Annotated in this window: 52 protein-coding genes; 11 read left to right on the plus strand and 41 right to left on the minus strand. The window is 72.2% G+C overall.

Features of this window, described 5'->3' with window-relative positions:
* Positions 1-76: 76 nt before the first annotated feature.
* From ACODR5_RS07460 to infC, 6 genes are all read right to left on the minus strand, one after another.
* Positions 77-988 carry a glutamate ABC transporter substrate-binding protein gene (locus tag ACODR5_RS07460; protein ID WP_460817255.1) on the minus strand — a complete coding sequence of 304 codons (912 nt, stop codon included), beginning with the start codon at positions 986-988 and terminating at the stop codon, positions 77-79.
* Between the two features lie 61 nt (positions 989-1,049).
* A complete protein-coding gene (locus tag ACODR5_RS07465; RefSeq protein ID WP_449855038.1) occupies positions 1,050-1,790 on the minus strand; it encodes an amino acid ABC transporter ATP-binding protein in 741 nt (246 codons plus the stop codon).
* A 123-nt stretch (positions 1,791-1,913) separates the two neighbouring features.
* Positions 1,914-2,714, minus strand: a complete 801-nt coding sequence (locus ACODR5_RS07470) for a TrmH family RNA methyltransferase (protein ID WP_449855039.1) — start codon at positions 2,712-2,714, stop codon at positions 1,914-1,916.
* A 207-nt stretch (positions 2,715-2,921) separates the two neighbouring features.
* Complete coding sequence (gene rplT, locus ACODR5_RS07475; RefSeq protein WP_449855040.1) at positions 2,922-3,305, minus strand: 50S ribosomal protein L20; 384 nt, start codon at positions 3,303-3,305, stop codon at positions 2,922-2,924.
* Positions 3,306-3,337: 32 nt separating this feature from the next.
* Positions 3,338-3,532 carry a 50S ribosomal protein L35 gene (rpmI, locus tag ACODR5_RS07480; protein WP_259606271.1) on the minus strand — a complete coding sequence of 65 codons (195 nt, stop codon included), beginning with the start codon at positions 3,530-3,532 and terminating at the stop codon, positions 3,338-3,340.
* A gap of 72 nt (positions 3,533-3,604) precedes the next feature.
* On the minus strand, positions 3,605-4,246 hold the full coding sequence (infC, locus tag ACODR5_RS07485) for a translation initiation factor IF-3 (protein WP_449855041.1): 642 nt from the start codon (positions 4,244-4,246) through the stop codon (positions 3,605-3,607).
* Between the two features lie 240 nt (positions 4,247-4,486).
* Here infC and ACODR5_RS07490 point away from each other — a divergent pair, with 240 nt between their 5' ends.
* Positions 4,487-4,900, plus strand: a complete 414-nt coding sequence (locus ACODR5_RS07490) for a DUF1844 domain-containing protein (protein WP_449855042.1) — start codon at positions 4,487-4,489, stop codon at positions 4,898-4,900.
* Between the two features lie 243 nt (positions 4,901-5,143).
* On the opposite strand, the gene ACODR5_RS07495 is transcribed toward ACODR5_RS07490, so the two are convergent.
* The 6 genes from ACODR5_RS07495 to ACODR5_RS07520 all read right to left on the minus strand — a co-directional run bounded on the left by ACODR5_RS07495 (position 5,144) and on the right by ACODR5_RS07520 (position 9,695).
* Positions 5,144-5,941, minus strand: a complete 798-nt coding sequence (locus tag ACODR5_RS07495) for an SseB family protein (protein WP_449854703.1) — start codon at positions 5,939-5,941, stop codon at positions 5,144-5,146.
* A gap of 4 nt (positions 5,942-5,945) precedes the next feature.
* The gene (priA, locus tag ACODR5_RS07500) at positions 5,946-6,692 is read right to left on the minus strand and encodes a bifunctional 1-(5-phosphoribosyl)-5-((5-phosphoribosylamino)methylideneamino)imidazole-4-carboxamide isomerase/phosphoribosylanthranilate isomerase PriA (protein WP_449854702.1); all 747 of its coding nucleotides are present in this window, start codon (positions 6,690-6,692) and stop codon (positions 5,946-5,948) included.
* Positions 6,693-6,829: 137 nt separating this feature from the next.
* Positions 6,830-7,492 carry an imidazole glycerol phosphate synthase subunit HisH gene (hisH, locus tag ACODR5_RS07505; protein WP_488983214.1) on the minus strand — a complete coding sequence of 221 codons (663 nt, stop codon included), beginning with the start codon at positions 7,490-7,492 and terminating at the stop codon, positions 6,830-6,832.
* Positions 7,489-8,094 (minus strand): imidazoleglycerol-phosphate dehydratase HisB, encoded by a 606-nt coding sequence (hisB, locus tag ACODR5_RS07510; protein ID WP_449854700.1) that lies wholly within the window; start codon positions 8,092-8,094, stop codon positions 7,489-7,491. Before hisB ends, hisH begins: the two co-directional genes overlap by 4 nt.
* 35 nt (positions 8,095-8,129) lie before the next feature.
* Entirely contained in the window at positions 8,130-9,242 is a 1,113-nt protein-coding gene (locus ACODR5_RS07515) for a histidinol-phosphate transaminase (RefSeq protein WP_488983215.1), read from the minus strand.
* A gap of 90 nt (positions 9,243-9,332) precedes the next feature.
* On the minus strand, positions 9,333-9,695 hold the full coding sequence (locus ACODR5_RS07520; protein WP_449854698.1) for a LysM peptidoglycan-binding domain-containing protein: 363 nt from the start codon (positions 9,693-9,695) through the stop codon (positions 9,333-9,335).
* Positions 9,696-9,934: 239 nt separating this feature from the next.
* Between ACODR5_RS07520 and lexA the strand changes: the two genes are divergently transcribed.
* Together lexA and ACODR5_RS07530 are read left to right on the plus strand one after the other, a co-directional pair.
* Positions 9,935-10,630 (plus strand): transcriptional repressor LexA, encoded by a 696-nt coding sequence (gene lexA / locus ACODR5_RS07525; protein WP_488983216.1) that lies wholly within the window; start codon positions 9,935-9,937, stop codon positions 10,628-10,630.
* A 54-nt stretch (positions 10,631-10,684) separates the two neighbouring features.
* Positions 10,685-12,673, plus strand: coding sequence for an alpha/beta hydrolase family protein (locus ACODR5_RS07530; RefSeq protein WP_460817248.1), 1,989 nt, complete (start codon positions 10,685-10,687; stop codon positions 12,671-12,673).
* Between the two features lie 91 nt (positions 12,674-12,764).
* On the opposite strand, the gene hflX is transcribed toward ACODR5_RS07530, so the two are convergent.
* Positions 12,765-14,303 carry a GTPase HflX gene (gene hflX, locus ACODR5_RS07535; protein ID WP_449854695.1) on the minus strand — a complete coding sequence of 513 codons (1,539 nt, stop codon included), beginning with the start codon at positions 14,301-14,303 and terminating at the stop codon, positions 12,765-12,767.
* Between the two features lie 127 nt (positions 14,304-14,430).
* Here hflX and ACODR5_RS07540 point away from each other — a divergent pair, with 127 nt between their 5' ends.
* Positions 14,431-15,075, plus strand: a complete 645-nt coding sequence (locus ACODR5_RS07540; RefSeq protein WP_460817247.1) for a class I SAM-dependent methyltransferase — start codon at positions 14,431-14,433, stop codon at positions 15,073-15,075.
* An 18-nt stretch (positions 15,076-15,093) separates the two neighbouring features.
* On the opposite strand, the gene dapF is transcribed toward ACODR5_RS07540, so the two are convergent.
* The 16 genes from dapF to ACODR5_RS07620 form a co-directional block, all read right to left on the minus strand.
* Positions 15,094-15,972 carry a diaminopimelate epimerase gene (dapF, locus tag ACODR5_RS07545; protein ID WP_449854693.1) on the minus strand — a complete coding sequence of 293 codons (879 nt, stop codon included), beginning with the start codon at positions 15,970-15,972 and terminating at the stop codon, positions 15,094-15,096.
* 49 nt (positions 15,973-16,021) lie between these two features.
* Positions 16,022-16,963, minus strand: coding sequence for a tRNA (adenosine(37)-N6)-dimethylallyltransferase MiaA (miaA, locus tag ACODR5_RS07550; protein WP_488983217.1), 942 nt, complete (start codon positions 16,961-16,963; stop codon positions 16,022-16,024).
* Positions 16,964-17,004: 41 nt separating this feature from the next.
* Entirely contained in the window at positions 17,005-18,558 is a 1,554-nt protein-coding gene (gene miaB, locus ACODR5_RS07555) for a tRNA (N6-isopentenyl adenosine(37)-C2)-methylthiotransferase MiaB (RefSeq protein ID WP_488983218.1), read from the minus strand.
* A gap of 72 nt (positions 18,559-18,630) precedes the next feature.
* A complete protein-coding gene (locus ACODR5_RS07560) occupies positions 18,631-19,557 on the minus strand; it encodes a regulatory protein RecX (protein ID WP_488983219.1) in 927 nt (308 codons plus the stop codon).
* A gap of 34 nt (positions 19,558-19,591) precedes the next feature.
* Positions 19,592-20,647 (minus strand): recombinase RecA, encoded by a 1,056-nt coding sequence (gene recA, locus ACODR5_RS07565; RefSeq protein ID WP_488983220.1) that lies wholly within the window; start codon positions 20,645-20,647, stop codon positions 19,592-19,594.
* Between the two features lie 272 nt (positions 20,648-20,919).
* Positions 20,920-21,138, minus strand: a complete 219-nt coding sequence (locus tag ACODR5_RS07570) for a DUF3046 domain-containing protein (protein WP_449854688.1) — start codon at positions 21,136-21,138, stop codon at positions 20,920-20,922.
* 5 nt (positions 21,139-21,143) lie between these two features.
* Complete coding sequence (locus ACODR5_RS07575) at positions 21,144-21,452, minus strand: helix-turn-helix domain-containing protein (protein ID WP_449854687.1); 309 nt, start codon at positions 21,450-21,452, stop codon at positions 21,144-21,146.
* A 72-nt stretch (positions 21,453-21,524) separates the two neighbouring features.
* On the minus strand, positions 21,525-22,103 hold the full coding sequence (locus ACODR5_RS07580; RefSeq protein ID WP_488983221.1) for a CinA family protein: 579 nt from the start codon (positions 22,101-22,103) through the stop codon (positions 21,525-21,527).
* Positions 22,100-22,675, minus strand: coding sequence for a CDP-diacylglycerol--glycerol-3-phosphate 3-phosphatidyltransferase (gene pgsA, locus ACODR5_RS07585; RefSeq protein ID WP_449854685.1), 576 nt, complete (start codon positions 22,673-22,675; stop codon positions 22,100-22,102). The genes ACODR5_RS07580 and pgsA overlap by 4 nt, the downstream gene beginning before the upstream one ends.
* 12 nt (positions 22,676-22,687) lie before the next feature.
* Positions 22,688-25,417, minus strand: a complete 2,730-nt coding sequence (locus ACODR5_RS07590) for an FtsK/SpoIIIE family DNA translocase (RefSeq protein WP_488983222.1) — start codon at positions 25,415-25,417, stop codon at positions 22,688-22,690.
* Between the two features lie 82 nt (positions 25,418-25,499).
* Positions 25,500-27,176, minus strand: a complete 1,677-nt coding sequence (locus ACODR5_RS07595) for a ribonuclease J (protein ID WP_449854683.1) — start codon at positions 27,174-27,176, stop codon at positions 25,500-25,502.
* Between the two features lie 80 nt (positions 27,177-27,256).
* The gene (dapA, locus tag ACODR5_RS07600; protein WP_449854682.1) at positions 27,257-28,234 is read right to left on the minus strand and encodes a 4-hydroxy-tetrahydrodipicolinate synthase; all 978 of its coding nucleotides are present in this window, start codon (positions 28,232-28,234) and stop codon (positions 27,257-27,259) included.
* A 29-nt stretch (positions 28,235-28,263) separates the two neighbouring features.
* Positions 28,264-28,776, minus strand: a complete 513-nt coding sequence (locus tag ACODR5_RS07605; protein WP_460817233.1) for a dihydrofolate reductase — start codon at positions 28,774-28,776, stop codon at positions 28,264-28,266.
* Positions 28,776-29,585: a thymidylate synthase gene (locus tag ACODR5_RS07610; RefSeq protein ID WP_488983223.1), complete on the minus strand. Its 810-nt coding sequence runs from the start codon at positions 29,583-29,585 to the stop codon at positions 28,776-28,778. Before ACODR5_RS07610 ends, ACODR5_RS07605 begins: the two co-directional genes overlap by 1 nt.
* A 52-nt stretch (positions 29,586-29,637) precedes the next feature.
* Positions 29,638-30,210: a DUF4395 family protein gene (locus ACODR5_RS07615; RefSeq protein WP_488983224.1), complete on the minus strand. Its 573-nt coding sequence runs from the start codon at positions 30,208-30,210 to the stop codon at positions 29,638-29,640.
* Positions 30,203-30,637, minus strand: a complete 435-nt coding sequence (locus ACODR5_RS07620; RefSeq protein WP_488983225.1) for a thioredoxin family protein — start codon at positions 30,635-30,637, stop codon at positions 30,203-30,205. Before ACODR5_RS07620 ends, ACODR5_RS07615 begins: the two co-directional genes overlap by 8 nt.
* A 145-nt stretch (positions 30,638-30,782) precedes the next feature.
* Between ACODR5_RS07620 and ACODR5_RS07625 the strand changes: the two genes are divergently transcribed.
* Positions 30,783-31,205, plus strand: coding sequence for an OsmC family peroxiredoxin (locus ACODR5_RS07625; protein ID WP_488983226.1), 423 nt, complete (start codon positions 30,783-30,785; stop codon positions 31,203-31,205).
* Positions 31,206-31,354: 149 nt separating this feature from the next.
* Here ACODR5_RS07625 and ACODR5_RS07630 read toward each other — a convergent pair whose 3' ends face one another.
* From ACODR5_RS07630 to ACODR5_RS07675, 10 genes are all read right to left on the minus strand, one after another.
* Positions 31,355-31,798 carry a hypothetical protein gene (locus ACODR5_RS07630; RefSeq protein WP_488983227.1) on the minus strand — a complete coding sequence of 148 codons (444 nt, stop codon included), beginning with the start codon at positions 31,796-31,798 and terminating at the stop codon, positions 31,355-31,357.
* Entirely contained in the window at positions 31,795-32,613 is an 819-nt protein-coding gene (locus ACODR5_RS07635; protein ID WP_488983228.1) for a 4-hydroxy-tetrahydrodipicolinate reductase, read from the minus strand. Before ACODR5_RS07635 ends, ACODR5_RS07630 begins: the two co-directional genes overlap by 4 nt.
* Positions 32,614-32,672: 59 nt before the next feature.
* Positions 32,673-33,956, minus strand: a complete 1,284-nt coding sequence (locus tag ACODR5_RS07640; RefSeq protein WP_460817221.1) for an ABC transporter permease — start codon at positions 33,954-33,956, stop codon at positions 32,673-32,675.
* Positions 33,953-35,227 carry an ABC transporter permease gene (locus tag ACODR5_RS07645; RefSeq protein WP_460817219.1) on the minus strand — a complete coding sequence of 425 codons (1,275 nt, stop codon included), beginning with the start codon at positions 35,225-35,227 and terminating at the stop codon, positions 33,953-33,955. The genes ACODR5_RS07640 and ACODR5_RS07645 overlap by 4 nt, the downstream gene beginning before the upstream one ends.
* Positions 35,224-36,720, minus strand: coding sequence for an ABC transporter ATP-binding protein (locus ACODR5_RS07650; RefSeq protein WP_488983229.1), 1,497 nt, complete (start codon positions 36,718-36,720; stop codon positions 35,224-35,226). The genes ACODR5_RS07645 and ACODR5_RS07650 overlap by 4 nt, the downstream gene beginning before the upstream one ends.
* 93 nt (positions 36,721-36,813) lie before the next feature.
* Complete coding sequence (locus ACODR5_RS07655; RefSeq protein ID WP_488983238.1) at positions 36,814-37,902, minus strand: BMP family lipoprotein; 1,089 nt, start codon at positions 37,900-37,902, stop codon at positions 36,814-36,816.
* Positions 37,903-38,064: 162 nt separating this feature from the next.
* Positions 38,065-39,036, minus strand: coding sequence for a nucleoside hydrolase (locus ACODR5_RS07660; protein ID WP_488983230.1), 972 nt, complete (start codon positions 39,034-39,036; stop codon positions 38,065-38,067).
* A gap of 31 nt (positions 39,037-39,067) precedes the next feature.
* Positions 39,068-39,676 (minus strand): histidine phosphatase family protein, encoded by a 609-nt coding sequence (locus tag ACODR5_RS07665; RefSeq protein WP_449854670.1) that lies wholly within the window; start codon positions 39,674-39,676, stop codon positions 39,068-39,070.
* Positions 39,677-39,766: 90 nt separating this feature from the next.
* Positions 39,767-40,786, minus strand: coding sequence for an aldo/keto reductase (locus ACODR5_RS07670; protein ID WP_488983231.1), 1,020 nt, complete (start codon positions 40,784-40,786; stop codon positions 39,767-39,769).
* A gap of 138 nt (positions 40,787-40,924) precedes the next feature.
* Positions 40,925-43,180, minus strand: coding sequence for a polyribonucleotide nucleotidyltransferase (locus ACODR5_RS07675; protein ID WP_488983232.1), 2,256 nt, complete (start codon positions 43,178-43,180; stop codon positions 40,925-40,927).
* Positions 43,181-43,549: 369 nt separating this feature from the next.
* On the opposite strand from ACODR5_RS07675, the gene ACODR5_RS07680 reads away from it, so the two are divergent.
* Positions 43,550-43,756 carry a hypothetical protein gene (locus ACODR5_RS07680; RefSeq protein WP_449854667.1) on the plus strand — a complete coding sequence of 69 codons (207 nt, stop codon included), beginning with the start codon at positions 43,550-43,552 and terminating at the stop codon, positions 43,754-43,756.
* A gap of 121 nt (positions 43,757-43,877) precedes the next feature.
* Positions 43,878-45,902: a GDSL-type esterase/lipase family protein gene (locus tag ACODR5_RS07685; RefSeq protein ID WP_488983233.1), complete on the plus strand. Its 2,025-nt coding sequence runs from the start codon at positions 43,878-43,880 to the stop codon at positions 45,900-45,902.
* 29 nt (positions 45,903-45,931) lie between these two features.
* Here ACODR5_RS07685 and ACODR5_RS07690 read toward each other — a convergent pair whose 3' ends face one another.
* Together ACODR5_RS07690 and ACODR5_RS07695 are read right to left on the minus strand one after the other, a co-directional pair.
* Entirely contained in the window at positions 45,932-46,522 is a 591-nt protein-coding gene (locus ACODR5_RS07690; protein ID WP_449854705.1) for a CE1759 family FMN reductase, read from the minus strand.
* A gap of 55 nt (positions 46,523-46,577) precedes the next feature.
* On the minus strand, positions 46,578-47,789 hold the full coding sequence (locus ACODR5_RS07695; protein WP_488983239.1) for an LLM class flavin-dependent oxidoreductase: 1,212 nt from the start codon (positions 47,787-47,789) through the stop codon (positions 46,578-46,580).
* A 153-nt stretch (positions 47,790-47,942) separates the two neighbouring features.
* On the opposite strand from ACODR5_RS07695, the gene ACODR5_RS07700 reads away from it, so the two are divergent.
* From ACODR5_RS07700 to surE, 4 genes are all read left to right on the plus strand, one after another.
* On the plus strand, positions 47,943-49,130 hold the full coding sequence (locus tag ACODR5_RS07700) for an acyltransferase family protein (protein ID WP_488983234.1): 1,188 nt from the start codon (positions 47,943-47,945) through the stop codon (positions 49,128-49,130).
* A gap of 67 nt (positions 49,131-49,197) precedes the next feature.
* Positions 49,198-50,205 carry an isopenicillin N synthase family dioxygenase gene (locus ACODR5_RS07705; RefSeq protein WP_488983235.1) on the plus strand — a complete coding sequence of 336 codons (1,008 nt, stop codon included), beginning with the start codon at positions 49,198-49,200 and terminating at the stop codon, positions 50,203-50,205.
* A 118-nt stretch (positions 50,206-50,323) separates the two neighbouring features.
* Positions 50,324-51,331: a 1-phosphofructokinase family hexose kinase gene (locus ACODR5_RS07710; RefSeq protein WP_488983236.1), complete on the plus strand. Its 1,008-nt coding sequence runs from the start codon at positions 50,324-50,326 to the stop codon at positions 51,329-51,331.
* On the plus strand, positions 51,328-52,071 hold the full coding sequence (gene surE / locus ACODR5_RS07715) for a 5'/3'-nucleotidase SurE (RefSeq protein WP_488983237.1): 744 nt from the start codon (positions 51,328-51,330) through the stop codon (positions 52,069-52,071). The genes ACODR5_RS07710 and surE overlap by 4 nt, the downstream gene beginning before the upstream one ends.
* The last annotated feature ends 269 nt before the right edge of the window (positions 52,072-52,340 follow it).

Below are 52,340 nucleotides of genomic sequence, written 5' to 3' on the forward strand. Positions count from 1 at the left end.
CCCCCCCCCCCCCCCCCCCCCCCCCCCCCCCCCCCCCCCCCCCCCCCCCCCCGCGGAGGGTGTCGAAGTCGGTCGATCAGTAGCGGTCGACCGCGGGCTGCTCGGGCTCGACGCCCGCGTCACCCAGCTCCATGTCGAAGATCGCCGACCAGGTGTCGGGGTTCTCCTCGAGAACCGTGTTCATGAAGTCGCGCAGCGCGTCGTCGCCCTTGGGCAGGCCGATGCCGTACTTCTCCTCCGAGAACGGCTCGCCGACGATCTTCAGCTCGTCCGGGTAGGCCGCGGCGTAGCCGATGAGGATCAGCTCGTCCGTCGTGACAGCATCGACGGTGCCGTTGAGCAGCGCGTCCACGCACTGCGTGTACGTGTCGAACTCCTCGGTCTGCGCCTCGTAGTTGTCGCGGATGTTCTGGATCGGCGTGGAGCCGGTCGCCGAGCAGACGGTGACGTCGCTGGTCAGATCGGCATCCGACTCGATCTCGCTGTCCGCAGCCACGAGCAGACCCTGGCCGGTCTCGAAGTACGGGCCGGCGAAGTCGATCTGCTGCTTGCGGGCGTCGGTGATCGAGTAGGTGCCGACGTAGAAGTCGATGTCGCCGTTCACGATCGCCTGCTCGCGGTTCGCCGACGGGATCGCCTGCCACTCGATCTGCTCCTCGCCGAAGCCGAGTTCCGCGGCCATCCAGCGCGCGATCTCGACGTCGAAACCGGTGCGCTCGCCCGTGGTGGCGTCGAGGTATCCGAGACCGGGCTGGTCCTCCTTCACGCCGATGCGGACCTCGCCCGCCTCGACCATCGCGTCGTAGGTGGGGCTGCCCTCGAGCGAGACGTCGGTGGCGACCTCGTAGGGCTTCTCCGATCCGGCGTCGCCCGAGTCGCCCGAGCCGCCGGCGTCGCCGCCGCCCGGGGTGCCGCTGTTGCACGCCGTCAGGGCGAGCAGCGCGGTGGCGGCGATGCCGACCGCCGCGATGTTGCGGATCTTTCGCATGGTTCCTCCTGGTTGGTGTGGGCGCCGCTGCTGTGTTGCGGAGCCTCGTGGGAGTCTCTTCTCAGTGGGTGATGAGCTTGGAGAGGAAGTCCTTGGCACGATCCGACTGGGCGTTCGTGAAGAACTCGTCGGGCGTCGCCTGCTCGACGATCTCGCCGTCGGCCATGAACACGACGCGGTCGGCGGCCTTGCGCGCGAAGCCCATCTCGTGCGTGACGACGATCATGGTCATGCCCTCCTTCGCCAGGCTCACCATGACGTCGAGGACCTCGTTGATCATCTCGGGGTCGAGGGCGCTGGTCGGCTCGTCGAAGAGCATCACCTTGGGCTGCATGGCGAGCGCGCGGGCGATCGCCACGCGCTGCTGCTGACCGCCCGAGAGCTGCGCGGGAAGCTTGTCGGCCTGGTGACCCACGCCCACCCGGTCGAGCAGGCGCCGGGCCTCGGTCTCGGCGTCGGCCTTGCTGAGGCCGCGGACCTTGATCGGCCCGAGCGTGACGTTCTCGAGGATCGTCAGGTGCGCGAAGAGGTTGAACGACTGGAACACCATGCCGACCTCGGCCCGCAGCTTCGCGAGCGCCTTGCCCTCCTTGGGCAGCTCCGCGCCGTCGATGCGGATGGAACCGCTCGTGATGGTCTCGAGCCGGTTGATCGTGCGGCACAGCGTGGACTTGCCCGAACCGGACGGACCGATCACGACGACGACCTCGCCCGCGTCGACGGTGAGGTTGATGTTTTTCAGTGCGTGGAAGTCGCCATAGTGCTTCTGCACGTTCTCCACGACGACAAGGGGCTCAGCCATGCGTTTCACCCTAGGGCCACGATGAGACAACGACCAACCGGGCGCAACCGCTTTACCGAGACGTAACAACACCGGAATCCCGGGCACTCCTCGCCGGGCGACGCGCCGCCGGCTCCCCGCCGCTCAGGAGCGCTGGGAGAAGGCGCTCTCGTAGAGGCACACGCTCGCCGCGGTGGCGAGGTTCAGCGACTCCGCGCGGCCGAAGATCGGCAGCCGCAGCGCCCGGTCGGCGAGCGCGAGCGCCTCGTCGTCGAGGCCGCGCGCCTCGTTGCCGAACACCCACGCCGTGGGGCCGGCCAGGCCGCCCGCGGCGCGGACGGCGAGCAGGTCCTCGCCCTTCACATCGGCCGCGATCACGGTCATGCCGGCGCCGTGCGCGCGCTCGATCGCGTCGGGCAGCGAGGCACCGACGGCGTACGGCAGGTGGAAGAGCGAGCCCGTCGTCGAGCGGACGACCTTGGGGTTGTGCGGATCGACGGTGCGGCCGGTGAGCACGACCGCGTCGGCTCCCGCGGCGTCGGCCGCGCGGATGATCGTGCCGAGGTTGCCGGGATCGCGCACCTCCTCGCAGATCGCGACGAGCCGTGGGGATCCGTCGAACACGTCGCGGATGGACGTGGGCGTCTGGCGCGCGACGGCGAGGAGCCCCTGCGGCGTGACCGTGTCGGCCATGGCGGCCAGCACCGCCTCCGTCACGTACTCGGGCTCGACGCCCGCGTCGGTGAGGAGCGTGCGGATGTCGCCGTGCCGCTCGAGCGCGGAGGGCGTGGCGAACAGGTCGACGATCGCGTCGGGGCGGTACTCGAGCCCCTCGCGCACCGACTGCGGCCCCTCCAGCAGGAACAGGCCCGTCTCCTCGCGCGCGTTGCGCTTGGCGAGCTTGGCGACGGCGCGCACGCGCGGCGACCGGGGGTTCTCGAGCACGCAGCCAGCCTACGCGCGGGCCCTTCGCGAGCCCGGGCGGCGCGCGGCGTCGATCCGCCCCGCGGAGGAGAACGGGCCCATCGGAGGACCGATCCCCCGATCCGATCCTCCGCACGGCCGGATCTCCTCCGAATGGCAGCGGGCGTGCAGACAGACGAAGGCGGGGCGCCCCCGAGGGGACGCCCAGCCTTCGCGAGGGGATGCTGCTTACGCGGCCTTCGGCGCGTTCACGTCGGCCGGGAGCGCCTTCTTGGCGGTCTCGACGAGCGACGTGAAGGCGGCGGGCTCGCTCACGGCGAGCTCGGCGAGCATGCGGCGGTCGACCTCGACGCCCGCCAGGGCCAGGCCCTGGATGAAGCGGTTGTAGGTGATGCCGTTCTGGCGCGCCGCGGCGTTGATCCGCTGGATCCAGAGGCGACGGAAGTCGCCCTTCTTCTTGCGACGGTCGCGGTACGCGTAGACGAGCGAGTGGGTGACCTGCTCCTTCGCCTTGCGGTACAGGCGCGAACGCTGGCCACGGTAACCCGAGGCGCGCTCGAGGATGACGCGACGCTTCTTCTGGGCGTTGACAGCCCGCTTGACTCTAGCCATTCTTCAGATTCCTAACGTGATCTCGCGTCGTCTCAGCGACCGAGGAGCTTCTTGACGACCTTGAGGTCGTTGCCCGAGATGACCTGGTCCTGGTTCAGGCGGCGGGTGCGACGGCTCGACTTGTGCTCGAGGTTGTGGCGCATGTTGGCCTGCTGCTTCTTGATCTTGCCGCTGCCGGTGATCTTGAAGCGCTTCTTGCTGCCCGAGTGGGTCTTCTGCTTCGGCATCTTCTCTTCCTTACGTTGGCGCCCATCGGGCGACGTCCTGTGCTGCCCGCCGGGGCGGGAAGTGTGTGGGGCTTACTCGGCCGCGACCTCGGCGTCCGCGCCGGTCTTGGCGGCGCGGGCCGCCTCGCGGTTCGCCGCGCGCGCCGCGTTCTGCTCGGCCTTCGCGTCGGACTTGTTGCGGTGCGGGGCGATCACCATCGTCATGTTGCGACCATCGAGCGTGGGCCGGTGCTCGACCGATCCGAATTCCGCGACGTCCTCGGCGAACTTCTGCAGCAGCTTGGCGCCCATCTCGGGGCGCGACTGCTCGCGGCCTCGGAACAGGATCATGGCCTTGACCTTGTCGCCGGCCTGCAGGAACCCCTCGGCACGCTTGCGCTTGGTCTCGTAGTCGTGCTGATCGATCTTGAGGCGGAAGCGGACTTCCTTGAGGATCGTGTTCGCCTGGTTGCGACGAGCCTCCTTGGCCTTCTGCGCGGCCTCGTACTTGAACTTGCCGTAGTCCATGATCTTGACCACGGGCGGCTTCGAGTTGGGGGCCACCTCGACCAGGTCGAGATCGGCCTCCTGAGCCAGGCGCAGGGCGGCCTCGATGCGGACGACGCCGATCTGCTCGCCGTTCGGCCCGACGAGTCGGACCTCCGGAACGCGGATGCGCTCGTTGGTGCGGGGATCGCTGATGCGGAACTCCTTGGGTGCGATGGCTGTGGCCACCGTGGCGCGACGTTCACGACACGGGCGGGAGAGGGAACTCAGCATCCACCCGTGCACGACGACTGACGTCGGCTCACCCGAACACCCGGATCTCGCTGTTAACCGATCTCTGGATGACGACCCGCTGACCGCGGGCGGAGTGTGACCCGGTAGCCTAAGACGGCAAGCGCGGGTGGGATGTGAATCCTCTTTCGTCCGGAACGCATTCCGGAGCCGCCCCAAGACTACCAGAAAGCCCCGATGAGCACCATGCCGTCCTCCCACAGCCACTCCTTCGACGCGGATCGCCACGCCCGGTGGGAGGAACAGGAGCAGGCGGCGGACGCCGCGGGCGCCGCTCGCGACATCGCCGATGTGCCCGCCGTCGAGGTGATCGCCTCCGCGTGCATCCACCTCATGAGCGCCGCCGCCGTCAAGCTCGGGCTCGGCGACGACGAGAACGCCGAGGAGTTCACGGACCTCGACGAAGCCCGCAAGCTCCTCAACTCCCTCGCCGGCCTCGTGACGGCCGCGGCGCCCGAGATCAGCGACTCGCACGCCCGCCCGATCCGCGACGGGCTGCGCTCGCTGCAGTTGCGCTTCCGCGAGATCTCCACCATCCCGGACGCCCCGGGCAAGGGCCCGGGCGAGAAGTTCACCGGCTCGGTGATCTGACCTTTATTTGATCTGCGCGCGCTCGGGCGCCGCTCTGCGGCGCCGCTCGCGTGCTCGCGCCGGCGCTGCCGCGCCGGCGAGGCAGCGCTTCGCGCTGCGGGGGGGGCCGCACGCTCGCTTCGCTCGCACAGTGACCGGTTGCGCCGTGGTGAGCGACCGATCGGTTGCGGTGGTCGCGTCATCTCCGCGGCGTCGCCGCTGAAGTTCAGCACCCGATCGGGTTCGACCTGTCGGTGCAACCGGTCAGGAAAGTCCTCGCGCGAGCTTCACCTGGAGGCTGTCGACGAGCACCGCGATGCGGTCGTCCGCCGCCCAGCGCCGGGCGAGGCGCTGCAGCACGGCGTCGAGCTCGGTACGCTCCAGGCCCTCGACGAGCGTGAGGCGCACGACGAGCTCGGGGCCGCGCAGGCGCGCGGCCGGGTCGCCCGGCTCGACGGCGAGGTCGAGCACGGCCAGCTCCTGGCCGATCGACTCCTGCAGGCCCCGGTAGACCTCGGGGCTCGTCCACGCCGGCTCCCACGGCTGCGACTGCGCGATCGCCCACACGGCCGGCCGGCGCACGACGAACTCGGTGTCGGCGGCGGGATCGATCACGACGAGGTCGGTCTGCTCCCCCGCCGCCGCGAGCGCGGCGCGCGTGCCGGCGACGGGGATCGGGCGTGCCTTCGCGTCCCAACGGCGCATCGTGTCGACGCTCGAGAAGACCGGCTGCACGCTGCGGCCGTCGGGGGCCGCGACCGTGACGATCGACAGCTCCTGCGTCTTGTCCACCGCGAGCCCGTGCGCGCCTACGCCCTCGTCGCCCTTCTCGGCCACGAGCGGCACGAGCACGCGCGCCTCGCGCAGCGCGTCGACGACCGCGACGGGATCGCCCGAGCCGTCGCGGAAGCGCGTCAGCGCCTCCCACAGACGCGGGTCGGCCGATCCGTCGTCCCCGGCGGCCGGGTTCGCGCGGAACGTGCGGCCCTCCCACGGAACGCCGGCGGAGTCGGCGCGCGACGGATCCCCCGTTCCGCCCTGCGCGCCGCCGTGGTCGTGCACGATCTCAGTCGGTGGCGACGTCGAGCGCCTCGGCGAGCGTGAACGCGCCGGCGTAGAGCGCCTTGCCCACGATCGCGCCCTCGACGCCCTCGGGCACGAGACCGCGCAGCGCGGCGATGTCGTCGAGGCTCGAGACGCCGCCGGAGGCGATGACGGGCTTGTCCGTCCGCGAGGCGACCTCGCGCAGCAGCTCCAGGTTCGGGCCCCTGAGGGTGCCGTCCTTCGTCACGTCGGTCACGACGTAGCGCGCGCAGCCGGCGTCCTCGAGGCGGTCGAGCACCTCCCAGAGGTCCCCGCCCTCCTGCGTCCAGCCGCGGGCGGCCAGCGTGGTCCCGCGCACGTCGAGCCCGACGGCCACGGCCTCGCCGTAGCGGCCGATGATCGACGCGGTCCACTCGGGGTTCTCGAGCGCGGCCGTGCCGAGGTTGATGCGGTGCGCGCCGCTCTCGAGCGCCGCCTCGAGCGAGGCGTCGTCGCGGATGCCGCCGGAGAGCTCGATGTTGACGCCCTTGACGTGCTTGAGCACCTTGCGCAGCACGGCGGTGTTGCTGCCGCGCCCGAAGGCGGCGTCGAGGTCGACGAGGTGGATCCACTCGGCGCCCTGCGCGGCCCACTGCTCCGCGGCCTCGATGGGGTCGCCGTAGCTCGTCTCGGTTCCGGCCTCGCCCTGGGTGAGGCGCACGGCCTTGCCACCGGCCACGTCGACGGCGGGCAGCAGGATCAGTCCGGGTGTGGACGCGAAATCGTTCATATCTCCCTGTGCGGGCGGGACGCTACCGCCGGAACGCACGATGTCTGAGGGTACGCGCGCCGGGCCGATCGATCCAATCGAGCGCGAACTCCGGCGCGGATGCCCGGGGAGGGCGCGGATCGGGACCGCGCGCGGGATCAGCCGCGCAGCGATCCGACCCAGTTCGCGAGCAGGCGGATGCCGGCCTCGCCCGACTTCTCGGGGTGGAACTGGGTGGCCGAGAGCGGGCCGTTCTCGACGGCGGCGATGAACCGCCCGCCGTGCGCGGCCCACGTGACGGCGGGCTCGGGGAACGGGGGCTGCACGTCGAGCGTCCACTCCTGCGCGGCGTACGAGTGCACGAAGTAGAACCGCTCCTCGCCGATGCCGCGGAACAGCACGGAGCTCTCGGGCGCCTCGACGGTGTTCCAGCCCATGTGGGGAACGACGGGCGCATCGAGCTCGCGGACGACGCCGGGCCACTCCCCGAGGCCCTCGGTGTCGGCGCCGCGCTCGATCCCGCGCTCGAAGAGGATCTGCATGCCCACGCAGATGCCCATGACGGGCCGGCCGCCCGCCAGCCGGCGCTCGATCAGCTCTCCGCCGCGGATGGCGTTCAACTGCTCCATGACGGCGCGGAACGCGCCCACGCCGGGCACAAGCAGGCCGTCGGCATCGCGCACGAGCCCGCGGTCGTTCGTCAGGCGCGCGTCGGCGCTGGCCGCCTGCAGGGCCTTGACGGCGGAGTGGACGTTGCCCGATCCGTAGTCCAGGACCGCGACGAGCGGCCGCTCCTGGCCGGCGGAAGCCGCGTCGGTCACAGCGCGCCCTTCGTGGACGGCACGCCCGTCACGAGCGGGTCGAGGGCCTTGGCCTGGCGGAACGCGCGCGCGAGCGCCTTGAACTCCGCCTCGGCGATGTGATGCGGGTCGCGGCCGCCCAGCACGCGCACGTGCACGGTGAGGCCGGCGTTGAACGCGATCGCCTCGAAGGTGTGGCGCACGAGCGATCCCGTGAAGTGCCCGCCGATGAGGTGCTGCTCGAATCCGGCCGGCTCGCCGGTGTGGACGAGGTAGGGCCGCCCGGAGATGTCGACGACGGCCTGCGCGAGCGCCTCGTCGAGCGGCACGAGCGCGTCGCCGTAGCGCGAGATGCCCGACTTGTCGCCGAGCGCCTCGCGGATCGCCTGCCCCAGCACGATCGCGACGTCCTCGGCGGTGTGGTGCGCGTCGATGTGCGTGTCGCCGCTCGCCTTCACCGTGAGGTCGGTCAGCGAGTGCTTCGCGAACGCCGTGAGCATGTGGTCGAAGAACGGCACGCTCGTGTCGATGCTGCTCGCGCCGGTGCCGTCGAGGTCCAGTTCGAGCTCGACGGACGACTCGCTCGTCGAGCGGCTGCGGCGGGCGGTGCGGGCTGCGGTCATACCCTCGAGTCTATTGCGCGGGGAGGCATCCCGGCTCAGTTGCCGATCTCCGCGAGCGCCTCGAGGAACGCCGTCGTCTCGTCCTCCGTGCCCGCCGTGACGCGCAGGTGGCCGGGGATGCCGATGTCGCGCACGAGGATGCCGCGGTCGCGCAGCGCCGACCAGGTGCGCGAGGTATCGGTCACCCCGCCGAACAGGACGAAGTTCGCCCACGACGGGTAGACGGTGTAGCCGAGCGCCTCGAGCGTGGCCGACATGCGGTCGCGCTGCTCGACGATCTCGTCGACCGTGCGCAGCATCGTGTCGGCATGGCGCAGGGCCGCGGAGGCCGCCGCCTGCGTGAGGGCGGACAGGTGATAGGGCAGCCGGACGAGGCGCAGCGCGTCGATGAAGGCGGGATCGGCGGCGAGGTAGCCGACGCGCGCGCCCGCGAAGGCGAACGCCTTGCTCATGGTGCGCGAGACGGCCAGGCGCGGGCGCCCCTCCAGCAGGCTCAGGGCCGACGGCTCCTCGCGCGGCGCGAACTCGCGGTACGCCTCGTCGACGATGACGATCCCGTCGGTGGCGTCGTAGACCGCCTCGACGACGTCGAGCGACAGCGGCGTGCCCGTGGGGTTGTTGGGCGCGCAGAGGAAGACGACGTCGGGCCGCGCGTCGGCGACCTGACGGGCCGCGTCCTCGGGATCGATCTCGAAGCGCGGGCCGCGCTCGCCCGTCACCCAGTCGGAGCCGACGCCGCGGGCCAGCAGCCCATACATCGAGTAGGTGGGTGCGAAGCCGAAGGCCGAGCGGCCCGGCCCGCCGAAGGCCTGCAGCGCCTGCTGGAGCACCTCGTTCGAGCCGTTGGCCGCCCAGAGCTGCTCGGGCACGAGTCCGTGGCCGAGGTAGTCGGCGAATCCCTCGCGCAGCTGGGTGAACTCGCGGTCGGGGTAGCGGTTCACGTCGCGCAGGGCGCGCGAGACGGCGTCGGCGATGTCGTCGGCGACCTCGTCGGGCACCGGATGCGTGTTCTCGTTGACGTTCAGCGCGACCGGAACCGCCATCTGCGGCGCCCCGTAGGGCGTCTGCCCGCGCAGGTCGGCGCGGAGCGGCAGGTCGTCGAGGGTGATCGCGGGAGCGATCGAGGTATTCGCCGGGTCGGAGGTCACGCCCTCCATGTTAGATCCGAGCGGCCCCTCGATGCCGGACGATCGCCGTGCCCGTCATCGCGCGGACGACGATGCCGCCCCGGCCCCCGCTCAGTCGGCGTAGCCCGCGGGAACCGCGATCTGCTGGCCGGGGCTCACGAGCCCGCCGGCGAGGTTGTTGAGCCGCTTCAGCTCGTACACCACGTCGCGCGGGTCGTGACCGGGTGCCACGTCCTGCGCGATGCTCCACAGCGAATCGCCCGCGGTGACCGTGACGAGGTGGAACGCCGAGGCGTCGGCGCCCGCCTCGCCCGATGCCAGGGCCGCGCCGCCGCCGAGCACGGCCGCCGCGAGACCCGCGACGACCGGAGCGGCCGCCAGCGCCGCCAGCACGCGTCGGCCGCGCACCGTGAGGCGCAGCCGGGTGCGGGGCGCGGAGGGGGCTGCCGCTGCCGTGAGGATGGCGGTGCTCATGTCGTGCTCCTTCTGTCTGGGCGGCTTCGCATCCGACGCTCGGCCGGGAGGCCGGATGCGAAGCTCTGTACCGAATATACGTTCGACGGTTCGAACATGTCAACGCTATCTCCGACATCCGACATCGGATCCGCCGGGACACGCTCGAACAAATCTCCCGAAGACCCCGACGAATCGGCTACCTTCGAGGTCGAGGGTCACGTAATCACGGACCTCCGACATCCGAACGAGGAGCACAGATGAGCGACGCCGCGGCCGACATTGCCGGCACCGACGACAAGCCCCGCACGCGGCGTCGCCGGAACCTCAGCGAGAAGCAGATGGCCATCCTCGAGGTCATCCAGCGCTCGATCCAGCGCCACGGCTACCCGCCGAGCATGCGCGAGATCGGCGACGCCGTCGGGCTGAAGTCGCTCTCGAGCGTGACGCACCAGCTCGGCCAGCTCGAGCTCAGCGGCTACCTGCGCCGCGACCCCGGCAAGACGCGCGCCATGGAGGTGCTCATCGACCTGCCCGGCCTGTCGGGCGAGAACCCGGCCGACACGGCGCCCGCCGTCGGCGACGCGGCGATGGTGCCGCTCGTCGGGAACATCGCCGCGGGCGTGCCGATCACGGCGGAGCAGCAGGTCGAGGAGATCTTCCCCCTGCCCCGCCAGCTCGTGGGCAAGGGCGAGCTGTTCATGCTCAAGGTCAACGGCGACTCGATGATCGACGCCGCGATCTGCCACGGCGACTGGGTGGTCGTGCGCGCGCAGAACAACGCCGATAACGGCGACATCGTCGCGGCGATGCTCGACGGCGAAGCCACCGTGAAGGCCTTCCGCCAGCGCGACGGCCACACGTGGCTGCTGCCGCGCAACTCGGCGTTCGAGCCGATCCTCGGCGACGAGGCGACCGTGCTGGGCAAGGTCGTCGCCGTGCTGCGCGCCGTCTGATCCGCACCGGCGGGCGCCCTGCGGCCCGCCGCCGTCTCGCCTACGGTGGGTGGCATGGCCTCCGAAGCGACCGCCCCCGCCCGCACGATCGCGCCCTACGGCACGTGGCGATCGCCGATCACCGCGGCCGACGTGGCCGGCGGATCGCTGCGCCTGGACGGCGCGCGCTTCGTGGGCGACGAGGTCTGGTGGAGCGAGGGCCTGCCGGCCGAGCGCGGCCGCACGGCCCTGATGCGCGGCGAGGCCGGCCGCGAGCCCGAGGTGCTGCTGCCCGCCCCCTGGAGCGTGCGCTCCCGCGTGCACGAGTACGGCGGCGGTGCGTGGACCGCCGGCGACGACGGCGTCGCCTACTTCGTCGAGCACGCCGACCAGCGCGTCTACAGGTTCGCGCCGGGCACGGATCCCGAGCCGCTCACCCCGGCGGACGGCGGCATGTGCTTCGGCGACCTCACCCTCGCCGAGGGCGCGCTGTGGGCCGTGCGCGAGACGCACACCGGCGCCCCGGTGCCCGCGCGCGACATCGTGCGCATCCCCCTCGACGGGTCGGCCGCGCACGACGCGGCCGCCGTCGCGAGCGTCGTGGCGGGCAGCGACTTCCTCGCCTATCCGGCCCCGCGCGGCGATCGGATCGCGTGGATCGCGTGGGACCATCCCGACATGCCGTGGGACGCCGCCGAGCTGCGCGTCGGCCGCCTCGACGAGCGCGGCCGCGTGACCGAGCACGTGGTGATCGCCGGCGGGCGCACCGCGGCGGGCACCGTCTCGGCGCTGCAGCCCGAGTGGACGGGCGACGACGAGCTGATGTTCCTCGCCGACATCCCGCACCCGGGGCAGGATGCGCGCTGGAACCTGCACTGGGCGCGCTTCGACGGCCTGTCGGCGGTCGGGCCCGAGCCGATCATGACGGTCGACGCCGACACGGGCGGGCCCCTGTGGAACCTCGGCGCGCGCTGGTACGCGACCATGGCCGACGGCCGGATCCTCGCGGTGCAGACGAACGGATCGGATCAGCTCGTCGTGATCGATCCCACGTGCGGCGCCGAGGACGCCCTCGACACGCCCCTCACGGGCGGCGTGCTCGTGCGCGACGTGCGGGGCCAGCGCGTGCTGCTGACCGGCGCCGGCGCGCGCGTGCCGGGCGGCCTGTGGCTGCTCGACGTCGACGCGCACACGATCGAGCCGGTGCGGGGCGGCGTGCCCGTCGGCGACCTCGACCCCGCCTGGCTTCCGGTCTCGCGCGCCATCACCTGCCCCGGTCCGAACGGTCCCGTGCACGCGTTCGACTACCCGCCGACGAGCCCCGAGTTCGACGCACCCGAGGGCGAGCTGCCGCCCTACCTCGTGCTGGTGCACGGCGGTCCCACCACCCACGTCTCGGGCACGCTCTCGATCGTCATGGCGTACTTCACGAGCCGCGGCATCGGCGTGCTCGACGTGAACTACGGCGGGTCCACGGGCTACGGCAGGGGCTATCGCGAGCGGCTGCGCGGCGGCTGGGGCGTCGTCGACGTACAGGACACGGCGGCCGCGGCGCGCGGGCTCGCGGAGGCGGGGCTCGCGGACGCGGACCGGATCGCGATCAAGGGCGGATCGGCGGGTGGCTGGACGGTGCTGTGCGCGGTCGCCGACACCGACGCCTTCGCCGCGGGCATCAGCCGCTACGGCGTGGCGGATCTGCGCCGCCTCGTGGCCGACACGCACGACTTCGAGGCGCGCTACCTCGACGGGCTCGTCGGCCCCCTGCCCGAGGCCGAGGAGGTGTACGTCTCGCGGTCGCCGCTGTCGCGCCCCGAGACGCTGCGCACGCCCCTGCTGATCCTGCAGGGCGCGGACGATCCCGTCGTGCCGCCGAGCCAGTCGGAGGCGCTGCGCGACGCGCTCGCGGCCAACGGCGTGCCGCACGCGTACCTGCTGTTCGAGGGCGAGTCGCACGGCTTCCGCCGCGCCGACACGCTGCAGCGCGCCTTCGAGGCGGAGCTGGCGTTCCTCGGCGAGGTGCTCGGCTTCACCACCCCGGACACCCCGCCGCTCGAGCTGGACTGACGACACCCCGCCGAACCCGCCCTCGATCGGCGAGCCCGCGCCGCATCGAGCGCGGGCTCGGCGGACGAGCGCGGGTTCGGCGGGGGTGGGGTCAGAGCGTGTAGGGCTCCAGCTCCGCCGCGAGGCGGGCGTTGACGCGCGCGTGGACGAACGTGCCCTCGGTCTCGTGGCGGCGCTCGAGGAGCTGGCCGGTCTCGTGGATGGCCGAGACGAGCTCGCCGCGGCTGTACGGCACGACGGCGCGCAGCTCGACCTCGGGCAGCGGCAGCGCGTCCTCGACGACGCGGCGCAGCTCGTCGATGCCCTCGCCCGTGCGGGACGAGACGAACACCGCGCGCGGCTCGAGACCGTGCAGCACGAGCCGGGTGTCGTCGTCGACGAGGTCGGCCTTGTTGAAGACGACGATCTCGGGCACCTCGCGCGCCCCTACCTCGCCCATCACGTCGCGCACCGTGGCGATCTGCCCGGCGGGATCGGGGTGGTGCGCGTCGACGACGTGCAGCAGCACGTCGGCGTCGGCGACCTCCTCGAGGGTCGAGCGGAACGCCTCGACGAGCTGGTGCGGCAGGTTGCGGACGAAGCCCACGGTGTCGGCGAGCGTGTACACGCGCCCGTCGCTCGTCTCCGTGCGGCGCACGGTCGCATCGAGCGTGGCGAACAGCGCGTTCTCGACGAGCACGCCGGCGCTCGTGAGGCGGTTCAGCAGGCTCGACTTGCCGGCGTTCGTGTACCCCGCGATCGCCACCGACGGGATCGTATTGCGCTTGCGCTCGGAGCGCTTGGCGTCGCGCGCAGGCGCGAAGTCGCGGATCTGGCGGCGCAGCTGCGCCATGCGCGTGCGGATGCGACGCCGGTCCAGCTCGATCTTCGTCTCACCCGGTCCGCGCGAGCCCATGCCCGCGCCGCCCGCGCCGACCTGGCCGCCCGCCTGGCGGCTCATCGACTCACCCCAGCCGCGCAGGCGCGGCAGCAGGTACTCGAGCTGGGCGAGCTCGACCTGTGCCTTGCCCTCGCGGGTCTTGGCGTGCTGCGCGAAGATGTCGAGGATCACGGCGGTGCGGTCGATCACCTTCACCTTGACGACGTCCTCGAGCGCGCGGCGCTGCGAGGAGGCCAGCTCGGTGTCGGCGATGACCGTGTCGGCGCCGACGGACGCCACGAGGTCCCTCAGCTCCTCGGCCTTGCCGCGGCCGAGGTACGTCGCGGGGTCGGGGTGCGGGCGGCGCTGCAGCACGCCATCGAGCACGACGGCGCCGGCGGTCTCGGCGAGCGCCGCCAGCTCGCGCAGCGAGTTCTCGGCGTCGACGAGCGAGCCCTGGGAGTAGACGCCCACGAGCACGACGTTCTCCAGCCGCAGCTGCCGGTACTCGACCTCGGTGACGTCCTCGAGCTCGGTCGACAGCCCCGGGACGCGGCGCAGCGCGGCGCGCTCCTCGCGATCCCACTGCTCGCCGTCCGATGTGCCGTAGGCCGTCGCGTCGTCCTGCAGCGCCTGGGCGCCGCCGAAGGTGCGCAGCCCCGAGCGCGCATCGACGCTCGCCAGCACGCGCTCGACCGGATCGATCGAGTCCTCGGTCGCGTCGTCGCGGCGCGAGGTGGTGTCCGGCTCGGACGAGGTGGATTCCGTCATGTGCTCCCTGTCTTCGTGCACGTGCAAGCCCTTCAGCTTAGGTGATCCGCCGCGATCGCGGCAGATGGTGTCCTGCGCAGGAACTGCGCGTTACGGCGGACCGTCGACTCCGGTACGCTGGCCGCCTATGGGAGATCACTACTTCAGCGAGGCTCCCGCCAGCGCCGAGAAGCTGAGGCGCATCCGCATCCCCCTCGCCGGCCGTGAGGTCGAGGTGACGACCGCGGCCGGCGTCTTCAGTCCCGAACGTCTCGACACCGGCACCAAGGTCCTCCTCGACAGCGCCCCGGAGCCGCCCGCGGGCGGCGACTTCCTGGACCTCGGATGCGGATGGGGGCCCATCTCGCTGACGCTCGCGACGCTGTCGCCCCGCGCCCGCGTGTGGGCGGTGGATGTGAACGAGCGCGCCCTCGACCTCGTGCGGCGCAACGCCGAGGAGCTCGGCCTCGAGAACATCAACGCCGTCACGCCCGCGGATGTTCCCTCCGACGTGACCTTCCGCACGATCCGCTCGAATCCGCCGATCCGGGTCGGCAAGTCGATGCTCCACGAGCTGATGGAGACGTGGATCCCGCGGCTGGCGGAGCGCAGCGACGCCTACCTCGTGGTCAAGCGCGATCTCGGCTCGGACTCCCTGCAGCGCTGGCTGGCCGCCACGTTCGACGACGGCTTCACCGTGCACCGCACCGCGACGGGCAAGGGCTATCGCGTGATCAAGGTGCGCCGGCACGGCAATCCCCCGACGGCGCCGATCGACACGCTCGGGGTCTGATGCGGGGCGTTCCGCCCGTCAGGCGAGCGCGACCGTGCCCGTGTAGACGAGCGTGGCGGGGCCCGACAGCGCGACGTGCTCGCCGTCCTCGGCGGGGAACATGCGCACGGCGAGCGTGCCGCCCGGCACGTCCACGCGCCAATGGCTCGGCGCCGTGGGCCCCGCCCACTCGCGCACGGCGAGGGCCGTCGCCGCGACGCCCGTGCCGCAGCTGAGGGTCTCGCCCACGCCGCGCTCGAACACGCGCATGCGCACGCGCCCGATGCCGTCCTTCACGAGCGGCTCCTGCGGCACGACGAACTCGATGTTGGCGCCGCGCTCGGGCACCGGCTCGACGACGGGCCGCGCCGTGAGATCCAGCGCCTCGAGCTCGTCCTCGGAGGCGAGGGCGACCACGACGTGCGGGTTGCCGAGGTCGATGCCCAGCCCGGGCCTGGCCACGCCGATCCCGCGGGCGCGCACCGTCGGCTCCCCCGGCTCGGCGCGCCAGCGGCCCAGGTCCACCTGGAAGCCCGTCTCGCTGCGCGTGACGTCCCGCACGCCCGCGCGCGTGCCGATGGGCAGCGTCGAGCCGGCGTCGAGGGTCGCCAGGCCCGCGTCGAGCAGGTACTTGGCGAACACGCGCACCCCGTTGCCGCACATCTCGGCCTTCGAGCCGTCGGCGTTGCGGTAGTCCATGAACCATTCGGCATGCTCGTCCTCGGCGAGGGCGGCGGCCCCCTCGGGGATGCGCTCGGAGCGGACGACGCGCAGCAGGCCGTCGGCCCCGATGCCGAAGCGGCGGTCGCACAGGATGGCGACCTGGTCGTCGCTGAGCTCGAGCTCGCCGTCCGGGTCGGCGACGATCACGAAGTCGTTGCCCGTGCCGTGACCCTTGGTGAACGCGATCTCCGTCATCCCGCCAGTCTACGGATCCGCGCATGGACGGGGGCGAGGAGGGCGCGGGTCAGCCGGCGATGGCCGCGGGGTCCGCGCGGCCGGCCTCGTGCCAGCGCACGTCCGCGTAGCGGCGGAACCAGCTCACCTGGCGGCGCGCGTAGCGGCGCGTGAGCGCCTGCGTCTCGGCGATGGCGTCGGCCTCGCCAAGCTCGCCCCGCAGCTGCGCGAGCGCCTGCGCGTAGCCGATCGCGCGGCGCGCCGTGGTGCCCCGCTCGAGCCCGCGCTCGCGCAGCCGGGCGGTCTCGTCGAGCATGCCGCTCGCCCACATCCGCTCCACGCGCCGGTCGAGGCGTTCGATGAGCGCCGGGCGGTCCATCGTGAGGCCGATCAGCTCCGCCGGCCGCCAGGGCACCGGCCGCTCGGGCAGCGCAGCGCCGTGCGTGCGCCCGCCCTGGGCGAGGATCTCCAGGGCACGCACGATTCGCCGGCCGTTGCGCGGGTCGACCCGCTCGGCCGTGGCCGGGTCGGCGGCGCGGAGCCGGTCGTAGAGGGCGCCGGGGCCGGAGCGGTCGAGCTCGGCCTCGAGCTCGGCGCGCAGCCGCTCGTCGCGGGGCGGGAAGCGGAAGTCGAACAGCACGCTCGAGACGTATAGCCCGGATCCGCCGACGAGGATCGCATGACGCCCACGGGCCAGGATGTCGTCGATCGCGGCGCGCGCGTCGTCCTGGTAGCGCGCGACGGCGGCGTCCTCGGTCACCTCGAGCACGTCGAACAGCTGGTGCGGGATGCCCCGCCGCTCGGCAACGGAGAGCTTGGCGGTGCCGACGTCCATGCCGCGGTACAGCTGCATGGCGTCGGCGTTGACGATCTCGGCCCCGCGTCCGCGTGCCGCGAGGGCCTCGGCGAGGTCGAGCGAGAGGTCGCTCTTGCCCGTCCCGGTCGCGCCGACGACCGCCCACAGGCGCGGCCCGTCATCGGGGTCGCGCCCCGACGGCCTCGGCTCGCTCACCGCGTCTCCGCTTGCTGGACTCGGTCCGACGACCGGGGCCGTCAGACGCCGACGCGCAGGGTGGGCAGGCCGAGCTTCACCGGTCCGGACGCGGCGCCGCCGTGGCCGTCGGCGGACGGCACGGCGCACGACTCCGACTGAGTGCGGTCCCACGCGTCGCCGGCGCGGGTGCGGCGGATGCGCAGCGGCGCGCCGTCCGGCGCATCGGCGAGAAGGTGGGACGGCGCCGCGTGGGTGATCGTCACGGTGACGACGTCTCCGGGGCGGGGCAGGTCGGATCCGGCGGGCACCTCGAAGTGGACGAGGCGGTTGTCCTCGGCGCGACCGGTGAGGCGGTGGGTCGCGGCGTCCTTCTTGCCCTCGCCCGTGGACACGAGCACCTCGACCTCGCGGCCGAGCTGCTTCTCGTTCTCCTCGAGCGTGATGCGCTGCTGCAGGGCGATGAGGCGGTCGTAGCGATCCTGCACGACCTCCTTGGGCACCTGGTCGGGCATCGTCGCGGCGGGCGTGCCCTCGCGGATCGAGTACTGGAAGGTGAAGGCGCTCGCGAAGCGGGCCTGCTCCACGACGCGCAGCGTCTCCTGGAAGTCCTCCTCGGTCTCGCCGGGGAAGCCCACGATGATGTCGGTGGAGATGGCGGCGTGCGGGATGCGCTCGCGCACCCGGTCGAGGATGCCGAGGAACTTCGCGCTGCGGTAGGAGCGGCGCATGGCGCGCAGGATGCGGTCGCTGCCCGACTGCAGCGGCATGTGCAGCTGCGGCATCACCTGCGGCGTCTCGGCCATCGCGTCGATCACGTCGTCGGTGAAGGCGGCGGGGTGCGGGCTCGTGAAGCGGATGCGCTCGAGGCCCGGGATCTCTCCCGCGGCGCGCAGCAGCTTGCCGAACGCGTGGCGGTCGCCGAACTCGACGCCGTAGGAGTTGACGTTCTGACCGAGCAGCGTGACCTCGATCGCGCCGTCCTCCACGAGCAGGCGGATCTCGTTCAGGATGTCGCCGGGGCGACGATCCTTCTCCTTGCCGCGCAGGCTGGGCACGATGCAGAACGTGCAGGTGTTGTTGCACCCGACCGAGATCGACACCCAGCCGCTGTAGACGGAGTCGCGCTTGGTCGGCAGCGTGGAGGGGAACGTCTCGAGGGACTCGAGGATCTCGAGCTCCGCCTCCTCGTTGTGACGCGAGCGCTCGAGCAGGCGCGGCAGCGACCCCATGTTGTGCGTGCCGAAGACGACGTCGACCCACGGCGCCTTGCGCTGCACGGTCTCCTTGTCCATCTGCGCCAGGCAGCCGCCGACGGCGATCTGCATGCCGGCGTGCTTGTCCTTGCGCGACTTCAGGTGGCCGAGCGTGCCGTAGAGCTTGCCGGCCGCGTTCTCGCGCACGGCGCACGTGTTGATGATGACGACGTCGGCGTCCTCGCCCTCCGCGGCGCGCACGTAGCCCGCGCTCTCGAGAGAGCCCGAGAGCCGCTCGGAGTCGTGCACGTTCATCTGGCAGCCGAAGGTGCGCACTTCGTACGAACGGGGCCGGTCGTCGGCACCGACGGCGGCCGTCGACGGCTCGATGAGGGTGGGGGCGCTGGAGGGTGTGCTCATGACGGCCTCATTCTACGTTCCCTGGCTGTGCCCGCTGCGAGCTACGTCTCGGCCGTGCTCGGGCATCGGCCTCTACTCGAACCGGACCCCACCGGACGGCGCCCCACCGGACGGGGCCCTGACCTCGAGGAGCGCGCGCCGCGCCGCCGACATCCCGACGGATCCGCCGAACCCCCGCCGCGCGAGCTGACCGACGAGGCGCCGCAGCGCGGTGTCATCGTCGTAGCGCGCCAGCTGCCGGGCCTTGCTGCGCGCGAACTCGAGCGCTCGCTCGGCGTCGTCGTCGGGCAGGTCCGCCAGCGCCGCGTCGATGACATCACGGGGGATGCCGCGCGTCGACAGCGACTGGGCGATGGCGCGCCGCCCCTGCTTCTTCCGCGCCAGCGACGTGTGGATCAGCTGCTCGGCCAGCCGCGCGTCGTCGAGCGCGCCCATCCGCTGCAGGCGCTCGACGATCGCGTCGGCCGTCTCGCGCGGGAGCTCCTGCACGAGGCGGGAGCGCGCCTCGACCACGGACAGGCCCCGCGTGCCCAGCGAGCGGACGAGACGGCGCTCGGCCCGCTCCGCGAGCTCGGAGGCATCGGGCTCTGAGGCATCGCGCTCGGAGGCATCGCGCCGACGCGGCGCCGCGGCCGCGCCGCCGTCCTCGCCGGCCTCGTCCCCGGCCCCGACGTCCGCGAAGCGCACCTGCCGCATCCCGTCGCGCTTCTCGATCTCGAGGGTCGGCACCGGGCGCGGGCGCCCCGCTCCGAGGCCTCGCCACGTGGTGTGCCAGGCCGCGTCCGCGTCGCCGTCGGCGGCGTCTGCCTCCGGACCGGCGCCGGAGGGGGACGCCGCGGACGGGATGCGGCGCGTGGGGTGGGTCGGGCCGGCCGCGTGCGGCGCCCACTCCTCCCCCGGCCGGCCGCCCGGAGTCCGACTCCCGGACCGCCCGCGGCCCGCGCCGAAGAGGGGGATGACGGGGGCGAGGTCCTCGCCCCCGTCGTGTTCCGCCGTCACGTCGGCCCCGTGCGTGTCGTCGCCTCGCATGGCCTCACGCCGTGCGACGCGCGGTCACCTCGTCGGCCGGAGCCTCGACGGCCGCCGCACCCCCCTGGCCGACGCCGAGCTTCTCCTTGATGCGCGTCTCGATCTCGTTGGCGATGTCGGGGTTCTTGAGCAGGAAGTTGCGCGCGTTCTCCTTGCCCTGGCCGAGCTGATCGCCGTCGTAGGTGAACCACGATCCCGACTTCTTGACGATGCCGTGCTCGACACCGAAGTCGATCAGGCTGCCCTCGCGCGAGATGCCGGTGCCGTAGAGGATGTCGAACTCCGCCTGCTTGAAGGGCGGCGCCATCTTGTTCTTGACGACCTTGACGCGCGTGCGGTTTCCGACCGCCTCGCTGCCGTCCTTCAGCGTCTCGATGCGGCGGATGTCGAGGCGGACGGACGCGTAGAACTTCAGCGCCTTTCCACCCGCGGTGGTCTCGGGCGATCCGAAGAACACGCCGATCTTCTCGCGCAGCTGGTTGATGAAGATCGCCGTCGTCTTCGTCTGGTTCAGCCCACCGGTGAGCTTGCGGAGCGCCTGCGACATGAGGCGCGCCTGCAGGCCCACGTGCGAGTCGCCCATCTCGCCCTCGATCTCGGCGCGGGGCACGAGCGCCGCGACGGAGTCGATGACGACGACGTCGATCGCGCCGGAGCGGATCAGCATGTCCGCGATCTCGAGCGCCTGCTCACCCGTGTCGGGCTGCGAGACGAGGAGCTGGTCGATGTCGACGCCGAGCTTCTTCGCATACTCGGGGTCGAGCGCGTGCTCCGCGTCGACGAACGCCGCGATTCCGCCGGCGCGCTGGACGTTGGCGATCGCGTGGAGGGTCAGCGTCGTCTTACCCGACGACTCCGGCCCGTAGATCTCGATGATGCGGCCGCGGGGCAGTCCGCCGACGCCGAGCGCGACGTCGAGGGCGATGGAGCCCGTGGGGATGACCTCGACCGGGGCGCGCTCATCGCTGCCCAGTCGCATGATCGAGCCCTTCCCGAACTGCCGGTCGATCTGGGCGAGGGCCGACTCGAGGGCCTTCTCGCGATCTGCTGCTGAGGGCATGACGTGCTCCTTCTGCTCGTGATTCCGCCGCCTCTAGGCTGTCGCGACCCGCTCGGTCGAGCGGGTTCTCCGACAAGGCGTGTGGCTGGGTGCCTGTCTGCCACGGTACGAGGGGCCTCCGACATCGCATGTGGGAGATCCGCGGACTGTGGAAGGCCCGGCACCCGGGTCCACCTGTGCACGAGGCTACGCGCGAAAAGAACGGATGTTCGACAACACGCCGTACGGATGTTCGACTCCACCGGCGGGCACGCGCGAGACGCGGCCCCGCGTCAGCGCCGGGGCTCGATCCGGCCCGCGCCGTAGCGGCGCTCGGCGGGGACGTCCGTCTCCTCGCACAGCGCGAGCCAGATCTCGCGCGGCGGCACGCCGGCGTCGAGCGCCTCCGTCGCCGTCCGCCCGAAGCCGGGCAGCACGAGATCGTTCAGCAGCGACACCGCATGGGCGCCGAACTCGTCGTCGACCGCGCGCAGGAACTCGCTTCGCCGCAAGAGCGTCAGCGCAGCGACAGCTCGGGGCCGACCTGCGCCACGAGGTCGTCGGGGACGACGTCCGGGAAGTGATCCACGCCCTCGACCACCGCGATGCGGTCGCCGACCGTGCGCATGATCGTGGAGATGGGGATGTCGAGCGCCTCGGCCACCGACGCGAGGATCTCGCTCGAGGCCTCCTTCTGCCCGCGCTCCACCTCGCTGAGGTAGCCCAGCGCGACGCTCGCCTTGCTCGCGACCTGGCGGAGGGTCTGCCCCTGCTGCTGACGGAAATCCCGCAGGACGTCGCCGATCTCTTGACGTACCAGGATCATGTCGGGCCCCCTCCTCACTGCAGCCGACCGGTTCGTTCGGGTGCACAACAGTACAACACCGTGTGACCCAATCTAATCCCGGGATCTGTCGGATTCCTCGGAATCACACAGATTTCCCTCGCCGGCTACCCGCGTGGGGGATTCGGCGCGCACGAGGTCGAGCGTCAGGCGCAGCGCCAGGCCCACCGCCTGCACGCGGATCTCGTCGCGGTCGCCGGACAGCACGGCCCGCTCCGTGTGCGTGCCGCCGGGCAGGCTCACGCCGATGTCGACGGTTCCGACCGGCTGCCCGTCCGGCGAGACCGGGCCGGCGATCCCGGTCGTCGCGACGCCGACCTCGGACGCCGCGCCGTCGACGGCCATCGCGCGCCGCACGCCCTCCGCCATCTGCGCCGCCACCCGCGGCTGCACCGCCCCGCCGTCGGCGAGCGTGCGGGCGTCGACCCCGAGCAGGCTGCGCTTGATGGCGGTGTCGTACGCGACCACTCCCCCGCGCAGGCTCGCGGAGGCGCGGGGGATCTCCACGAGCGCCGAGGCGAGCAGACCGCCGGTCACCGACTCGGCGACGGCGATGGTCCAGCCACGGGCGCGCAGCTGCGCAAGAAGATCCGACGCCACGCCGAACGTGCCGGGCACCGACGGCCCGCTCATCGCACCGCCCGCGCGCCCCGCACCTGCGCGACGACGTAGTCGACGCCGCTCGCGAGCGTGAGCACGACGACCACCCACATCAGCACCGCCGTGATCACCGCCCACGGGCCGACGCCGATGAGCAGGTGCAGGGGCAGCAGCGCCCACGAGAGCGCGACGGCCTGCACCGTGGTCTTGAGCTTGCCCATCCACGCCGCCGCGACCACGTGCTCGCGTGCCACGACGAGCCGGTGCACCGTGATGCCCCACTCGCGCACGAGGATGACGACGACCATCCACCAGGCCATCTCGCCCAGGATCGCGAGGCCGACGAACGCGAGACCCGTGAGGAGCTTGTCGGCGATGGGATCCCACAGCTTGCCGAAGTCGCTGACGATGTCGTAGCGACGCGCGAGGTAGCCGTCGACCCAGTCGGTGGAGATCGCCACGACGAACAGCACGCCGGCGACCCAGCGCAGCGCGAGATCGGCCTCACCATGCCGCCCCGCGAGCAGCAGGAGGATGAGGAAGAGGATCGCGAGCGGGATGCGGGCGACGGTGATCGCGTTCGGCAGCTGCCGGGGAATGGCCATGCGTGAAGTGTCTCAGTCCCGCCCGGTCAGCTGCCAGGCGTCCTCGTCGCCGTCCTCGTCCTCGACGGGGCGGCCGGCGAACTGGGCCTCGATCGGGTCGTCGGCGTAGCGGTCGTCCTCGGGCTCCTCGGCGGCCGCGGGGGCCGGCGGCGGCACGTCCTCGCCCTTGATGCGCGCGAGCACCTCGGGCAGCTGCTCGGGGGTGACGAGCACGTCGCGGGCCTTCGAGCCCTCGGACGGGCCGACGATCTCGCGCGACTCCAGCAGGTCCATGAGGCGACCGGCCTTGGCGAAGCCCACCCGCAGCTTGCGCTGCAGCATCGAGGTCGAGCCGAACTGGCTCGACACGACGAGCTCGGCCGCCGCCAGCAGCACCTCGAGGTCGTCGCCGATGTCCTCGTCGATCTCCTTCTTCTTCGCGTCGATCGCCTCGGCCACGTCGGAGCGGTACTCGGGGCGGGCCTGCCCGGTGACGTGCTTGACCACGCGGTCGATCTCGTCCTCGGTCACCCACGCGCCCTGCACGCGGAACGGCTTCGACGACCCCATCGGCGAGAACAGGGCGTCGCCCTGGCCGATGAGCTTGTCGGCGCCGCCCTCGTCGAGGATGACGCGGCTGTCGGTGACGCTCGTCACCGCGAAGGCGAGGCGGGAGGGCACGTTGGCCTTGATGAGGCCCGTGACCACGTTGACCGACGGGCGCTGCGTCGCGAGCACGAGGTGGATGCCGGCGGCGCGGGCCAGCTGCGTGATGCGGACGATGGAGTCCTCGACGTCGCGCGGGGCGACCATCATGAGGTCGGCGAGCTCGTCGACGACCACGAGCAGGTACGGGTACGGCTTCAGCACCCGCTCGCTGCCCGGCGGCAGCTCGACCTCGCCGCGCGCGAGGGCGGCGTTGAAGTCGTCGACGTGGCGGTAGCCGAACGACGCGAGGTCGTCATACCGCATGTCCATCTCCTTCACGACCCACTGCAGCGCCTCGGCCGCCTTCTTCGGGTTCGTGATGATGGGCGTGATCAGGTGCGGCACGCCGGCGTAGTTCGTCAGCTCCACGCGCTTGGGGTCGACGAGCACCATGCGCACCTCGCTCGGCTTGGCGCGCATCAGGATGCTCGTGATCATCGAGTTCACGAAGCTCGACTTTCCGGATCCCGTGGATCCGGCGACGAGCAGGTGCGGCATCTTCGCGAGGTTGGCGACGACATAGCCGCCCGAGACGTCCTTGCCCACGCCGATGGTCATGGGGTGCGTCGACTTCTGCGCCGCGGGCGACCGCAGCACGTCGCCGAGCGCGACCGTCTCGCGGTCGACGTTCGGGATCTCGATGCCGATCGCGCTCTTGCCGGGGATCGGCGCGAGGATGCGGACGTCGTTCGACGCGACCGCGTACGAGATGTTGTTCGACAGCTGCGTGATCTTCTCGACCTTCACGCCGGGGCCGAGCTCGACCTCGTACTGCGTGACCGTCGGGCCACGGGAGAAGCCGGTGACCTTCGCGTCGACCTTGAACTGCTCGAAGACGCCCTCGATCTGCTGCACCATGCGCTCGTTCGCCTCGGACTTGGCGATCGAGGGCGGCCCGGCCGAGAGCGCGGCGGGCGAGGGCAGCACATAGGGCGTGGACGGCGGCTGGGGTCCGCGCGATCCGGGACCGTCGGTGCCGAACCCGCTGAGGCCGGGCAGCCCCTCGGCGAGGTCGCCGGTGTCGTCGCCGTCGCCCACGAGCCCCGTCGATCCGGACTCGCGCAGTCCGGCCGTCACGCCGCTCAGGTCGGAGAGGATCTCGGTGGCGTCGTCGGCGGGCTCGGGGTCGGCGACGACGACCGCGTTGTGGTAGCCGCCGTCGGTCTGGGTGCCGAGCAGCTCGGTGAGGTCCTGAGGATCGGTGACGACATCCGACTCCTCCTCGCGGCCGCTCTTGTTGCGGCGCCACCAGGGGCGGTCGTCGGCGTCGTCGTCGGACGCCTCGTCGTCGGCCTTGCCCTTGCCCTTGCCCTTGCCGAGCACCTTCGTCGGGGCGGTCTCGCCGGCGTCCTCGACGACGCGCTCGGTGCCGAACATCCAGGCGTACAGGTCGCCGAGCCGGCTCACGATCCGGTTCGGCGGCGTCTTGGTGAGGATCAGCACGCTCAGCGCGCCCAGCAGGCCGAGCAGGATGTACGCGCCGACATCGGTGAGGAGCATCGCGAGGGGCTCGCCGATCATCCATCCGAACAGCCCGCCGGCCTCGCTCAGCGCCGGCATGCCGGCCGGGGGCTGGGGGCGGCCGCCTGCCACGTGGCAGAAGCCCGCGACGGTGACGGAGAGCAGGCCGAAGCCGATGCCGATGCGGCCGTTGTCGTGCACGGACGAGGGGTGGCGGAAGAGCCAGCCCGCCAGCAGGAGCAGCAGCACCGGGTAGACGAACGCCGTGCGCCCGATGAAGAGCCCGAAGGTGTACGCGCTCACGAGCGACGCCGCCTCGTTGCCGATGAACACCCACTCGGTGACGGCGCCGGCCGCGGCCAGCAGCACGAGCAGGAACGGGAAGCCGTCGCGGCGGTCGTCCTTCTCGAGGCTCTCGGGCCCGAACACGCGGAACAGCCCGCCCACGCCGTGGGCGAGGCCGTTCCAGGCGCGCACGGCGACGGGCGGCTTGTCGGCCTCGCCGACGTACTTCTTCGGCGCCGGCGCCGGCTTGCGGGCGCGCGACGACGCCTTCGAGCGGGCGCTCTTGGGGTCGGTCGACGTGCGTGCCATGCGCTCCACGCTACGCGCGGGCGCCGACATCCGGCGGGAGCGACCCGGGTTTCCGCGGATCCCGGGCCGCTCCGGCCCCGCGTCAGGCCTCGATGACGACCGGGACGATCATCGGGCGGCGGCGCAGCGAGTTGCCCACCCAGCGGCCGATCGTGCGGCGCACGGTCTGCGTCAGCGCGTGGTTGTCGCGCACGCCGTTCTGCGCGGCCTCCTCGAGGGCGGCGGCGATCTTCGGCTTGACCTTGTCGAACACCGCGTCGTCCTCGGCCACGCCGCGCGCCTGGATCTCGGGACCCGAGATGATGCGTCCGGTCTGGGCGTCGACGACGACGATGACCGAGACGAAGCCCTCCTCGCCCAGCACGCGGCGATCCTTGAGGTCGGCGTCGGTGATGGCGCCCACGCTCGACCCGTCCACGTACACGAAGCCCAGGTCGAGCTGGCCCACGACCTCGGCGACGCCGTCGCGCAGGTCGACCACGGTGCCGTTCTGGCCGAGGATCGTGCGCGTCTCGGGGATGCCCGTGTCCTGCGCCAGCTTGGCGTTGGCCATGAGGTGGCGGTACTCGCCGTGCACGGGCAGCACGTTGCGCGGCTGGAGGATGTTGTAGCAGTACAGCAGCTCGCCCGCCGCCGCGTGGCCCGAGACGTGCACGCGCGCGTTGGCCTTGTGCACGACGTTGGCGCCGAGCTTCGTGAGCCCGTCGATGACACGGTAGACCGCGTTCTCGTTGCCGGGGATGAGCGAGGAGGCGAGGATCACGGTGTCGCCGGGACCGGGCTCGATCTCGTGGTCGAGGTTCGCCATCCGGCTGAGGACGGCCATCGGCTCGCCCTGCGATCCGGTCGACATGTAGACGATCTCGCTGTCGGGGATGTCGCGGGCCTTCTTGTAGTCGATGAGCACGCCCTGCGGGACCTGCAGGTAGCCGAGGTCGGCGGCGATCGTCATGTTCCGCAGCATGCTGCGGCCGAGCAGCGCGACGCGGCGGCCGTTCGCGGCGGCGGCGTCGAGCACCTGCTGCACGCGGTGCACGTGGCTCGAGAAGCTCGCAACGATGACGCGTCCCGTGGTCTTCGAGATCACCTGGTCGAGCACGGGACCGATGGCCCGCTCCGTCGGGGTGAAGCCCGGCACGTCGGCGTTCGTGGAGTCGGGCAGGAAGAGGTCGACGCCCTCCTCCCCCAGGCGCGCGAAGGCGCGCAGGTCGGTGATGCGGCCGTCGAGCGGCAGCTGGTCCATCTTGAAGTCGCCCGTGTGCAGCACGAGGCCGGCGGGCGTGCGGATCGCGATGGCGAGCGCGTCGGGGATCGAGTGGTTCACGGCCACGAACTCGAGGTCGAAGGGTCCGACGCTCAGGCGCTCGCCCTCGACGACCTTCTGCGAGACCGGCCGGATCCGGTGCTCCTTGAGCTTCGCCTGCGTGAGCGCGAGCGTGAGGCCCGATCCGATGATGGGGATGTCCTCGCGCAGGCGCAGCAGGTACGGCACGGCGCCGATGTGGTCCTCGTGGCCGTGCGTGAGCACGACGCCGACGATGTCGTCGAGGCGGCCGCGCACGGGCTCGATGTCGGGCAGGATGAGGTCGACGCCGGGCTGGTGCTCCTCGGGGAAGAGCACGCCGCAGTCGACGATGAGGATCTTGCCGTCGAACTCGTACGTGGTCATGTTGCGGCCGACCTCGCCGAGGCCGCCGAGCGGGGTCACGCGCAGCACGCCGCTCTCGAGGGGGCGCGGGTCGTAGACAGGTGTGGACATGGTCCGCCTTCCCGGGACGCGGGGCGTCCGGTCGTCGATTCTTCTGTTGTCGTGCGGGCGCTTCACGCCCGCGGAGGTCTTCAGCGCGTGGTGCCGGGGATCTTCGGCAGCGCACCGCCGGCGGCCGCATTGCGGTCGGGGCGGAAGTCGGAGAAGTCGACGCCCTCGACGCCCTTCACGAGGGCCAGCTCGTCCTCGATGACGGCGGCCTCCCACTCCTCGGGGCCGACGAGGGGCAGGCGCACGCGCGGGCTCGAGATGCGGCCGAGGCCGTGCAGGATGTACTTGGCCGAGACGGTGCCGGGCACGTGCGTCATGACGGCGCGGACGAGCGGCTCGAGGCGCATGTGCGCATCGGTCGCGGCCGCGAGGTCGCCGCGGTTCACGGCGTCGACGATCGTGCGGTACGGCGCCGGCGCGATGTTGGCCGTCACGCTGATGGCGCCCACGGCGCCGATCGACATGTGCGGCAGCACGTTGGCGTCGTCGCCCGAGAAGTACATCAGATCGGTCTGGTTCAGCACGCGGCTGACCTCGCTGAAGTCGCCCTTGGCGTCCTTGATCGCGAGGATGTTGGGGTGCTTCGCGAGGCGCAGGATCGTCTCGTACCGGATCGGCACGCCGGTGCGGCCGGGGATGTCGTACAGGATGACCGGCAGATCCGTCGCGTTCGCGACGAGGCGGAAGTGCGTGAGGATGCCCGCCTGCGTCGGCTTGTTGTAGTACGGCGTGACGATCATGATGCCGTCGGCGCCGGCCTTCTCGCTCTTCCGGTAGAGCTCGATCGCGTGCGCGGTCTCGTTCGATCCGCCGCCCGTGATGATCCGGGCGCGCCCCGCGGCGACGTCCTTGCCGACCTCGACGAGCCGGATCTTCTCGGCGTCGGTGAGGGTGGAGGTCTCGCCCGTGGTGCCCGTGACGACGACGCCGTCGGCGCCCGCCGAGACGACGTCGTCGATGTGCTTCTCGACGCTGGGCCAATCGACCTCGCCGTCGGCCGTCATCGGGGTGACGAGCGCGACGAGCACCTGCCCGAAGGGATTGCCCGAGTGCGTCATGCCTCCAGGCTATCGTCCCCCGCCTGCGCTCACGCCCGGGCGTAGACGAGGAAGCGGTAGCGGAGGCCGCTCTCGCTCGTGTGCCAGCCGTCCGCCGGATCGGCGCGGATCGTCCGCCACTCGGGGCCGATGGGCGGCGCGAAGGCGTCGCCGTCGACCTCGAGATCGATCTCGGTCACCCACAGCTCGTCGAGGCGCGGCATCGCCTGCGCGTAGATCTGCCCGCCCCCGATGATCCACGCGTCCTCCGACGCGGCGGCCGCGGCGGCCACGCCCTCGTCGAGCGAGGGCACGACGGTCGCCCCCGGCGCGTCGTACGCGGCGTCGCGCGTGACGACGATGTTCGTCCGGCCGGGCAGCGGCCGCCAGCGCGGCGGGAACGACTCCCACGTGCGGCGCCCCATGACCACAGGGTGGCCGGACGTGGAGCGCTTGAAGTACGCCAGGTCCTCCGGCAGGTGCCACGGCATGTCGCCCGCGGCCCCGATCACCCCGCGCCCGTCGCGCGAGCGGGCCTGTGCCCAGATGGCCCGCAGCGTCATCAGACGGCGACCGGCGCCTTGATGGTGGGGTGGTGCTGGTAGTCGCGGATCTCGAAGTCCTCGAGCTCGTAGTCGAAGATCGACTCCGGGCGGCGCGCGAAGTGCAGCGTGGGGTACGGGTAGGGCTTGCGCGAGAGCTGCTCGGCCACCTGCTCGCGGTGGTTGTCGTAGATGTGCACGTCGCCGCCGGTCCACACGAACTCGCCGAGCTCGAGGCCCGTCTGCTGCGCGACCATCGCGGTCAGCAGGGCGTAGGAGGCGATGTTGAACGGCACGCCGAGGAACATGTCGGCGCTGCGCTGGTACAGCTGGCACGAGAGCCGGCCGTCGGCCACGTAGAACTGGAACATGGCGTGGCACGGCGGCAGCGCCATGCCCTCGATCTCCGACGGGTTCCACGCCGTCACGAGGTGGCGCCGCGAGTCGGGGTTGCGCCGGATCTGCTCGACGACGTTCGCGATCTGGTCGATCTGCTGCCCGTCGGGGGCCGGCCACGAGCGCCACTGCACGCCGTACACGGGGCCGAGGTCGCCGTTCTCGTCGGCCCACTCGTCCCAGATCCGCACGCCGCGCTCCTGCAGCCAGCGCACATTGGAGTCGCCGCGCAGGAACCAGAGCAGCTCGAGGGCGACCGACTTGAAGTGCACGCGCTTGGTCGTGATGAGCGGGAAGCCGTGCGACAGGTCGTAGCGCAGCTGGCGCCCGAACACGCTCGTCGTCCCCGTGCCGGTGCGGTCGTCCTTGTGCGTGCCGTTGGCGAGGACGTCGCGCAGCAGGTCCTCGTACGGGGTGGGGATGGCGGCGCTCATAGTCCGATGCTACGGCGCGGCGACTGGAGAGGGGCGGAGCGCGGTGGCCGCGTCACGCCGCGCGGCCGATGAGGCCGATCCGCTGCAGGCCGAGGTACATCATGCAGCCCAGGCAGACGCCGAAGGCGGCGTTCAGGAACGCCGCGACGAAGGCCGCCGCGGCCGCGATGGGCAGCGCCCACGGCACGCCGAGCAGGTGCAGCACGAGCCCCAGCCCCGTGACGAACAGGCCCACGCCCTGCGCGAAGCGGGGAGGGCGCGGATCCTCCAGCTCGGCCGACGGGCGCAGGCGCGGCCGCACGAGGCGGCGGAAGACGACGCCCCACGGCGCGGTGCGGGGCGAGAGCACGCCCCACAGGAACAGCAGCGCCACGACGAGCACCGCGAGGAAGCCCGGATCGGCGATGCGCTGCCACGGCGAGGCGGACGCGACGGCCCAGTCCGACGGCGAGAACGTGGCGCCGGACAGCGGCTGGTAGGCGACCCAGCCGAACGTGGCGACGGGGTAGCGCGTGGAGATCCCGATGAGCGCGAGGAAGGTGGCGACGAGCAGCAGCACCGAGGTGACGGCGGCGGCGAACCGCGGGCCGCGCGGGTCGATGCCGGCGGGCGTGGTGTCAGACATGGATCCCTCCGATCCGGTCGAGCTCGGCGAGCACCGTCTCGCGCGTGGGCGCGCCCGCCACGCGCGCCCGCGCCATGCCGCCGGCGTCGAGCACGAGCACGGTCGGCGTCTGCAGCACCGCGAACCGGCGGGCCAGATCGGGCCGGTGCGTCAGGTCGATGTCGACGTGCCGCACGCCCGGCGCGGCGCCGGACACCTCGCCGAGCAGGCGGCGCGTGGCGGGGCACTTGGCGCACAGCTCGGTGCTGAACTGCACGAGGGTGGCGCGCTCCCCCAGCTCGCCGTCGCCGAGTCCGAGCGCCGCGGCGGCCGGCCCCGAGCCGGTCAGGCGGCGTGCGCGTCCCTGAAGCGCGCGCACGACGAGGCCGGCGAGCACCGCGACGAGCACGATGCCGGCCAGGACGAGGGCCGCGACCTGAGGGGACACGATCCGATGCTCCCACGAGCGCCGCGCGGGCGGGAGTCCGAGACGAACTGTGACGGCAGCGCGCACCGCATCCCGCCCCTGCCGCGACGCACGGCGGGTCACTAGGCTGGCGATGAACCCGCAGGTCCCGTCGAGGAGGAGCCACATGAGCGTCACGAGCGAAGCCACCACCACCTGGAACGGATCCCTGTTCGAGGGATCGGGAAGCGTCGCCCCCGGATCGGGGATCGGCACGTTCCCCGTGAACTGGAAGGCCCGCAGCGAGGGCTCCGAGAGCACCACCACTCCGGAGGAGCTGATCGCGGCCGCGCACTCGTCGTGCTTCAGCATGGCGCTGTCGAACGCGCTGGCTCAGAACGGCACCCCGCCCGAGAGCATCGAGGCCACCGCCTCCGTGACGTTCGTGCCCGGCACCGGCATCACCGGCAGCCACCTCAACGTGAGCGCGACCGTGCCCGGCCTGGACGCCGAGAAGTTCGCCGAGATCGCCGAGGGCGCGAAGGCGGGCTGCCCCGTGTCGCAGGCGCTGTCGGGCATCGAGATCACGCTCGAGGCCACGCTGGCCTGAGCCGCAGGGCCCCCGCTGAGCGGGGCGGTTTCGCTGGTCGCTTCATCTGCGCGGCCTGCGGCCGCTCCGTTCAGCAACCGATCCGCGCGAGCCGGCGGCCGCTCCGTTCAGCAACCGACCGGGCCGCGGCCTGCTCAGTGCCGTCCGCGTCAGCGCTCCGCGCGCTCGCGGCGGATCGCCTCGCGGATCGCCTCCCGCGCGCGGCGGCGGTCGCCGGCGGCGTCGTAGGCCAGGCCGAGCCGGTACCAGGCGCGCCAGTCGTCGGGCCGCGCCTCCACCTCGGCGCGGTACTTCGGGAAGACGGCGTCGCCGTCCGCGCGCTCCACGCGCCCGCTCGGGCGCACCGTGACCGGGTCGTCGGGCAGCGCGCCCTCGGCCTCGAGCCGCGCGCCGAGGCGCTCGGCCCCGGCGCCGAACAGCAGCTCGCGCGCCAGCGCCCACACGGCGATGGCGGGCAGCACGAGCATGGCCACGCCCATCACGACGGCCACGGGCTCCCCCGTGCCGAGCAGCGCGACGGCGCGCACGCCCACGAGCCAGATGTAGAGCAGGAGCGCCGCCGCGATGACAGCGACGCCGATGCGCGTCTTCACGCGGTCGCGATCGTGCTCGTGGTCGCGGCGACCTGCCCGGCGGCGGCGTCCTCCGCGACGGGGCGGCCCTCGCGCGGGCGGGGCGTGCCGACGCCGATGTCGATGAAGCTGTCGAGCCCCACGACGACGCCGCGCGCCTCGACGGCGCCGGCGAGCGCCACGCGGATGCCGGGCGCGTAGGCCTCGGCGGGATCGGTCGTGTCGTGCACGATCGAGAGCGTCTCGCCGGGGCCGGAGAGGATCGACTCCTGGCGCGCGATCACGCCGGGGCGGCGCAGCGAGTGCACGGGCACGCTCGCCACCTGCTGGCCGCGCGCCCGCTGATCCGCGTGCGGGGCCTCGACCGGCGCCTGCCGGGCGGCGGTGATGAGCTCGGCGGTGCGCACGGCGGTGCCCGAGGGCGAGTCGATCTTCGAGTCGCGATGCGCCTCGACGATCTCGGCGAACGGGAAGAACCGGCTCGCCGCCGCCGCGATCGCGGTGCCGATGACCGATCCGAGAGAGAAGTTCGGGATGAACACCGCGCCGGTGCCCGCCGCCTCGACGAGCGGGCGCACGAGCGCGATGCGCTCCGCCGACCAGCCGCTCGTGCCCACGAGCACGTTGAGGCCCCGCTCCGCCGCGGCGCGCACCACCTCGATGCTCACCGCGGGCGTCGACGCGTCGACGACGAGGTCGGCGCCGTCCAGCTCGGACAGATCGCTGCCCGATCCCAGGACCGACGCGACCTCGAAGCCCTCGAGCTCCTCGATCACGCCGCGGATGACCGACCCCAGCTTGCCGTTCCCGCCCACGAGGGCGACGCGCGTGGTCACTTCGTCTCGCTCCGCTCGCTCAGTACAGGCATACGCCCCATCCTACGGAGCGCACGGCGTCAGTGCCCGGGGGCGTACGGCTTGCCCGTCGCCGCCGGCGCCACGGCGCGGCCGATGAGGCCCGCCACCGCGATCAGCGTCACGACGTAGGGCGTCGTGGCGATGAGGTCGGCGGGGATGTCGCTGCCGGCCTGGTTGGCGACGACCGCGAGGTTGCGCGCGAATCCGAACATGAGCGCCGCGAGCGCCGCGACGACCGGGTGCCAGCGACCCAGGATCACGCACGCGAGCGCGATGTAGCCCTGGCCGTTCGACATCTCGCGCACGAACGCGTTCGACTCGCCGAGCGTGAGCACGGCGCCGCCCAGGCCCGCGACGAGGCCGGCGACCGTCACGGTCCAGAACCGCGTGCGGTTGACGTTGATGCCGACGGTGTCGGCGGCCAGCGGGTGCTCCCCCACGGCGCGGATGCGCAGCCCGATGCGGGTCTTGAACAGCACGAACCACACGACGGGCACGAGCACGTACATGAGGTACGTCGTGATGCGCTGGTCGAACAGCGTCGGCCCGATCACGGGGATGTCCGAGAGGACCGGGATGGCGATCTTCGGGAACGTGCCGGGGAAGTTCAGCTCCTCGGCGTTCGAGGAGAGCACCGCCGAGAAGAAGAAGTTCGTGATGCCGATCACGAGCACGTTCAGCACGACGCCGACGATGATCTGGTCCACGAGGTACGTGATCGAGAACGCCGCCAGCACGAGCGAGACGAGCGCGCCGCCGATCATGCCGGCCAGCACGCCGGCCCACAGGCTGTTCGTGATCGAGCCGACGACCGCGCCCAGGAACGCGCCCATGAGCAGCTGGCCCTCGATGGCGATGTTCGCCACGCCCACGCGCTCGCCGATCACGCCCGCCAGGGCGCCGTAGATGAGCGGCGTCGCCAGGCTCAGCGCGCCCGTTGTCAGCAGCACGATCGAGAGGGTGGTGCCCTGGCCGATCTGCCCGAGCAGCGCGGCGAGCCACACGATGCCGAAGCCCACGTACAGCCACACCGACACCCGCATCCGCCGCTGCACGAGCACGACGGCCACGGCCGTGACGGCGGCGAGGATGACGGTGGCGACGATCGCGAGGACCTTCGCCGGCAGCACGGTGTCGGGCACCTGGATGGCGTCGCGCGCCTGCGACCAGCGGAACGCGACCTCGCCGGGCCCCGTGCCGAGCACGAACCACACGAGCGCGACGAGCGTGAACACACCCATCACGATGGGGGCCTTCCAGGCGCGCGGCGCGTCGCGACGCACGACCACGTCCGCCTGGGGAAGCACGACGGCGCCGGTCACTTGGCCACCTCCTGGGTCTCGGTCGTGCGGGTGCGCGCGAGCACGGCGCGCACGCCGGCACCGGGGGCGGGCAGCCGGAAGATCGCCCGCACGAGCGGCGGCGCCGCGATGAACAGCACGATGACGCCCTGCACGACGCTCATCACCTCGGGAGCGACGCCCACGAACTGCATGGTGGCGGAGGCGGCCTTGAACGCGCCGAACAGCAACCCGGCGAAGACGACGCCGCCCGCCCGCGATCCGCCGAGCAGCGCGACCGTGATCGCGTCCCAGCCGATGCCCGCGTCGATCGAGGGCGTGAATCCGGCCGTGCGTCCGAGCGCCTGGTTCACGCCCGCGAGGGCCACGAACGCGCCCGAGGCGGCCATCGTGTAGACGTAGATCCGCTCGACGTCGATGCCCGCCGTGCGCGCGGCGTCTGCGTTGAGCCCGACGGCACGGAACTTGAAGCCGAGCGACGAGCGCTCCATGAGCCACCAGTACAGGACGGCGGCCGCGATGGCGAGGACGAAGCCGAGGTGCAGCTGGAACGACGGCCCGAGGAGTGCCGGCAGCTGCGCGGTCTCCGCGGGGGCCATCGAGGTGGGGTCGTTGCCCGAGCCGGGGTTGTGCATGGGCGAGGTGCGCAGCACCCACGTGAGCACGTTGACGGCCACGTAGTTGAGCATGATCGTGACGATCACCTCGTGCGCGCCCGTCTGCGCCTTGAGGAAGCCGACGATCGCGCCCCACACGGATCCGCCGATGAGGCCGAAGACGATCGCGGCGACGAGGTGCAGCCCGCCGGGCAGCTGCCACTGGGTGGCCGCCCACATGGCGCAGCCGGCGGCGACGAGGAGCTGGCCCTGGCCGCCGATGTTGAACATGCCCACGCGGAAGCTGAGCGCCACGCCGAGGCCGGCCGCGATGAGCGGCCCCGCGAAGCGCGCGGTCTCGGTGAGCGGGCGGATGCCGGCCTCGAACGAGGTCGCCTGGGTGTTGTAGATCGCGCCGCGGAAGAGGGCGCCGTACGCCTCCCCGATCGCGTGCCCCATCGCCGAGAGGGTGTCCATGGGTCGGGCGAAGAAGTAGCCGGCCGACGAGACGACGTCGTCGTTCGTGGTGACGATGAGGATCGCGCCCACGACGAAGGCGATGAGGATCGCGAGCGCGCCGCGCACCACGCTGCCGGCGAGGATCTCGCGGAGCGCGTCGCGCAGCACCGAGTCGACCCGCGACGGCGGCTGGGCCGCCCGCGCGCGTCGGGTGGGCGAAGGTGTGGTCTCGCTCATGCCGCGACTCCCGCCATCATCTGGCCGAGCGTCGCGCGCGGCGTGTCGCCGTCCACGATGCCGACGATCCGTCCGTGGTACATGACCGCGATGCGGTCCGCGAGGCCGATGACCTCGTCGAGCTCGGTCGAGACGATGAGCACGGGGATGCCGGCATCGCGCGCGGCGATGATCCGGTCGTGCACGAACTCGATCGAGCCCACGTCGAGCCCGCGCGTGGGCTGCGACGCGATGAACAGGCGCAGGTCGCGGCCCAGCTCGCGCGCCAGCACCACCTTCTGCTGGTTGCCGCCCGACAGCCGCCCGGCCGCCTGGTCGATGCCCTGCGCGCGGATGTCGAACTCGTCGATCGCCCCCTCGGCGAACTCCGCGATCGCGCGCCGGTCGATCGTGCCCATGCGCACGAACGGCGCGCCGTCGCTGCGGTCGAGCATGAGGTTCTCGGCGATCGAGAACTCGCCCACGAGCCCGTCCTTCTTGCGGTCCTCCGGCACGAAGCCCACACCCGCGTCCAGCACCTGCCGCACGGTCTTGCCCAGCAGCTGTCGGCCGTCGAGCAGGATCGATCCCCTCGCGTGCCGGCGCAGCCCCAGGATCGCCTCGGTCAGCTCGGTCTGGCCGTTGCCCTGCACGCCCGCGATCGCGAGCACCTCTCCCCCGCGCACGGTGAAGTCGATGTCGTCGAGCAGGTGCTCGCCCGAGCGCCCGACGAGCGTGAGGCCCGAGACCTCGAAGCGCGAGTCGGTGTAGGCCGGCGGCTGCTTGTCGACCTCGAGGTCGACGTCGCGGCCGACCATGAGCGAGGCCAGCTCCGTCGGCTCCGCCGTGGGATCGGCCGTGGCCACGACCTTGCCGCGGCGGATCACCGTGATGCGGTCGGCGACCTCGCGCACCTCGCGGAGCTTGTGCGTGATGAACACGATCGACGTGCCGCTGGCCGCGAGCTCCCGCATGATGCCCATCAGCTCGTCGGTCTCCTGCGGGGTGAGCACGGCGGTCGGCTCGTCGAGCACGAGCAGCCGGGCGTCGCGCGCGAGCGCCTTGACGATCTCCACGCGCTGCTGCGCGCCCACCGGCAGCTCCTCGACGACGGCGTCCGGATCGATGTCGAAGCCGAACCGCTCGGAGATCTCGCGCACCCGCGCCCTCGCGGCGTCCATCGACAGCACGCCGCCGCGCGTGGGCTCGTTGCCCAGCATGACGTTCTCGGCGACCGTGAACACGGGGATCAGCATGAAGTGCTGGTGCACCATGCCGATGCCCGCGGCCATCGCATCGCCGGGGCCGGCGAAGTGCACGGGCTCGTCGTCGACGAGGATCTCGCCTTCCTCGGCCTGGTAGAGGCCGAAGAGCACGTTCATCAGCGTGGACTTGCCCGCGCCGTTCTCGCCGAGGAGGCAGTGGATCTCGCCGGGCGCGATCTCGAGATCGATCGCGTCGTTGGCGACGAACGATCCGAAGCGCTTCGTGATCCCGCGGAGTTCGAGTTTCATCGTTCCGGATTCTTCCAGATGGGTCGGATTCTGGGCACGGGAACGCCGGGGCGGCTGTGGGCCACCCCGGCGTTCACGCGTGGCGTGCGGCGATTACTCGGCGCCGGTGACCGGGATCTCGATCTCGCCGGCGATGATCTCCTGGGTCAGCTCGTCGAGGCGCGTCTTCAGCGCGTCGTCGATCTGCCCGTCGAACTCGCCGAAGGCGCTGAGGGCGGTGCCGTCGTTCTCGAGCGTGCCGACGTAGGGCTCGGTGGTGAACTCCTCGCCGTCCACGAGCATCTCGATGTTGTCGTACACGGCCTGCGTCATGCGCTTCTCGACCGACGTGAGGATGATGTCGGCGTACTGCGGCTGCGTCGTGGCGATGTCGCGGTCGACACCCAGGACGACGGCCGGCGCGCCCTCGGTGCGGATGACCTCGATCGTCGAGCCGAACAGGCCGCCCGCGACGGGGTAGAACACGTCGGCGCCCTGCGAGAGCTGGCTCGCCGTGATGCTCGTGGCGCCGGCGGTGTCGCCGAAGTTCGCCGTGAAGCTGCCGCCGGCCGGGTTCGCCGGGTCCCAGCCGAGGACGGTCACGTCCGTGCCGTTCTCCTCGCCCCAGGCCTTGGCGCCGTAGTAGAAGCCGTCCATGAACTTGGTGACCGACATCATGTTGGCGCCGCCGTAGGTGGCGACGACCTTGGACTCGCTGTAGCCCGCCGAGAGGTAGCCGGCGAGGTAGCTCGACTGCTCCATCGCGTAGTCGATGACCTTGACGTTGTCGAGACCGAGGTCCCAGCCGTCGATCCACACGAAGTGCGTGTCGGGCGAGGCCGACGCGACCTGCTCGAGGGCGCCCGTGTCGCCGAAGCCGAAGCCCACGGCGAAGATGACGTCGCAGCCGCCGTCGACCATCGTCTGCAGGTTCGGCGCGAAGTCCTCGGTGCTGTTCGACTCGGCGTCGTTGATCTCGATGTCGAGCTCCTCCTCGGCCATCTCGAGACCCGCGTAGGCCGCCTCGTTGAACGACTGGTCGTTCCAGCTGCCCTCGTCCGAGACCGCGCAGGCCATGAAGTCGGTGCCCTCGGCGGGGGCGCCGTCGCCGCCCTCCTCCGGTGCCGCGCCGCAGCCGGCGAGCACCATGCCCGCGGCCGCCGCGATGCCGAGGCCTGCGAGGCCGCGCTTGAGTGTGGTCATCTTCACGGATGTTCCTCCTGATGCACGCCACGGCGAGCCGGGCGATCGGGTCGATGCGCACAACGATAAACCGGCGCTCCCGCGAGTATTCACATAAAGCGGCGGGATGAACAAGGCGTTATCGAACTGCGACCAGACGGTAACGGCGGGGAAACGAGCGGCTCAGAGCTCCGGCGCGAACGGGCGCGGCGGCGTCGTCGGCTCGGACACGAGGCCGCTGAGGTAGCGGTAGAAGCCCTCGCCGTCGACGGCCTCGATCACGCGGGCGTTCGGCGCGAGCCCGTGCACGCCCCACGACATCGCCGAGTAGCCGCGGGTGAGCTCCGACGACGTCTCGATGTCGACCGCGTACGGCGCCTCGGCCGTGATCAGCTCGGGGTGCAGCAGCAGCGCCGCGGTGAGCGAGTCGGGGTGGGTGGATCCGGGGATGCCCACCGACTCGTCGAACGCGAGCGTGCCGCGGCACACGCGCTCGACGAACCGCGCGAGCGGCGTGCCGATGCCCGCGAGGCGCGCGATCCGGTCCTTGTCGAAGACCGCGTCGCGCAGCGTGAGCGGCGCCCATGGGACGACGACGAGGTCGGCGAAACCGGCCTCGAACACGGTGCGGGCGGCCTCGGGGTCGACGTAGAAGTTGAACTCGGCGGCGGCCGTGATGTTGCCGCGGCCGTTGTTCGAGCCGCCCATCACGTAGAGCGACTTCACGCGGCCGACGAACTCCGGATCGCGGATCACGGCGAGCGCGACGTTCGTGAGCGGCCCGATCGCGACGATCGAGACCTCGCCCGGCGCCTCGGCCGTGATGCGCAGCATCGCGTCGACGGCGTTCTCGGCCTGGGGCTCGAGCCCGGAGTCGTCCATGCTCAGCCCGCCCGAGCCGTCGCCGTGCACGTTCTCGGCCGAGACCCACTCGCGCATGAGCGGGCGCTGCGCGCCGAGGAAGATCGGCACGGCGTCGAGGCGGTCGGCCACGTTGAGCGTCATCCACGCGTTGTGCACCTGCTGCTCGAAGCCCACGTTGCCCGCCACCATCGTGATGGCCCGCAGATCGGCGGCCGGGTCGAGCAGGCCCACGAGGATCGCGACGCAGTCGTCCTGGGCGGTGTCGGTGTCGAGGATGAAGGGTGTGCTCACCCGTTCAGTCTAGGTTCGCCGGGCGGGCGCCTCAGACGAGGACCTCGAGCTCCTCAGGCAGGCCCGTGCGCAGCTCCACCGGCAGGTGCGCGACGTCGTTGTGGGTGAGCAGGGCCCACGGACGGCCCGGCTTCTGCGCGATCACGGTGAGGCCGCAGTTCGTCTGGTTCAGCGTCATCCAGCGCCACTCGGGCGCGTCGAGCACCTCGCGCACGAACCACGAGATGACGAAGTTGTGGGTGATGAGCAGCTCGTGCACCTCGCCGGCCTTGCGCACGAGGAACTCGGCCGCCGCGTCGGCCATCTGCGCGCGCCCGGCGTCGATCTGCGCGTCGGTCACCGCCCCGAAGAACGGCTCGTAGGCGGCGGGCGTCTCGTCGGTGATGCCGGTGGGCACGCAGTCAAACAGCAGCGCGTGCGGCTGCGGCTCGATCGCGGGCATGCGCTCGGCCACGTAGCGTGCCGTCTCGCTCGTGCGCTGCAGCGGCGAGTGCCACACGGCGTCGAAGGGCACGCCCGAGAGCCGGTCGGCCAGGGCCTCGGCCTGCCTGCGGCCCCGCGGGGAGAGCGGACCGTCCTCCACCCCGTGCTCGGCGTCCTGCTGCTCGCCGTGCCGGACGAGGTAGATGTAGTGCGTCATCTCGCGTCCCTTTCCGCCCCGGCGCCGCCTCGGCGCGACCCTCGACCAGCCTATGTCACCCCTCCCCCGGCGGGTTCCCGGGGCGCCGCCTCAGGCGGCGGCGCGCGCGAGCTCGGCGATGTGCGCGCGCGAGAGCGCGAGGCCCACGCCCTGCACGAGCTCGTCGACGTGGGAGGGGTCGAACGCGTTCGCGATCGGGGCGACGACGCCGCGCTGGGCCCGCAGCCACGCGATGGCGATCGCGGCGTGCGGCGCGCCGAGCTCGGCGGAGATCTCGTCCATCGCCTTCAGCAGGCGCCCGCCCCGCCGATTGATCCGCTCCGCCAGCTGCGCGCCGCGCACCGACTTCGCGGCATCCGACCGCGAGCGGTGCTTGCCGCTGAGGAAGCCGTGCTCGAGCGGGTGCGAGGGCGTCACGGCGATGCCCTGCGCCGAGACGACGAGCCGCAGATCGCCCTCGAGCACACGGGGCCGCAGCAGGTTGAACGCGACGTCGATCGCCTCGATGCGCGGATAGCCTGCCGAGGCCAGGATGCGCGCCTCCACGAGCTGCTCGGGCGAGAAGCCGAACACCCCGAGCGCGCGCACCTTGCCGGACTCCACGAGCCACTGCGCGGTCGCCAGGGCGTCCTCGATGGGCGGCGCGTCGTAGCCGGTCGCGTCGAGATAGAGCACGTCGATGCGATCCGTGCCGATCCGCTCGAGCGAGGACTCCACGGCGCGCACGAGGTCGACCGAGCCCAGGCCGGGGTGATCCGGATGACCGCCCACGCGCACCGCGAGGACCATGTCGTCGCGCACGCCGCGGCTGCGCATCCAGCTGCCGATGACGTGCTCGCTGCGCCCGCCGCCGAAGCGGTCGGACGTGTGCAGCGCGTTCCCGCCGTGCGCGGCGTACCGGTCCAGCACCGCCTCGCTCGCGCGCTGGTCGACCGTCCAGCCGAACTCGCCGCCGCCGAGCATGAGCGGGAAGACCTCGATGCCCGTCTCGCCGAGCGGCGCGCGCAGGGCGCTGCCGATGCCCGGCCCCTGCACGGGAATGGGGGCGGACGGGTGCGCGGGAACGGCCGGCTCCGGCGACGGGATCGCCCTGCCCCAGTTCCACGCCATGTCGCCCTCCCCGACGGCTCCCACTGTACCGCCGGACGGCGCCCGCGCCCCGCCGAGCGCGCGGGCAGAAGTGCCCAGGACGCCGAACGGCCCGGCCCCTCCCGTGTGGGAGGCGGACCGGGCCGTCGGAGCGAGGGATCAGGCCTCGGCGGGAGCCTCCGCCGACTCCTCGGCCTTCTCCTCGACGACGGGCTCGAGCGCGAGCTTGCCGCGGTCGTCCACCTCGGCGATGCGGACCAGGATCTTCTGGCCCACCGAGACGACGTCCTCGATGTTCTCGACGCGCTTGCCGCCGTTGAGCTTGCGGATCTGGGTCACGTGCATGCGACCGTCCTTGCCCGGCATGAGCGAGATGAAGGCACCCGAGGGGATGATCTTCACGACCGTGCCGAGGAACTGCTCGCCGACCTCGGGGTTCGAGGGGTTGGCGATCGCGTTCACCTGCGCGCGGGCCGCCTCGGCCGAGGGGCCGTCGGTCGCGCCGATGTACACGGTGCCGTCGTCCTCGATCGAGATCTGCGCGCCGGTCTCGTCCTGGATCGCGTTGATCGTCTTGCCCTTGGGGCCGATCAGCTCGCCGATCTTGTCGACGGGGATCTGCACGCTGATGACGCGCGGCGCGGTCGGCGCCATCTCGTCGGGCGCGTCGATCGCGGCGTTCAGCACCTCGAGGATGCGCAGGCGCGCGTCCTTGGCCTGGGTCAGCGCGCCGGCGAGCACCTCGGAGGGGATGCCGTCGAGCTTGGTGTCGAGCTGCAGGGCCGTGACGAACTCGGCCGTGCCCGCGACCTTGAAGTCCATGTCGCCCAGGGCGTCCTCGGCGCCGAGGATGTCGGTCAGCGCGGCGTAGCGCGTCTGGCCGTCGACCTCCTCGGACACGAGGCCCATGGCGATGCCGGCGACGGGGGCGCGCAGCGGCACACCCGCGTTCAGCAGCGACAGGGTCGAGGCGCACACCGAGCCCATCGACGTCGAGCCGTTGGAGCCGAGGGCCTCGGACACCTGGCGGATCGCGTACGGGAACTCCTCGCGGCTCGGCAGCACCGGCACGAGGGCGCGCTCGGCGAGGAAGCCGTGCCCGATCTCGCGACGCTTGGGGCTGCCCACGCGGCCGGTCTCACCGGTCGAGTACGGCGGGAAGTTGTAGTGGTGCATGTAGCGCTTGCTCGTCGTGGGCGACAGCGAGTCGATCTGCTGCTCCATCTTGAGCATGTTCAGCGTGGTGACGCCCAGGATCTGGGTCTCGCCGCGCTGGAAGATCGCCGAGCCGTGCACGCGCGGGATCACCTGGACCTCGGCGTCGAGCGGGCGGATGTCCGCCAGCCCGCGGCCGTCGATGCGGGCGCCCTCGGTGAGGATGCGGCCGCGCACGATCTTCTTCGTGACGGACTTCCACGCGGCCGAGAACTCGAGCGGCGCGGCGGCGGGAAGCTCCTCGGCCTCCACCTTCGCGATGAGCTCGGCCTTGACGGCGGCCTTCAGCGCGTCGTCGGCGTCCTGGCGCTCCTGCTTGTCGGCGATCTGGTAGATCTTCGACAGCTCCTCGAGCGCCTTGCCCTCGACGAACGCGTAGGTCTCGTCGCTGTAGGCGGGGAAGACCGGGAACTCCAGCGGCGCGCGCGTCGAGCCCTTCGCCATCTCGGCCTGCGCCGCGACGAGCTGCTTGATGAACGGCTTGGCGGCCTCGAGACCGCCGGCGACGATCTCCTCGTTCGGCTTGACGGCGCCGCCCTGGATGAGGTTCCAGCTGTTCTCGGTGGCCTCCGCCTCGACCATCATGATCGCGACGTCGCCATTGTCGAGCACGCGACCGGCGACCATGAGGTCGAAGACGGCCTGCTCGACCTGCTCCTGGTTCGGGAACGCGACCCACTGATCCTCGTGCTCGCCGACGCCCGGGATGAGCGCGAGGCGCACGCCGGCGATCGGGCCGGAGAACGGCAGGCCCGAGATCTGCGTCGACGCCGAGGCGGCGTTGATCGCGAGGGCGTCGTAGTACTCGCCCGGGGCGATCGACAGCACGGTGACGACGATCTGGACCTCGTTGCGCAGGCCGTCGACGAACGACGGACGCAGCGGGCGGTCGATGAGGCGGCACACGAGGATCGCCTCGGTCGAGGGACGTCCCTCGCGGCGGAAGAACGATCCGGGGATCTTGCCGGCGGCGTACGAGCGCTCCTCGACGTCGACCGTCAGCGGGAAGAAGTCGAAGCCCTCGCGGGGGTTCTTCGACGCGCTGGTCGCCGAGAGCAGCATGGTCTCGTCGTCGAGGTACGCGGCGACCGCGCCCTGCGCCTGCTGCGCGAGGCGGCCGGTCTCGAAGCGGATGGTGCGGGTGCCGAAGCGGCCGTTGTCGAGAACGGCCTCGGCGGCGGTGATTTCAGGACCTTCCAAGAGGTCTGTCTCCTTCTGTTCGCCCGCGCAGAGCGCGCGGGAGACGAAAGAAGCAGGAACAGTCAGATATGGGCGCGCAATGGCACTCGCTCGAAAGCGATCAGCTCGCCTGCGCTGGCCACCAGGAGAAATCCACCGGGTCTCTCAGGAACCGGGAGATCACTTCAGGGGACCAGCTTCCTGCCAGCCTGCTCCTCGGGTATGGAATTGTCTGCCCGCGAGACGCGGACGCGCTCAGCCTACCAGCGCCGCATGCGCGGTGTCTGCCCGCTCGACCCGCGCGTCGCGCGCCGGTTATGGTCGGCAGGCGTCGACGGCCCGCCCGCGACGCGATCGATTCCCGTGACGACAGCCCGTGAAGGAGCATCGATGAGCGACGCCCAGGAGGTCTTCCGCGACCGCGGCCCGGAGGACGACCGGAACCCCGACGACGAGCGCGAGGTCGATCTCGACGACGAGGCCGACCTGGAGCTGCCTCCCCCGACCCTCGATGCGGACGAGCGCATCGAGGACGAGCCGGGGCCGCTCGCCGACGAGCTCGATGAGGCGAGGGGCGCGGGCGAGATCGACCGCTGACGGCCCCGTACGGGAACGGCGCGTGGCCCGCGGGTGAACAGACGCGGGCGGGCGGTGAACGTTCGCGAAAGCGGCGCGGCAACGTCGGTCTCGGCGCGCCGGGGACCGCCACGCTGGAGACATGCGAGTCGCGGTCGTCGCGGAGTCGTTCCTTCCGCACATGAACGGGGTCACGAACTCCGTGCTGCAGGTCGTCCGGCATCTCGAGGCCATGGGCCACGAGACGCTCATCGTCGCCCCCAGGGCACCGGGATCCGGTGACACCGCGGGGACGACGCTGCTCACCTCCATCCCGCTGCCGTCGTATCCCGAGGTCCGCGTGGCCGTGGCGCCCGTGCCGCTGCTGCGCCGCGTGCTGCGGGAGTTCCGCCCCGACGTGGTCCACCTCGCCTCGCCCACGGTGCTGGGCTGGCAGGGCCTCGTCGCCGCCGAGCGCAATCGCACGCCCACCGTCGCGGTGTACCAGACCGACGTGATCTCGTACGCCGAGCGCTACGGCGTCCCGGGCGCCGCGCCCCTCATGTCGGCGCACATCGCGCGACTGCACCGCCGCGCCACGCTGACGCTCGCCCCCTCCTCGCACGCCGAGAACCAGCTGCTCGCCCTCGGCGTCGACCGCGTTCGGCGCTGGGGCCGCGGCGTCGACGCCGAGCGCTTCCGCCCCGAGCAGCGCAGCGACGCGTGGCGCGAGCGGATCGCGCCCGGCGAGTTCATCATCGGCTACGTCGGCCGCCTCGCGCCCGAGAAGCAGGTCGAGGATCTGCGCGCGCTGCGGGACATCCCCGGCGCGCGCCTGGTCATCGTCGGCGACGGCCCCGAGCGGGCGCGCCTCGAGCGCGAGCTGCCCGATGCCGTCTTCACCGGCTTCCTCGGCGGCGAGGACCTGGCGCAGGCCCTCGCCAGCTTCGACGTGTTCGTGCACCCCGGCGAGAGCGAGACGTTCTGCCAGACCGTGCAGGAGGCCCTGGCCTCGGGCGTGCCCGTGGTCGCCACCGGCCGCGGCGGGCCCGTCGACCTCGTCCGCTCGAGCGTGGACGGCTGGCTCTACACCCCCGGCGACCTCGACGACCTGCGCGCGCGCGTGCTCGATCTCGTCGGCGACGACGCCAAGCGGCGCTCCTTCGGCCTGGCCGCGCGCGAGAGCGTGAAGGCCCGCACGTGGGCGGCGCTCACCGAGCAGCTCGTCGGCGCGTACCGCGAGGCCATCCGGCTGCGCCGCTACGACGAGGCCACGATGGCCCGCGGCGCCGTGCGCGTGAGCGAGCCGGTGCCTCCCCTCGACACCCGTCGGTGGTCGCGCTACGTGGCCCTGGGCGACTCCCTCACCGAGGGGCTGTGCGACGGATCGCGCATGCCCGACGGCCAGTACCGCGGCTGGGCCGACCGCCTGGCCATGCTGCTGGCGCAGGACGGCGAGCGCACCGGCAACCGCACCTTCCGCTTCGCCAACCTCGCCGTGCGCAGCCGGCGCGTGCGCGATCTCGCGCGCGAGCAGGTGCCGGCGGCCCTCGCCCTGAAGCCGGACCTCGTGTCGATCCTCATGGGGCACAACGACCTCGTCGGCCACGGCGCCGACCCGATCGCGCTGGCCGCGCGCGTGGAGGAGTCGGTGCGCACGCTCCGCGCGAGCGGGGCCGACGTCATGCTCGTGACCCCGTTCCTGCCGCGGCGCGCGATCGTGCGCGTCTTCGCCCGCCGCTTCGCGATCTACGCGAGCGAGTTGCGGCGCATCGCCGCCGAGAACGGCTGCCATCTGCTCGACGTCGACGCCCTTCCCGAGCTCGGCGAGCTGAGCAACTGGTCGCAGGACAAGGTGCACCTGAGCTCGTCGGGCCACCGCCTGCTGGCCTATCGCGCGGCCGAGGTGCTCGGGGTTCGCGACGCGCCGCAGCTCGCGGCGCTCGACGCGGCGTTCCACGAGGACTACGTGGAGCCCGAGGGGCGATGGATCACCCGGCACGCACTGCCGTGGGCCTGGCGCCGCCTGCGCGGCCGCACGGCCGGCGACGGGCTGCTGGCCAAGCACGCCGAGTACGTCACCATCCGGGGCCGCCGCGTCGTCGCCTCCGACGCGGCCGAGCACGCTCCCGGTCCGGCGGCGGACGCCGGCACGTCCTCCTCGGATCTGCCGGCCGCCCCCGCCTGATCTGATCCCGCCCGCGTTCCGGGCGGACCTCAGCCGCGCGTCGGCGGGTTGTTCAGCAGGTCCTCGAACGATCCGCCGGCACCCAGGTACGACTCGGGGTCGAAGGGATCGGCCGCGCGCGGCGCGGCGGACGCCCCGGCGATCGCGTCGGCGAGCTCGCGAGCCCCGCGCTCCACGCGCGCGCGCAGCGGCGCGACGGAGTCGGCCTCGGCACCCCAGTCGCTCGAGGCGGCGAACACGCCCGTCGAGACGGGGCGGGCGTGCAGGTAGGTGAACAGCGGCCGGATGGCGTAGTCGATCGCGAGCGAGTGGCGCGCGGTGCCCGCCGTGGCCCCGATGAGCACGGGCTTGCCCTCGACCGACTCGCGCTCGAGCACGTCGACGAACGACTTGAACAGCCCCGAATAGCTCGTGGTGAAGATCGGGGTGACGACGATGAGCCCGTCGGCGGCCGCGACCTGGGCGAGGTCCTCGGCGAGCGCCTTGGGCGCGAAACCGGTGAGCAGGTGGTCGGTGATCGCGTGCGCGTGGTCGCGCAGCTCGATCACGCGGCCCTCCGCCTCGACGCCGCGCTCCCCCAGCGCCTCCACGGTCGCGCCCAGCAGGCGATCGGCGAGCATGCGCGTCGACGACGGGTTCGACAGCCCGGCCGACACCACGACGATGCGGGTCACGTCAGGCCCTCCGATCCGTCGCCGGGCCGAATGCGCCCGGCTGGACGGGCCGGCGATCCGGGGCGTCCTGGTAGGGCGAGCCGCCCGTGACGTTGTCGCCGCGGTTCGCGTTGGGGCGGGGCTGGCGCGGCTCGGCGCCGCCGTACTTCGCCTTCACCCGCGCGGCGTGCGTCGGCGCGTCCGGCACCTCGGCCGGGCGGTTCGCCTGCAGCTCCCGGCGCAGCACGGGCACGACGTCCTGCCCGAGGAAGTCGATCTGCTCGAGCACGACCTTCAGCGGCAGGCCGGCGTGGTCCATGAGGAACAGCTGGCGCTGATAGTCGCCGAAGGTGTCGCGCATGGCCGCATACCGGTCGATCACCTGCTGCGGCGAGCCGACCGTCAGGGGCGTCATCTCGGTGAAGTCCTCCATCGTCGGACCGTTGCCGTAGACGGGGGCGCTGTCGAAGTAGGGCCGGAACTGGTCGACGGCGTCCTGCGAGTTCTTCGCCATGAACGCCTGGCCGCCGAGGCCCACGATCGCCTGCTCGGGCGTGCCGTGCCCGTAGTGGGCGTAGCGCTGGCGGTACAGGTTGATGAGGCGCTGGTAGTGCTCCTTGGGCCAGAAGATGTTGTTCGCGAAGAACCCGTCGCCGTAGTACGCGGCCTGCTCGGCGATCTCGGGCGTGCGGATGGATCCGTGCCACACGAACGGCGGCACGTCGTCGAGGGGGCGCGGCGTCGCGGTGAAGCCGTGCAGCGGGGTGCGGAACTTCCCCTCCCAGTCCACGACATCCTCGCGCCACAGCCGGTGCAGCAGCTGGTAGTTCTCGATCGCCAGCGGCAGGCCCTGGCGGATGTCCTTGCCGAACCAGGGGTAGACGGGCCCGGTGTTGCCTCGTCCCATGATGAGGTCGACGCGGCCGCCCGAGAGATGCTGCAGCATCGCGTAGTCCTCGGCGATCTTCACCGGGTCGTTCGTCGTGATGAGCGTCGTGGCCGTCGAGACGATGAGCCGCTCCGTCTGCGCGGCGATGTACGCGAGCGTCGTCGTGGGCGACGAGGAGAAGAACGGCGGGTTGTGGTGCTCGCCGAGGGCGAAGACGTCCAGCCCCGCCTCCTCGGCGTGCTTGGCGATCGTGACGATGTCGCGGATGCGTTCGGCCTCGCTCGGCGTGTAGCCGGTCACGGGGTCGCGCGTGATGTCGCTGACCGAGAAGAGGCCGAACTGCATGCCCTGCCAGGTGGTGTCGCTCATTGCGGAGGCTCCGATCCGTTTATATGCGCTTGAATATACCCTTGCAACGCCCGCACGTCGAATCTATTCCCCGGCCCCGCGGGGTGCGCCAGGGTGGCATCGGGTTACGAACCGGTAACGTCGGGGGTGATGAGCACCCCACCTGCGACCGCGTCCGGCCCGATCCGGCGCCCCAAGCGGCGCGTCCCCTTCTGGGACAACGCCCGCTTCGCGTGCATCGTGCTCGTCGTGCTCGGGCACGCCATCCAGCGGCTCATCTACGACTCCGACATCGCCTACGCGCTGTATCTGACGATCTACGCGTTCCACATGCCGGCGTTCGCGATCATCTCGGGCTACTTCTCGAAGTCCGACGCACCGGGCGCGCGGCAGATGGCGCGCGTGATCACCGACATCCTCGTGCCGTACGTCGTGTTCGAGGTGCTGTGGTGGGCGACGAAGCTGGTCGTCGAGGGCGAAGCCGAGCCGAATCTCACGGAGCCGTCGTGGACGCTGTGGTTCCTGCTGGCCCTGGGCATCTTCCGGCTCGTGCTGCCGTATCTCGCGCTGCTGCGCTGGCCCCTGCTGTGGACGCTGGCCATCTCGGTGGGCGTGGGCTACCTGCCCAACGTCGACAGCACGTTCTCGCTGTCGCGCACCCTCGGCTTCCTGCCGTTCTTCGCGCTGGGCTGGTGGCTGCGCGACCGGGACGTGGTGGAGCGGCTGCGGCTCATCGAGTGGCGCCCGTGGTGGACGCGCGCGCTCGCGGTCGCGATGCTCGCCGCGGCGGGCTGGATCGCATGGTCCGGCCTCGGCATCTGGCGCGAGGTCGAGCTGCGCTACTGGTTCTTCTACGACGACGACTACGGCGGGCTCATCTCGGGCGGGCACTGGTGGGGCGGCCTCGCCCGGCTCGGCACGATCGCGGCCGGCCTCGTGCTGTCGGCGGCGTTCTTCGCCCTCATCCCGCGCCGCGAGACCGTGCTGACCCGGTTCGGGCAGTACACGATGTACGTCTACCTGCTGCACTCGTTCGTGCTCTACCCGTTCCGCGAGTCGGGGGTGCTGCGCGGCCTCGAGCCGACGTGGCTGTGGCTGCCCACGGTGAGCGCGCTGTCGGTGGCGATCGCCTTCGCGCTCGGCACGCGTCCCGTGCGCCTCGTCTTCCGGCCGCTCGTCGAGCCGCGCGCGACGTGGCTGTTCGCCGATCCCTCGGTCGCGCCCCGCGCCCGCCGGAACGACCCGACCGGCTCCCGCCGGCCCGCCGATCCGCCCCGGCGCCCCGGCCACGACGGCCGCGGCGCGCACGAAGAGGAGAGCGGTCCGCCCGCGTCGTGACCGGCGCTGCCCGTAACGCTCGGAAACACATCCCCGCGCGCGGCGGGACGCCCCTACCGTCGGGAGCATGACGCTCTCGCTCCCGATCCTGGACCTGTCCCAGCTCGACGCCGGCCCCGAGGCGGCCGAGCGCTTCCGCCGCGACCTGCGCGACGCCACGCGCGAGGTCGGCTTCTTCTACCTCACCGGCACCGGGCTGCCGGCCGGCCTCGAGGCGCGGCTGCACGAGGCGGCCCGCGCGTTCTTCGCGCTCCCCGAGGCCGACAAGCTGGCGATCGAGAACATCCGCAGCCCGCACTTCCGCGGCTACACCCGCGTCGGCGGCGAGCGCACCCGCGGCCGGGTCGACTGGCGCGAGCAGATCGACATCGGTCCCGAGCGCGAGCCGGTCGCCGATCCGGACGCGCCGGAGTTCGCGCGGCTCATCGGGCCGAACCTGTGGCCCGAGGCGCTGCCCGGCCTGCGGCCGGTCGTCGAGGAGTGGCACGACGAGCTCACCCGCATCTCCCGGCGCCTGCTGCGCGCATGGGCGCTGGCGCTGGGGGCCGAGGAGGACTACTTCGACCGCCACTTCGGCCAGCCGCAGACGCTCATCAAGATCGTGCGCTACCCCGGCACGGATCAGCCGGAGCCGCAGCAGGGCGTGGGCGCCCACAAGGACTCGGGCGTGCTCACGCTGCTGTGGGTGGAGCCGGGCAAGCGCGGCCTGCAGGTGGAGCGCGGCGACACGTGGGTCGACGCCCCGCCCGTCGAGGGGGCGTTCGTCGTCAACATCGGCGAGATGCTCGAGTACGCCACGCAGGGGTATCTGCGCGCGACGAACCATCGCGTCGTCTCGCCGCGCTGGCCCGAGGACCGCATCTCGATCCCGTTCTTCTTCAATCCGGCGCTCGACGCGCGCCTGCCGATCATCGAGCTGCCTGCCGAGCTGGCGCCGCTCGCGCGGGGCGTGGAGGACGATCCGCACAACCCGATCCACGCGCTCTACGGGCAGAACGCGCTGAAGTCCCGGCTGCGCGCGCACCCCGACGTGGCCGAGCGGTGGCACGCCGACCTGCTCGCCGCGCGGTCCTGATCGCACCGGCCGGTCGCGCTAGCCACGGCCGCGGCGGCACGCAAGGGGATGAAAGCGACCCCGGCGCGTCGTAGCGTGGCGACATGGCGAGCACCGGCCGAGCGGAAGCGAGCAGCACGTGAGCGATGTGACGATCTTCACCCCCTCCCCCACCCTCACCGTCACGATCGAGGATCACGACGCGGGTCCGGACATCCACGTGCACGCCGGAGGCCAGGGCGTCTGGCAGGCGCGGATGATGCGCCGGCTCGGCGCGTCGGTGACGCTGTGCTGCGTCCTCACGGGCGAGACGGGGCGGGTGGTGCGCGGGCTGCTCGAGGACGAGGGGTTCCGCGTCGTCGCGGTCGAGCGCGCGGGCCGCGGCGCGGCGTACGTGCACGACCGGCGCGCCGGCGAGCGCATCCCCGTCGCCGAGACACCGGGCGACGCGATCGGCCGCCACGAGCTGGACGAGCTGTACGGGGCCGCGCTGCGGGAGGGCCTGGGCAGCGGGCTCGTGAGCCTGAGCGGACCCGACGGCGACGAGGTGCTGCCGCCCGACACGTACCGGCGCCTCGCGGCGGATCTGCGGGCCGGTGGCGCGCGCGTGGTCGTCGATCTCTCGGGCGAGCGGATGCACGGGGCCCTCGCCGGCGGCGTGGACGTGCTGAAGGTGAGCGACGAGGAGCTGCGCGACGACGGACTGCTCGACGGTGACGAGGCCGAGGCCGTGCTGGCGGCCATGGGGGCGCTGCGCGAGCGCAGCGCCGCCGCGGTGATCGTGACGCGCGCGAGCCGGCCGCTGCTGCTGCTCGATGCGGAGGGCGCGGTCGAGATCTCCCCGCCCCGGCTGGAGGCGGCCGACACGCGCGGCGCCGGCGATTCGCTCACGGCGGGGCTGTGCGCCGGGCTCGCTCTGGACGAGCCGCTGCGCGAGGCCGCCACGCTCGGGGCGGCCGCCGGCGCGCTGAACGTGACGCGCCACGGGCTGGGCACGGGCGACACGGGGACCATCGAGCGGCTGCGCGAGCAGGTGCGCGCGCGGGAGCTGCCCGGCGGGGGCGACGACGACACGCCGCGGCTCAGCCCGGGCGACCTCGCCGCGCTCGCGGGCGAGGCCGACCGCCCCGAGGGGGACGCTCGATGACGCGGGCGCTCGTCACGAACGACGACGGGATCGACGCGCCCGGCCTGGCCGTGCTCGCGCGGGCGGCCGCGGAACGCGGTCTCGACGTGACGGTCGCCGCCCCCGAGCGCCAGTCGAGCGGAACCAGTGCCTCCATCGTGGCGGGCGAGGAGGACGGCCGCATCGCGGTCGCCCGGCGCACCCTCGAGGGGCTCAGGCAGACGCCGGCGTTCGCGGTGCGCGGCGGCCCCGGCCTCATCGCCCTCATCGCCGCGCACGGCGCGTTCGGCGATCCGCCCGAGCTCGTGCTCAGCGGCATCAACCACGGCGCGAACGTGGGCCGCGCGATCCTGCACTCCGGCACGGTCGGCGCGGCCCTGACCGGGGGGCTCAACGGCGCCCGCGCCATGGCCGTCTCGCTCAACGTGGGCATGCATCCCGAGACGTTCGAGTGGCAGGCGGCCGCCGACGCCGCCCTCTCGCTGCTGCCGTTCCTCGAGACGCTGGAGTCCGGATCGGTGCTCAACGTGAACGTGCCGAACGCCGCGCGGCCGCGGGGCATCCGAGAGGCGCCGCTGGCCCCGTTCGGCATCGTGCAGACCACGCTGAGCGAGCGCGGCGCCGGTCACCTGCGGCTCGCCGTCGAGGACCTGCCGAACACCCCGGTCCCCGGCAGCGACGCCGCGCTCCTGGCCGACGGCTGGGTCACGCTCACGGGCCTCGACCCGGTCTCCGACCGCCCCCTCCACTACCCCGGCTGACGCGAGACAGCAACCACGCGCCGAGGCAGCGTCCATACGCCACGATCTCGGCGCACAGATGCTGTCTCACCGACTTCCGCAGCCGACCGCAGCAGCCCCCGCGCGTCGACCGGTTGCGGTGGTCGCTTCATCTCCGGCGCTGCGCGCCTCCGCTCAGCAACCGATGGGTGCAACCGAGGACGTGCAGCCGATGAGGTGCAACCGGCGGGTAACCGATGGTGCCCCCACCGATCACTGTGCGAGCGCGAAGCGCGAGCGTGGGGGGGCGC

The organism is Microbacterium sp. FG3, assembly GCF_057809335.1.

Excerpts from the sequence above, each read along its gene's own strand:
- ACODR5_RS07460 (WP_460817255.1), bottom strand. The coding sequence starts at position 988 with ATGCGAAAGATCCGCAACATCGCGGCGGTCGGCATCGCCGCCACCGCG.
- ACODR5_RS07465 (WP_449855038.1), bottom strand. The coding sequence starts at position 1,790 with ATGGCTGAGCCCCTTGTCGTCGTGGAGAACGTGCAGAAGCACTATGGC.
- rplT (WP_449855040.1), bottom strand. The coding sequence starts at position 3,305 with ATGGCTAGAGTCAAGCGGGCTGTCAACGCCCAGAAGAAGCGTCGCGTC.
- rpmI (WP_259606271.1), bottom strand. The coding sequence starts at position 3,532 with ATGCCGAAGCAGAAGACCCACTCGGGCAGCAAGAAGCGCTTCAAGATC.
- ACODR5_RS07490 (WP_449855042.1), top strand. The coding sequence starts at position 4,487 with ATGAGCACCATGCCGTCCTCCCACAGCCACTCCTTCGACGCGGATCGC.
- priA (WP_449854702.1), bottom strand. The coding sequence starts at position 6,692 with ATGAACGATTTCGCGTCCACACCCGGACTGATCCTGCTGCCCGCCGTC.
- hisB (WP_449854700.1), bottom strand. The coding sequence starts at position 8,094 with ATGACCGCAGCCCGCACCGCCCGCCGCAGCCGCTCGACGAGCGAGTCG.
- ACODR5_RS07520 (WP_449854698.1), bottom strand. The coding sequence starts at position 9,695 with ATGAGCACCGCCATCCTCACGGCAGCGGCAGCCCCCTCCGCGCCCCGC.
- lexA (WP_488983216.1), top strand. The coding sequence starts at position 9,935 with ATGAGCGACGCCGCGGCCGACATTGCCGGCACCGACGACAAGCCCCGC.
- ACODR5_RS07530 (WP_460817248.1), top strand. The coding sequence starts at position 10,685 with ATGGCCTCCGAAGCGACCGCCCCCGCCCGCACGATCGCGCCCTACGGC.
- hflX (WP_449854695.1), bottom strand. The coding sequence starts at position 14,303 with ATGACGGAATCCACCTCGTCCGAGCCGGACACCACCTCGCGCCGCGAC.
- ACODR5_RS07540 (WP_460817247.1), top strand. The coding sequence starts at position 14,431 with ATGGGAGATCACTACTTCAGCGAGGCTCCCGCCAGCGCCGAGAAGCTG.
- dapF (WP_449854693.1), bottom strand. The coding sequence starts at position 15,972 with ATGACGGAGATCGCGTTCACCAAGGGTCACGGCACGGGCAACGACTTC.
- miaB (WP_488983218.1), bottom strand. The coding sequence starts at position 18,558 with ATGAGCACACCCTCCAGCGCCCCCACCCTCATCGAGCCGTCGACGGCC.
- recA (WP_488983220.1), bottom strand. The coding sequence starts at position 20,647 with ATGCCCTCAGCAGCAGATCGCGAGAAGGCCCTCGAGTCGGCCCTCGCC.
- ACODR5_RS07575 (WP_449854687.1), bottom strand. The coding sequence starts at position 21,452 with ATGATCCTGGTACGTCAAGAGATCGGCGACGTCCTGCGGGATTTCCGT.
- ACODR5_RS07580 (WP_488983221.1), bottom strand. The coding sequence starts at position 22,103 with ATGAGCGGGCCGTCGGTGCCCGGCACGTTCGGCGTGGCGTCGGATCTT.
- pgsA (WP_449854685.1), bottom strand. The coding sequence starts at position 22,675 with ATGGCCATTCCCCGGCAGCTGCCGAACGCGATCACCGTCGCCCGCATC.
- ACODR5_RS07590 (WP_488983222.1), bottom strand. The coding sequence starts at position 25,417 with ATGGCACGCACGTCGACCGACCCCAAGAGCGCCCGCTCGAAGGCGTCG.
- ACODR5_RS07595 (WP_449854683.1), bottom strand. The coding sequence starts at position 27,176 with ATGTCCACACCTGTCTACGACCCGCGCCCCCTCGAGAGCGGCGTGCTG.
- dapA (WP_449854682.1), bottom strand. The coding sequence starts at position 28,234 with ATGACGCACTCGGGCAATCCCTTCGGGCAGGTGCTCGTCGCGCTCGTC.
- ACODR5_RS07605 (WP_460817233.1), bottom strand. The coding sequence starts at position 28,776 with ATGACGCTGCGGGCCATCTGGGCACAGGCCCGCTCGCGCGACGGGCGC.
- ACODR5_RS07610 (WP_488983223.1), bottom strand. The coding sequence starts at position 29,585 with ATGAGCGCCGCCATCCCCACCCCGTACGAGGACCTGCTGCGCGACGTC.
- ACODR5_RS07615 (WP_488983224.1), bottom strand. The coding sequence starts at position 30,210 with ATGTCTGACACCACGCCCGCCGGCATCGACCCGCGCGGCCCGCGGTTC.
- ACODR5_RS07625 (WP_488983226.1), top strand. The coding sequence starts at position 30,783 with ATGAGCGTCACGAGCGAAGCCACCACCACCTGGAACGGATCCCTGTTC.
- ACODR5_RS07645 (WP_460817219.1), bottom strand. The coding sequence starts at position 35,227 with ATGAGCGAGACCACACCTTCGCCCACCCGACGCGCGCGGGCGGCCCAG.
- ACODR5_RS07650 (WP_488983229.1), bottom strand. The coding sequence starts at position 36,720 with ATGAAACTCGAACTCCGCGGGATCACGAAGCGCTTCGGATCGTTCGTC.
- ACODR5_RS07655 (WP_488983238.1), bottom strand. The coding sequence starts at position 37,902 with ATGACCACACTCAAGCGCGGCCTCGCAGGCCTCGGCATCGCGGCGGCC.
- ACODR5_RS07665 (WP_449854670.1), bottom strand. The coding sequence starts at position 39,676 with ATGACGCACTACATCTACCTCGTCCGGCACGGCGAGCAGCAGGACGCC.
- ACODR5_RS07670 (WP_488983231.1), bottom strand. The coding sequence starts at position 40,786 with ATGGCGTGGAACTGGGGCAGGGCGATCCCGTCGCCGGAGCCGGCCGTT.
- ACODR5_RS07680 (WP_449854667.1), top strand. The coding sequence starts at position 43,550 with ATGAGCGACGCCCAGGAGGTCTTCCGCGACCGCGGCCCGGAGGACGAC.
- ACODR5_RS07685 (WP_488983233.1), top strand. The coding sequence starts at position 43,878 with ATGCGAGTCGCGGTCGTCGCGGAGTCGTTCCTTCCGCACATGAACGGG.
- ACODR5_RS07690 (WP_449854705.1), bottom strand. The coding sequence starts at position 46,522 with ATGCTCGCCGATCGCCTGCTGGGCGCGACCGTGGAGGCGCTGGGGGAG.
- ACODR5_RS07695 (WP_488983239.1), bottom strand. The coding sequence starts at position 47,789 with ATGCAGTTCGGCCTCTTCTCGGTCAGCGACATCACGCGCGACCCCGTG.
- ACODR5_RS07700 (WP_488983234.1), top strand. The coding sequence starts at position 47,943 with ATGAGCACCCCACCTGCGACCGCGTCCGGCCCGATCCGGCGCCCCAAG.
- ACODR5_RS07705 (WP_488983235.1), top strand. The coding sequence starts at position 49,198 with ATGACGCTCTCGCTCCCGATCCTGGACCTGTCCCAGCTCGACGCCGGC.
- surE (WP_488983237.1), top strand. The coding sequence starts at position 51,328 with ATGACGCGGGCGCTCGTCACGAACGACGACGGGATCGACGCGCCCGGC.